General features: G+C 54.5%; 54 protein-coding genes and 2 tRNA genes (2 of these 56 only partly in view). 25 read left to right on the top strand and 31 right to left on the bottom strand.

The window, feature by feature from the left end; translation table 11 throughout:
• Together ABJF76_RS10680 and metG are read left to right on the top strand one after the other, a co-directional pair.
• On the top strand, positions 1-102 hold the final stretch of the coding sequence (locus ABJF76_RS10680) for a YceI family protein (protein WP_413821106.1). 483 nt of this gene lie to the left of the window's left edge; the window shows 102 of its 585 coding nt (coding positions 484-585); the start codon falls outside the window, past its left edge; the stop codon is at positions 100-102.
• Between the two features lie 111 nt (positions 103-213).
• Positions 214-1,926 (top strand): methionine--tRNA ligase, encoded by a 1,713-nt coding sequence (gene metG, locus ABJF76_RS10675; RefSeq protein ID WP_413821105.1) that lies wholly within the window; start codon positions 214-216, stop codon positions 1,924-1,926.
• 172 nt (positions 1,927-2,098) lie between these two features.
• Here metG and ABJF76_RS10670 read toward each other — a convergent pair whose 3' ends face one another.
• Positions 2,099-4,687 (bottom strand): methyl-accepting chemotaxis protein, encoded by a 2,589-nt coding sequence (locus ABJF76_RS10670; RefSeq protein WP_413821104.1) that lies wholly within the window; start codon positions 4,685-4,687, stop codon positions 2,099-2,101.
• 319 nt (positions 4,688-5,006) lie between these two features.
• Here ABJF76_RS10670 and ABJF76_RS10665 point away from each other — a divergent pair, with 319 nt between their 5' ends.
• Positions 5,007-6,611, top strand: coding sequence for a GMC family oxidoreductase (locus ABJF76_RS10665; protein WP_413821103.1), 1,605 nt, complete (start codon positions 5,007-5,009; stop codon positions 6,609-6,611).
• A 247-nt stretch (positions 6,612-6,858) separates the two neighbouring features.
• On the opposite strand, the gene ABJF76_RS10660 is transcribed toward ABJF76_RS10665, so the two are convergent.
• The 3 genes from ABJF76_RS10660 to ABJF76_RS10650 all read right to left on the bottom strand — a co-directional run bounded on the left by ABJF76_RS10660 (position 6,859) and on the right by ABJF76_RS10650 (position 8,095).
• Positions 6,859-6,944: transfer RNA gene (locus ABJF76_RS10660), tRNA-Leu, on the bottom strand.
• A gap of 45 nt (positions 6,945-6,989) precedes the next feature.
• A complete protein-coding gene (locus ABJF76_RS10655) occupies positions 6,990-7,544 on the bottom strand; it encodes a tetratricopeptide repeat protein (RefSeq protein WP_413821102.1) in 555 nt (184 codons plus the stop codon).
• Between the two features lie 68 nt (positions 7,545-7,612).
• Positions 7,613-8,095, bottom strand: a complete 483-nt coding sequence (locus ABJF76_RS10650; protein ID WP_413821101.1) for an Lrp/AsnC family transcriptional regulator — start codon at positions 8,093-8,095, stop codon at positions 7,613-7,615.
• Between the two features lie 100 nt (positions 8,096-8,195).
• On the opposite strand from ABJF76_RS10650, the gene putA reads away from it, so the two are divergent.
• From putA to ABJF76_RS10635, 3 genes are all read left to right on the top strand, one after another.
• Positions 8,196-11,606: a bifunctional proline dehydrogenase/L-glutamate gamma-semialdehyde dehydrogenase PutA gene (putA, locus tag ABJF76_RS10645; protein ID WP_413821100.1), complete on the top strand. Its 3,411-nt coding sequence runs from the start codon at positions 8,196-8,198 to the stop codon at positions 11,604-11,606.
• A gap of 100 nt (positions 11,607-11,706) precedes the next feature.
• Positions 11,707-12,441 (top strand): rhomboid family intramembrane serine protease, encoded by a 735-nt coding sequence (locus tag ABJF76_RS10640; protein ID WP_413821587.1) that lies wholly within the window; start codon positions 11,707-11,709, stop codon positions 12,439-12,441.
• Positions 12,438-12,815 carry a GFA family protein gene (locus tag ABJF76_RS10635; RefSeq protein ID WP_413821099.1) on the top strand — a complete coding sequence of 126 codons (378 nt, stop codon included), beginning with the start codon at positions 12,438-12,440 and terminating at the stop codon, positions 12,813-12,815. The genes ABJF76_RS10640 and ABJF76_RS10635 overlap by 4 nt, the downstream gene beginning before the upstream one ends.
• Here the strand turns inward: ABJF76_RS10635 and ABJF76_RS10630 are convergent.
• A complete protein-coding gene (locus ABJF76_RS10630) occupies positions 12,812-13,597 on the bottom strand; it encodes an inositol monophosphatase family protein (protein ID WP_413821098.1) in 786 nt (261 codons plus the stop codon). The two genes, ABJF76_RS10635 and ABJF76_RS10630, sit on opposite strands and share 4 nt — an antisense overlap.
• Positions 13,598-13,720: 123 nt before the next feature.
• On the opposite strand from ABJF76_RS10630, the gene ABJF76_RS10625 reads away from it, so the two are divergent.
• Entirely contained in the window at positions 13,721-14,758 is a 1,038-nt protein-coding gene (locus ABJF76_RS10625) for an NADP-dependent oxidoreductase (RefSeq protein WP_413821097.1), read from the top strand.
• Positions 14,759-14,832: 74 nt separating this feature from the next.
• Here the strand turns inward: ABJF76_RS10625 and ABJF76_RS10620 are convergent, their stop codons facing one another.
• The gene (locus tag ABJF76_RS10620) at positions 14,833-15,738 is read right to left on the bottom strand and encodes a LysR family transcriptional regulator (protein WP_413821096.1); all 906 of its coding nucleotides are present in this window, start codon (positions 15,736-15,738) and stop codon (positions 14,833-14,835) included.
• A 90-nt stretch (positions 15,739-15,828) separates the two neighbouring features.
• Between ABJF76_RS10620 and ABJF76_RS10615 the strand changes: the two genes are divergently transcribed.
• Together ABJF76_RS10615 and ABJF76_RS10610 are read left to right on the top strand one after the other, a co-directional pair.
• Positions 15,829-16,686: a methylenetetrahydrofolate reductase gene (locus ABJF76_RS10615; RefSeq protein ID WP_413821095.1), complete on the top strand. Its 858-nt coding sequence runs from the start codon at positions 15,829-15,831 to the stop codon at positions 16,684-16,686.
• A gap of 122 nt (positions 16,687-16,808) precedes the next feature.
• Positions 16,809-17,288, top strand: coding sequence for a PaaI family thioesterase (locus tag ABJF76_RS10610; RefSeq protein ID WP_413821094.1), 480 nt, complete (start codon positions 16,809-16,811; stop codon positions 17,286-17,288).
• A 55-nt stretch (positions 17,289-17,343) separates the two neighbouring features.
• Here the strand turns inward: ABJF76_RS10610 and ABJF76_RS10605 are convergent, their stop codons facing one another.
• The 3 genes from ABJF76_RS10605 to ABJF76_RS10595 all read right to left on the bottom strand — a co-directional run bounded on the left by ABJF76_RS10605 (position 17,344) and on the right by ABJF76_RS10595 (position 21,549).
• Positions 17,344-18,435 carry a DUF2235 domain-containing protein gene (locus ABJF76_RS10605; protein WP_413821093.1) on the bottom strand — a complete coding sequence of 364 codons (1,092 nt, stop codon included), beginning with the start codon at positions 18,433-18,435 and terminating at the stop codon, positions 17,344-17,346.
• On the bottom strand, positions 18,413-20,710 hold the full coding sequence (locus ABJF76_RS10600; protein WP_413821092.1) for a xanthine dehydrogenase family protein molybdopterin-binding subunit: 2,298 nt from the start codon (positions 20,708-20,710) through the stop codon (positions 18,413-18,415). The genes ABJF76_RS10605 and ABJF76_RS10600 overlap by 23 nt, the downstream gene beginning before the upstream one ends.
• An 80-nt stretch (positions 20,711-20,790) precedes the next feature.
• The gene (locus ABJF76_RS10595; protein ID WP_413821091.1) at positions 20,791-21,549 is read right to left on the bottom strand and encodes a hypothetical protein; all 759 of its coding nucleotides are present in this window, start codon (positions 21,547-21,549) and stop codon (positions 20,791-20,793) included.
• A gap of 100 nt (positions 21,550-21,649) precedes the next feature.
• Between ABJF76_RS10595 and ABJF76_RS10590 the strand changes: the two genes are divergently transcribed.
• Positions 21,650-24,694 carry a valine--tRNA ligase gene (locus ABJF76_RS10590; protein ID WP_413821090.1) on the top strand — a complete coding sequence of 1,015 codons (3,045 nt, stop codon included), beginning with the start codon at positions 21,650-21,652 and terminating at the stop codon, positions 24,692-24,694.
• Positions 24,695-24,734: 40 nt separating this feature from the next.
• On the opposite strand, the gene ABJF76_RS10585 is transcribed toward ABJF76_RS10590, so the two are convergent.
• Entirely contained in the window at positions 24,735-25,535 is an 801-nt protein-coding gene (locus ABJF76_RS10585) for a crotonase/enoyl-CoA hydratase family protein (protein ID WP_413821089.1), read from the bottom strand.
• A gap of 84 nt (positions 25,536-25,619) precedes the next feature.
• Positions 25,620-25,787, bottom strand: coding sequence for a Tat pathway signal protein (locus ABJF76_RS10580; protein WP_413821088.1), 168 nt, complete (start codon positions 25,785-25,787; stop codon positions 25,620-25,622).
• Between the two features lie 99 nt (positions 25,788-25,886).
• On the opposite strand from ABJF76_RS10580, the gene ABJF76_RS10575 reads away from it, so the two are divergent.
• A complete protein-coding gene (locus ABJF76_RS10575; protein ID WP_413821087.1) occupies positions 25,887-26,990 on the top strand; it encodes a pyridoxal phosphate-dependent aminotransferase in 1,104 nt (367 codons plus the stop codon).
• Positions 26,991-27,046: 56 nt separating this feature from the next.
• Positions 27,047-27,265 (top strand): hypothetical protein, encoded by a 219-nt coding sequence (locus tag ABJF76_RS10570; protein ID WP_413821086.1) that lies wholly within the window; start codon positions 27,047-27,049, stop codon positions 27,263-27,265.
• A 71-nt stretch (positions 27,266-27,336) separates the two neighbouring features.
• Here ABJF76_RS10570 and ABJF76_RS10565 read toward each other — a convergent pair whose 3' ends face one another.
• On the bottom strand, positions 27,337-28,545 hold the full coding sequence (locus tag ABJF76_RS10565) for a pyridoxal-phosphate-dependent aminotransferase family protein (RefSeq protein WP_413821085.1): 1,209 nt from the start codon (positions 28,543-28,545) through the stop codon (positions 27,337-27,339).
• A 154-nt stretch (positions 28,546-28,699) separates the two neighbouring features.
• Here ABJF76_RS10565 and ABJF76_RS10560 point away from each other — a divergent pair, with 154 nt between their 5' ends.
• The gene (locus ABJF76_RS10560) at positions 28,700-30,580 is read left to right on the top strand and encodes an ABC transporter ATP-binding protein (RefSeq protein WP_413821084.1); all 1,881 of its coding nucleotides are present in this window, start codon (positions 28,700-28,702) and stop codon (positions 30,578-30,580) included.
• Here ABJF76_RS10560 and ABJF76_RS10555 read toward each other — a convergent pair.
• Positions 30,577-31,245 (bottom strand): TIGR04283 family arsenosugar biosynthesis glycosyltransferase, encoded by a 669-nt coding sequence (locus ABJF76_RS10555; RefSeq protein WP_413821083.1) that lies wholly within the window; start codon positions 31,243-31,245, stop codon positions 30,577-30,579. The genes ABJF76_RS10560 and ABJF76_RS10555 overlap by 4 nt on opposite strands.
• Before the next feature lie 68 nt (positions 31,246-31,313).
• Here ABJF76_RS10555 and ABJF76_RS10550 point away from each other — a divergent pair, with 68 nt between their 5' ends.
• Positions 31,314-32,060: a YgfZ/GcvT domain-containing protein gene (locus ABJF76_RS10550; RefSeq protein ID WP_413821082.1), complete on the top strand. Its 747-nt coding sequence runs from the start codon at positions 31,314-31,316 to the stop codon at positions 32,058-32,060.
• A gap of 43 nt (positions 32,061-32,103) precedes the next feature.
• On the opposite strand, the gene efp is transcribed toward ABJF76_RS10550, so the two are convergent.
• Entirely contained in the window at positions 32,104-32,667 is a 564-nt protein-coding gene (gene efp / locus ABJF76_RS10545; RefSeq protein WP_413821081.1) for an elongation factor P, read from the bottom strand.
• A 219-nt stretch (positions 32,668-32,886) separates the two neighbouring features.
• On the opposite strand from efp, the gene ABJF76_RS10540 reads away from it, so the two are divergent.
• Entirely contained in the window at positions 32,887-33,207 is a 321-nt protein-coding gene (locus ABJF76_RS10540; RefSeq protein WP_413821080.1) for a DUF6280 family protein, read from the top strand.
• A gap of 93 nt (positions 33,208-33,300) precedes the next feature.
• Here ABJF76_RS10540 and ABJF76_RS10535 read toward each other — a convergent pair whose 3' ends face one another.
• From ABJF76_RS10535 to ABJF76_RS10520, 4 genes are all read right to left on the bottom strand, one after another.
• On the bottom strand, positions 33,301-33,879 hold the full coding sequence (locus tag ABJF76_RS10535) for a cobalamin biosynthesis protein CobQ (RefSeq protein WP_413821079.1): 579 nt from the start codon (positions 33,877-33,879) through the stop codon (positions 33,301-33,303).
• Positions 33,880-33,919: 40 nt separating this feature from the next.
• Positions 33,920-35,119, bottom strand: a complete 1,200-nt coding sequence (locus tag ABJF76_RS10530) for a hypothetical protein (RefSeq protein WP_413821078.1) — start codon at positions 35,117-35,119, stop codon at positions 33,920-33,922.
• A 74-nt stretch (positions 35,120-35,193) separates the two neighbouring features.
• Positions 35,194-36,636 (bottom strand): TolC family outer membrane protein, encoded by a 1,443-nt coding sequence (locus ABJF76_RS10525; protein WP_413821077.1) that lies wholly within the window; start codon positions 36,634-36,636, stop codon positions 35,194-35,196.
• A 50-nt stretch (positions 36,637-36,686) separates the two neighbouring features.
• Positions 36,687-37,340: a protein-L-isoaspartate O-methyltransferase family protein gene (locus ABJF76_RS10520; RefSeq protein WP_413821076.1), complete on the bottom strand. Its 654-nt coding sequence runs from the start codon at positions 37,338-37,340 to the stop codon at positions 36,687-36,689.
• Between the two features lie 155 nt (positions 37,341-37,495).
• Here ABJF76_RS10520 and ABJF76_RS10515 point away from each other — a divergent pair.
• Positions 37,496-37,569, top strand: a tRNA-Cys gene (locus ABJF76_RS10515).
• A gap of 217 nt (positions 37,570-37,786) precedes the next feature.
• Here ABJF76_RS10515 and ABJF76_RS10510 read toward each other — a convergent pair.
• Together ABJF76_RS10510 and ABJF76_RS10505 are read right to left on the bottom strand one after the other, a co-directional pair.
• Positions 37,787-38,455, bottom strand: a complete 669-nt coding sequence (locus ABJF76_RS10510; protein ID WP_413821075.1) for a hypothetical protein — start codon at positions 38,453-38,455, stop codon at positions 37,787-37,789.
• Between the two features lies 1 nt (position 38,456).
• Complete coding sequence (locus ABJF76_RS10505) at positions 38,457-39,452, bottom strand: hypothetical protein (RefSeq protein WP_413821074.1); 996 nt, start codon at positions 39,450-39,452, stop codon at positions 38,457-38,459.
• A 403-nt stretch (positions 39,453-39,855) separates the two neighbouring features.
• Between ABJF76_RS10505 and ABJF76_RS10500 the strand changes: the two genes are divergently transcribed.
• Positions 39,856-40,959, top strand: a complete 1,104-nt coding sequence (locus tag ABJF76_RS10500; RefSeq protein ID WP_413821073.1) for an AAA family ATPase — start codon at positions 39,856-39,858, stop codon at positions 40,957-40,959.
• 11 nt (positions 40,960-40,970) lie between these two features.
• Positions 40,971-41,360, top strand: coding sequence for a hypothetical protein (locus ABJF76_RS10495; protein WP_413821072.1), 390 nt, complete (start codon positions 40,971-40,973; stop codon positions 41,358-41,360).
• A 305-nt stretch (positions 41,361-41,665) separates the two neighbouring features.
• Here ABJF76_RS10495 and ABJF76_RS10490 read toward each other — a convergent pair whose 3' ends face one another.
• The 3 genes from ABJF76_RS10490 to ABJF76_RS10480 form a co-directional block, all read right to left on the bottom strand.
• Positions 41,666-42,505, bottom strand: a complete 840-nt coding sequence (locus ABJF76_RS10490) for a hypothetical protein (RefSeq protein WP_413821071.1) — start codon at positions 42,503-42,505, stop codon at positions 41,666-41,668.
• A gap of 2 nt (positions 42,506-42,507) precedes the next feature.
• Positions 42,508-43,260, bottom strand: a complete 753-nt coding sequence (locus tag ABJF76_RS10485; protein ID WP_413821070.1) for a hypothetical protein — start codon at positions 43,258-43,260, stop codon at positions 42,508-42,510.
• A 254-nt stretch (positions 43,261-43,514) separates the two neighbouring features.
• Positions 43,515-44,627, bottom strand: coding sequence for a DNA cytosine methyltransferase (locus ABJF76_RS10480; protein WP_413821069.1), 1,113 nt, complete (start codon positions 44,625-44,627; stop codon positions 43,515-43,517).
• A 130-nt stretch (positions 44,628-44,757) separates the two neighbouring features.
• On the opposite strand from ABJF76_RS10480, the gene ABJF76_RS10475 reads away from it, so the two are divergent.
• The gene (locus ABJF76_RS10475; RefSeq protein ID WP_413821068.1) at positions 44,758-46,425 is read left to right on the top strand and encodes a hypothetical protein; all 1,668 of its coding nucleotides are present in this window, start codon (positions 44,758-44,760) and stop codon (positions 46,423-46,425) included.
• A gap of 233 nt (positions 46,426-46,658) precedes the next feature.
• Here ABJF76_RS10475 and ABJF76_RS10470 read toward each other — a convergent pair whose 3' ends face one another.
• The 7 genes from ABJF76_RS10470 to ABJF76_RS10440 all read right to left on the bottom strand — a co-directional run bounded on the left by ABJF76_RS10470 (position 46,659) and on the right by ABJF76_RS10440 (position 53,108).
• Entirely contained in the window at positions 46,659-49,088 is a 2,430-nt protein-coding gene (locus tag ABJF76_RS10470) for a hypothetical protein (protein WP_413821067.1), read from the bottom strand.
• A 260-nt stretch (positions 49,089-49,348) separates the two neighbouring features.
• On the bottom strand, positions 49,349-49,537 hold the full coding sequence (locus ABJF76_RS10465) for a helix-turn-helix transcriptional regulator (RefSeq protein WP_413821066.1): 189 nt from the start codon (positions 49,535-49,537) through the stop codon (positions 49,349-49,351).
• 52 nt (positions 49,538-49,589) lie between these two features.
• A complete protein-coding gene (locus ABJF76_RS10460; protein WP_413821065.1) occupies positions 49,590-50,183 on the bottom strand; it encodes a hypothetical protein in 594 nt (197 codons plus the stop codon).
• Positions 50,184-51,446, bottom strand: a complete 1,263-nt coding sequence (locus tag ABJF76_RS10455) for a tyrosine-type recombinase/integrase (protein WP_413821064.1) — start codon at positions 51,444-51,446, stop codon at positions 50,184-50,186. It abuts the gene before it with no gap.
• A 241-nt stretch (positions 51,447-51,687) separates the two neighbouring features.
• A complete protein-coding gene (xerC, locus tag ABJF76_RS10450) occupies positions 51,688-52,719 on the bottom strand; it encodes a site-specific integrase (RefSeq protein WP_413821063.1) in 1,032 nt (343 codons plus the stop codon).
• Entirely contained in the window at positions 52,716-52,907 is a 192-nt protein-coding gene (locus ABJF76_RS10445) for a hypothetical protein (protein ID WP_024096637.1), read from the bottom strand. The genes xerC and ABJF76_RS10445 overlap by 4 nt, the downstream gene beginning before the upstream one ends.
• 24 nt (positions 52,908-52,931) lie before the next feature.
• On the bottom strand, positions 52,932-53,108 hold the full coding sequence (locus tag ABJF76_RS10440) for an Arc family DNA-binding protein (RefSeq protein WP_413821586.1): 177 nt from the start codon (positions 53,106-53,108) through the stop codon (positions 52,932-52,934).
• A 102-nt stretch (positions 53,109-53,210) separates the two neighbouring features.
• On the opposite strand from ABJF76_RS10440, the gene ABJF76_RS10435 reads away from it, so the two are divergent.
• On the top strand, positions 53,211-53,525 hold the full coding sequence (locus ABJF76_RS10435; RefSeq protein WP_058289260.1) for an Arc family DNA-binding protein: 315 nt from the start codon (positions 53,211-53,213) through the stop codon (positions 53,523-53,525).
• A 2-nt stretch (positions 53,526-53,527) separates the two neighbouring features.
• Here ABJF76_RS10435 and ABJF76_RS10430 read toward each other — a convergent pair whose 3' ends face one another.
• Positions 53,528-54,127 carry a hypothetical protein gene (locus tag ABJF76_RS10430; protein WP_282094139.1) on the bottom strand — a complete coding sequence of 200 codons (600 nt, stop codon included), beginning with the start codon at positions 54,125-54,127 and terminating at the stop codon, positions 53,528-53,530.
• A 199-nt stretch (positions 54,128-54,326) separates the two neighbouring features.
• Here ABJF76_RS10430 and ABJF76_RS10425 point away from each other — a divergent pair, with 199 nt between their 5' ends.
• The 5 genes from ABJF76_RS10425 to ABJF76_RS10405 form a co-directional block, all read left to right on the top strand.
• Positions 54,327-54,539: a helix-turn-helix domain-containing protein gene (locus ABJF76_RS10425; RefSeq protein WP_035262737.1), complete on the top strand. Its 213-nt coding sequence runs from the start codon at positions 54,327-54,329 to the stop codon at positions 54,537-54,539.
• A 2-nt stretch (positions 54,540-54,541) separates the two neighbouring features.
• Complete coding sequence (locus ABJF76_RS10420) at positions 54,542-54,742, top strand: hypothetical protein (RefSeq protein ID WP_282094140.1); 201 nt, start codon at positions 54,542-54,544, stop codon at positions 54,740-54,742.
• Between the two features lie 618 nt (positions 54,743-55,360).
• Positions 55,361-55,792, top strand: a complete 432-nt coding sequence (locus ABJF76_RS10415; RefSeq protein WP_348499324.1) for a cytochrome c — start codon at positions 55,361-55,363, stop codon at positions 55,790-55,792.
• Between the two features lie 11 nt (positions 55,793-55,803).
• Positions 55,804-56,145, top strand: coding sequence for a copper resistance protein CopC (locus ABJF76_RS10410; RefSeq protein ID WP_215264021.1), 342 nt, complete (start codon positions 55,804-55,806; stop codon positions 56,143-56,145).
• 2 nt (positions 56,146-56,147) lie between these two features.
• Positions 56,148-56,786: the 5' portion of a copper resistance D family protein gene (locus tag ABJF76_RS10405; RefSeq protein WP_348499325.1), read on the top strand. 228 nt of this gene lie beyond the right edge of the window; only the first 639 of its 867 coding nucleotides appear in the window; it begins with the start codon at positions 56,148-56,150; its stop codon lies beyond the right edge, outside the window.

Below are 56,786 nucleotides of genomic sequence, written 5' to 3'. Positions count from 1 at the left end.
GGCAGCGTCAACCGGCGCGATTTTGGGGCCGATGGCTATTCAGAACTGGTCGACGATACAGTTCAGATCGAAATTAAAGCGCATATCGAAACCGAAAGCTGACGCTCGACCTTAACGCGCAACATCGCAATCAAGACAACCTGCGCCGATCAAGGTCTTTTCCCTGCCGCATCGCACTGCTAAACGAAGCCAACACACCCAAAAGGCCCCGTCATGCAGCGTCACCTCATCACCTCGGCGATTCCCTATATCAACGGGATCAAACACCTCGGAAATCTGATTGGCAGTCAACTGCCCGCAGACCTATTCGCGCGCTATCAACGCGCGCGTGGCAACGAGGTCTTGTTTCTTTGTGCGACGGACGAACACGGCACGCCCGCAGAATTGGCAGCTGCCAAAGCGGGCAAACCTGTTGCAGAATACTGCGCCGAAATGCATGCGGTTCAGGCACAAATTGCCGAAGGGTTCGGGTTGTCTTTTGATCACTTCGGACGATCGTCTTCGCCTCAGAACCACGCCCTGACGCAACATTTTGCAGGTCGTCTGGCCGATGCCGGTCTGATCCGCGAAGTGTCCGAAAAACAAGTCTATTCCAATGCCGACCAGCGCTATTTACCTGATCGTTACATCGAGGGCACCTGCCCCAACTGCGGATATGACAAAGCACGCGGCGATCAATGCGAAAATTGCACCAAACAGCTGGATCCGACCGATCTGATCGAACCCCGCTCGGCCATTTCAGGTTCCACCGATCTTGAAGTGCGTGAAACCAAACACCTTTACCTGCGCCAATCCACACTAAAGGACGACCTAAACGCGTGGATCGACAGCAAAGCCGATTGGCCAGTTTTAACAACTTCGATTGCGAAAAAATGGCTACATGACGGTGATGGCTTACAAGATCGCGGCATCACGCGCGATCTTGATTGGGGCATTCCCGTGCGCCGCGGCGATGCCGATTGGCCCGGAATGGAAGGCAAGGTTTTCTACGTGTGGTTCGACGCCCCTATCGAATATATCGCCTGCGCGGGCGAATGGGCAGATGCCAATGGCGATGCTGATTGGGAACGCTGGTGGCGCACCGACAAGGGTGCCGACGATGTGCGCTACACCCAGTTTATGGGCAAGGATAACGTCCCCTTTCACACTCTGAGCTTCCCTGCCACAATTTTGGGCTCGGGCGAACCCTGGAAAATGGTCGATCACCTGAAGTCCTTCAATTACCTGAACTACGATGGCGGCCAGTTTTCAACAAGCCAAGGCCGCGGCGTGTTTATGGATCAAGCGTTAGAGATTTTGCCAAGCGATTATTGGCGTTGGTGGCTTTTGTCCAACTGCCCTGAAACGTCGGATTCCGAATTCACTTGGGAACTTTTTCAACAAGGCGTGAACAAAGATCTCGCCGATGTTTTGGGCAATTTCGTGAGCCGCGTGACCAAGTTTTGCCGTTCTAAATTTGGCGAAACCGTCCCTCAAGGCGCAACCTATGGCGCGCAAGAGGAAGCCCTGATCGCCGATCTTGACATCCGTATCCAGCGCTATGCCGCGATGTTGGAAACCATGGAAGTCCGCAAATCGGCCCAAGAACTGCGCGCGATCTGGGTGGCTGGAAACGAATACCTGCAAGCCGCGGCTCCATGGACCACAATCAAGGAAGACGAAGCGCAGGCCGCGATGCAGATCCGTATGGGTTTGAATCTTATTGGTCTTTACGCCGCATTGTCTGCCCCCTTCATTCCACAAGCATCATTGGCGATGCAGACTGCTCTGGACTTGGAAACCGCCGCTTGGCCAACAAACGCCGCGTCGGCTCTGAACGAATTGAAACCTGGCCACGTTTTCTCAGTGCCTGAAAATCTATTCAATAAAATAACGGATGAAGCCAGAGAGGAGTGGCAATCGCGTTTCGCCGGAGTACGGGCTTAACTAACTGGTATCACGCGACAAATCCTTTGCCCCCTTCCCATCCCAACAAAGCTGTCACTCAATCTGAGTTTGCTTTTGCCGGCAAACGTCAGAACAACCAGCTGTTTTGTTTATTTCGCAAAGCGCCCCAATTCAGCTAAAATAATAAAAATCATGCAACTTGCATATGTGCTCAAAACTCTTCCCAACCAGTTTGCGACTGCGCTTGGATTGCTTCAATCGCTACAGCCGCGCCCCCAGAAACCGCACCTTCGCACAATGCAGTTGGTGGTTTGGCATGTCGAAAAGTTGCAGTCGGTTTAGCATTGTGTACGGCAAATACTGCCCCAAGCTGAAACTTGCCAACCGCGTCAGAAAGTGCATCTGTTTCGGACGTTAACGCATGGCTCGCAGCTGTGGTTTCTTCAAACATCGCTGCATTTTGCTGTGTGACAAGGTCCAGTTCATTCACGGCAACATTGATTTCGCTCAAGCCAGTCGACTGTTCACGTGACGACGTCGCAATGTCCGAAACACTTTTGGAAATTTCAGAGACAGACGCCACAATCTCTGCAAGAGCAGAACCAGTTCGACCAACCAAATCCACCCCTTGCTCAACTTGCTCTGCACTGTTGGAAATCAATCCATTGATCTCGCGGGCTGCATCTGAAGAACGTTGAGCCAGAGCTCTCACTTCGGTAGCTACGACAGCGAAGCCACGCCCCGCTTCTCCTGCCCGTGCAGCTTCCACCCCAGCATTCAACGCCAAGAGATTGGTCTGAAATGCGATGTCATCTATGACAGAAGTAATCTTGGAAATTTCCTGTGATGCATTACGGATGCCATCCATGGCCGATACAGCACGGCTGGCAACTTCCTGCCCTTGTTCGGCAGTAGACTGTGCATCCTCCGACATCTGACTGGCAGCATCCGCTCCTTCTGAGGCAGACCGCACAGAAGACGTCAACTCGTCCAACGCAGCCGCAGTTTCTTCCAATGTTGCAGCCTGTCGTTCAGTACGTCGTGACAAGTCATCAGCCGCCGTTGTAATTTCAGTTGTCTCATTGCGGATCGAATTAACATTATACGTCACTGCACCAATCGCGTCTCGTAATGACAAAACAGCTTTGTTAAAATTGTTGCGCAAATCTTTATAGTCGGGCGGAAAGTTTTGGATCAATTCGTGAGAAAGGTCCCCCAAAGAAAGGCGCTGCAACCCTTCGCCCAAAGCTGTAACAACACTCATTTGCTCTTCGGCCATACGCGTCCGATCTTCGCGAACTTTTACCTTTTCAGCCTCTGCAAGTGTTACGTCAGACCCCAACAGAATGACACGCTCGACCATTCCACCTTCTGATCGGACTGGGATGAAACTTCCGTCCAATACAACTTGACTGCCATCAGCCATAGTCAATCCAATTTTCCCGTTCACAACGGAACCGGACAATGCCAAAGTCTCAAGGTCGCGCGGCAAAGTACCGTCTGTTTGGGGCCCTTTAAGGAGTTGCTTCAGGCTGGTTCCAATTAAGTCGCCGGTTTTACCTCGTATACCCTCGCAAGCCGCTTTGTTCATCGACAGACACAGACCTGTAGCGTCGAAATCAAGGCGCATCTTTGTCGCATCAATGCCCTCTAAAACGGCGGCGCTATGCTGCGTGTCAGTCTGATCCTTCCATTCAATCACCGCGCCAATGAAACGGAATTTATGGTCACGAGCAACGTTGATTTGCACGACAATTTCGCTCGCACCTATGCGGATCGAAGCAAAGCATGCTTCAAGCTCAGCACCCGGCGTCTGACCTTGTGCCATGGCTTGGGCCACCTCCGGCAATGTGCCAATATCAAGACCGACCCAATCACCAGATTGTCCCATTGGCCAATGAATTGCGAGATCAGGTAGCAAACCATTTAATAACGACGCGCAGGCCGGATTTACAAAACGGACGATGTTGTTGTCATCCACCATCATCATCGGGGCGGAACTGCCCTCAAATGCTGCACTTTTTAAGGCGCTCTCTCGTTGTCGCTGCTGTAGGTCTGACAGGCGAGCCCGTAACTTTTCAAGCTGATCGGCTATGATACCCACCTCATCTCCGCGCTGCGTGTATGGGACAATCACGTCGTAATTTCGACCGCCAATTTCAGCCATGACCTTTCCCACCCGAACTAGAGGTTCCGACATCACATACCAAAGGTAATAGGTGATCCCAATCATAGCAGTTAAAAACACAATCGCGCTGAGCAACAGCGCACGGCCCTCGCTGTCTCTCACAGCTGCAAGAAAATGTTCCCTGTTCCATCTGGTTAATACGACCCCGACAACAGTATTATCTGGACCCAAGGTCGCGGCCTTCGCGACCATCAAACCATCCTCAGACAAGACGTTTTCGCCAGTTTCCAATACTGACTTCGCCAACGCCAACGCCTCAGGTCCTGCAATATTAGAGTCTTCAGTCGCGTAAAGAATCTGACCCGCACCACTTATTACCAAGGCTCCGGTCCCACCTGGCTTAGCTGAGTAAACGAAACCCCTTGTCAATTCCGCGATCCTCTCACGGTCACCTAACTTGATCGCCCTCCCAATTTGCGTGGCAAGTAAACGCGTCACTTCATTGGTAAGGTCAGTCATCGTTTCATGGGCTAATTCGCGTTTTTGCGAGTTGCCAAACCATGTCTTGGTGGTCACGACCGCCAGAGTCATTAACCCCGCCATCAGAACCATTTTCAAAAGAAGGCTGTTCAGTCGTGAGGGCTTTTTAGTCACTGACGCAGAAACGCTCATGGTTAGACCTTTCGTTTGCGGACGCCATGGAAAATGGTTACGAGGCGTAAAAAGAAGTCGGCGCTGTATAGATCAGCAGCCTTTACCTCCGCGTTAACAAGCCCAGAGGAATTTTTGGCCTCCCGCATCATGAAGCCGCGTGGCGATAATGAATTGAACTTTGTGATCGTTCTTTTTCGGTTACCTATTTCAGGTGCGTTGGGTGTTAAATGAAGGTGCCCGTTTACGATTTTGATGAGTTCTCCTGACTGTTCAAAAGTAGGTAGGTCCCGACTTCGCCAGTCTTGACGCAATTCAGCGGTTTCCTCACAGTGTGCCCATGGAAACCTTTGACTACATCATCGTGGGCGGGGGCACTGCAGGCAGCGTTCTGGCCGCGCGCCTTTCTGAAAATTCCGCAATAAGCGTTTGCTTACTAGAGGCCGGTCCCAAGGACATTCATCCCCTTATCCACCTGCCTGTCGGTTGGATCAAATTGATGACCAACCGCCGCCTCAACTGGATGTATGAAACTGTACCTTCAGACTGGACTGGCGGGCGCACAATTCCGGTGCCGCGGGGCAAGACCCTTGGCGGTTCCTCTTCGATCAACGGCAATGTGTTCAATCGCGGCGCGCCTTCGGATTTCGACCATTGGGCGCAACTGGGCAATCAGGGGTGGGGCTTTGCCGACGTGTTGCCGCTGTTCAAGCGGCTTGAGACTTGGATCGGCCCGAACCCCGACGACCTTCGCGGCACAGAAGGCCCAGTCAAGGTGACCCCAAACACTTGGGAACATCCGCTTTGCGATGCCTTTTTCAAGGCCACGCAAAGCATGGGTATTCCCTACAATGAGGACTACAACGGTAAGGCACAGTTCGGCGCGACCTATGCGCAACGCACGATCGCGAACGGTCGGCGCCAAAGTGCCGCTACAGCCTATTTGCGCCCCGCACGCGGCCGTCCAAATTTGCATATAAAAACCAACACGCTTGCAACCCAAATCCTGATCAATGAAGGTCGCGCAATTGGCACAGAGATCGAGCGCGGGCAGCATCGCTCGCGGATCATGGCCCGACGCGAAGTGATCCTTGCGGGCGGCGCTATCAATTCTCCGCAACTCCTGCAGATCTCTGGTGTGGGTGATCCCGACCATTTGAACACAATTGGTGTTCCCGTGCGTCACGCACTTCCCGGAGTCGGTCAGAACCTGCGTGATCACTACACCCCGCGCTTCACCGCGCGGGTCAAGGGGGTCACCACTTTGAACGAAAGGGTCAAAGGTGCCGCGTTTTGGGGCGAAGCAGCCAAGTGGATCATGAATCGCCCCTCCGTACTCAGCCTACCTTCAACGGTTTGCTATGCCTTCGCAAAATCCGCAGCACACCTTGAAGACAGCGACCTGCAACTCACCCTCATGCCTGCGAGTTACAAATCAGGCAATCAAAGCCACTTGGATGACCAACCGGGCATGACACTTGCCGCATGGCAGCAACGCCCGGATAGCACTGGCCATGTGCTAGCCCGCAGCGCCGCACCGATGGACCCACCAGAGATACAACCCAACTATCTCAGCGCCGAAACGGATCAACGTGCCCTACTTGCGGGCATGAAGCTGGTGCGCACTCTGATGCGGTCCGAACCAATGACCCCATATTTCAAAGAAGAGATCTTTCCCGGTGACGCCGTGCAGACTGACGCAGAACTCATGGAATGCGCACGCGAACGTGGCACAACAAGTTTCCACATGATCGGGACCTGCAAGATGGGGCCAAGCACGGATGCTCGCGCTGTGGTCGATGACTGCCTTCGCGTTCATGGCATCGAAGGTCTTCGTGTTGCAGACGCCTCGATCATGCCGACAATGCCTGCTGCGAACACAAACGCGGCGACATTGATGATCGGAGAAAAGGCTGCGGATTTGGTGAAAAGGAATATGAGTTAACCCTGCATTTTGTCGGTAGACTCCTGCACAATTCCGAATGCTCTGGCCATGCTGTCTATTTAGGGTGTCGCGGCACGTTCTGAACCGCACTCAAGTGACTGCGTGATTTACGCCCCTTAGCCGTCCAGTTTTCAAATGCAGCTCACTCTAACACAGAGAACTGCAAGTGCACGGCATAAGTGTGTCCACTATCAGCGGCCTCACCCACCTCAGAATAAATCTACTCATCTGATTTTATTGAGAAATTTGGTGCGGGCGGGGGGACTCGAACCCCCACGGGCATTCGCCCAACAGATTTTAAGTCTGGTGTGTCTACCATTCCACCACGCCCGCGCACCATCTTGTTAGGCAATCAAAGCGAGGTACTCAAGCCCAGGATTAGATATCTTCACCCTTTGGACCAAGCAACGCGCCATTTTCCATCAAAGCGCGTTCAGACAGCCATGGGTTGTTGTCCAAAGCAGCCTGCATTTGTGTGCGCGCTTCATCCAACAGTCCCATATTCATCAACGTTAACGCACGCCCGGACTGCACGCCGACATGGTCTGGCGAAAGGTCCAAGGCAATGTCTAAGTCGTTGAGAGCATTTGAATAATCTTCGACCATGAAATGCGTAAAGGCGCGTTGATTGTAACCTTCGGCATATGCGGGGCAGTATTCTGTTAGCCGGTCAAATGTTCCCAAAGCCCCCACAAAGTCAAAATTATTACGCTGCCTCAACCCGTTGTCCAAAAGGTCCTGAGCTGCGTCATCTGGTGCATCTAGCCATATCTCCCACATTTGATCCGAAATCGGTTTGGCCGCGCGTTCATCTTTTGCCTCGCGGATCTGATCGATCAAAGCCGACAGTTCGGCGCTGGAATCGGGTGTCGGCGGACAGGATTCGGCCCAGACAGGTGCGGACAGAAGGGAAAAGATCACTAAAAATTTCATGATCTCGATGATGCCTTGGATTGCGCTCAGGTCAAGTCACGATGCCGTCGTTTCGACGCGCACCTCACTCAATCTAAACCGGGCAACATGACTTCTTTGACGGCCTCCATCGCCACAAACGTCGAAGTCGCCGCCACATGTGGGAGACTCGACACCACCTCGGCCAAAAAGGATCGGTATTGCGCCATGTCGCGTGTACGTACCTTAAGCAAATAGTCGAAATTCCCTGCAATCATATGGGCTTGTTCAATTTCCGGAACCGTTTGAATGGCCGCATTAAAGGCGCGCAAAGCCGATTCTCGGGTGTCCGTCAGGCGCACCTCAACAAAGGCCACGTGATCAAGACCCAGCGATATCGGGTCCAACAAGGCACGATACCCCATGATGATTCCCGACTTTTCAAGGCGCCGCAGGCGCGCTTGTGTCGGAGATTTCGACAACCCAATGCGCGCAGCAAGGTCGGTGATGCTCATCCGTCCGTCTTCGGCCAATGCGGCAAGAATCGATTGGTCGAATCCATCAAGATCGAACAGTTTATTTGCATTGTTCATTTGATTAAATTCACTATTTTGTTCTGACATTCACATGAAATTCAATGAAATTTCCTGATTTATTGCTGCTACATTAGGCAAAACGGGAAAGGAAGTCAGAATGACAAATGACACCGAAATGAGTTTGGCGATGGCAATCGATGCGAACAAGTACGGCGACGCTGACGCCACCTTGGCCGAACTTATTAAAGCCGTGCGCCTTTCCACAAAGGACCGCACCGCGATCAGCGCGGATGCGGCCGGCCTTGTCACCGCAATTCGTACCCAAGCCGCACCCGGATTGATGGAAGTTTTTCTGGCCGAATACGGATTATCCACCGACGAAGGCGTCGCTTTGATGTGCCTGGCCGAAGCTTTGTTGCGCGTCCCAGATGCGGACACGATTGACGCACTGATCGAAGACAAGATCGCGCCGTCAAATTGGGGCGCACACTTTGGGCGCTCGACCTCGTCGTTGGTGAATGCGTCGACTTGGGCGTTGATGTTGACGGGGCGGGTTTTGGATGACGATCTACCCGGACCAATCAAACACCTGCGGGGCGCGATCAAACGTCTGGGCGAACCTGTGATCCGCACCGCAGTTAGCCGCGCAATGAAAGAGATGGGGCGCCAGTTTGTTCTTGGTGAAAACATCGATTCAGCCATGGACCGCGCCGCCGGGATGGAGGCCAAGGGCTTCACCTATTCCTACGACATGTTGGGCGAAGCGGCACTAACGGAAGCCGATGCGCGGCGCTATCACCTGTCCTATTCGCGCGCGATTTCGGCCATTGCGCGGGCTTGTTTGCATACGGATATCCGCGAGAACCCCGGCATTTCTGTCAAATTGTCCGCATTACACCCCCGCTTTGAACGCGCACAAGAGGCGCGCGTTCTAAAGGAACTTGTTCCACGTTTACGCTCGCTTGCGATGTTGGCGAAGTCGGCGGGCATGGGATTGAATATTGATGCAGAGGAAGCTGATCGTTTGGCCCTATCGCTTGAGGTCATCGATGCAATCATGGGCGATGACGCGTTGGCTGGGTGGGATGGGCTTGGCATCGTTGTGCAAGCTTATGGGCCGCGGGCAGGCACTGTCATCGACGCTGTTTATTCAATGGCAAAGCGTCATGACCGTCGCATTATGGTTCGACTGGTTAAAGGCGCTTATTGGGATACTGAAATCAAGCGCGCGCAAGTTGAAGGCGTCGCAGGTTTTCCGGTCTTTACACGCAAGGCGGCGACGGACGTGTCCTATATTGCGAATGCCCGCAAGTTGTTTGAAATGACGGACCGCATCTATCCGCAGTTTGCCACCCATAATGCGCATACGGTCGCGGCGATCCTACATATGGCCGATGATCAACCCTTTGAATTTCAAAGGCTTCACGGCATGGGCGAAGCGCTTCATAACATCGTTTTGCGCGATCGAGGGACGCGTTGCCGCATCTATGCACCCGTGGGCGCACACAAAGACCTATTAGCATATCTAGTGCGAAGACTTTTGGAAAATGGCGCGAATTCCAGTTTTGTGAACCAAATTGTCGATGAAGATGTACCACCAAACGTCGTCGCGGCTGATCCATTTGACGCCCTAAGCGCAAGTTCTGTCACACTTCTTGACGGGCCTAAACTGTTCCTTCCAGAGCGCCCCAATTCAAAGGGGTTTGATCTAAGCCATATGGGGACGTTGGCGCAGGTCGAAACAGCGCGCGCGCCGTTTGCCGGCCATGTTTGGACAGCTCAACCATTGACTGTGACACAAGGCGATGGGCCCAGCCTTGATATTTTTAACCCCGCCGATGCTTCAGACCTCGTGGGGCGCGTGACGCTGGCAAACCAACAAACGGTACATGCTGCATTTGACGATGCACACCCATGGGATGCGTCCCCATCCGAACGGGCTCGCGTTTTGAATTTGGCCGCCGATCTTTATGAAGCACGTTTTGGCGAAATCTTTGCCCTTTTGGCGCGCGAAGCAGGCAAAACGCAGATGGACGCCGTTGCAGAATTGCGCGAAGCTGTCGACTTTCTGCGGTATTACGCCAGCCAAACAGATGAAACGGCCCCGGCGGGCACTTTTCTTTGCATCTCGCCTTGGAACTTTCCGCTGGCGATCTTTTCTGGGCAGATTGGCGCGGCTTTGGCCGCTGGCAACGCAGTGATCGCAAAACCTGCGGATCAGACGCCTTTGATCGCTTATTTGGCGGTGTCGATGTTGCACGAGGCTGGTGTCCCCTTGGCATCCCTGCAACTGCTGCCCGGCGACGGGAATATCGGTGCCGCACTGACGGCGGATGGGCGCGCCAATGGGGTCGCATTCACAGGCTCCACAGCCACAGCCCTGCGCATTCGCGCCAACCTTGCTGAACATTGCGCGCCCGGCACCCCGTTGATCGCCGAAACCGGTGGACTGAACGCCATGATCATCGACAGCACAGCCCTGCCCGAACAAGCGGTGCGCGCTGTGATCGAAAGTGCATTTCAATCGGCCGGCCAGCGTTGTTCAGCTTTGCGTTGTCTTTACGTGCAGCACGACATCGCACCTGCTGTCACCGAAATGCTGATTGGCGCGATGGAGGCGTTAAACCTTGGCAACCCATGGACCTTGGCGCACGATATTGGCCCAGTAATTGATGCTGGGGCACAGGCCACAATCGAAACGCATATTGCGACGGCCAAAAGCGAAGGGCGCGTGCTGCACAGGCTCATCGCGCCAACCCAAGGCACGTTCGTTGCGCCCACGCTGATCCGAGTGGACGGGATTAGCGACTTGAAACAAGAGATTTTCGGCCCGGTTCTGCACCTTGCCACATTCAAATCTCATGAACTGGACCGCGTCATCGACGACATCAATGCCACGGGATACGGGTTAACGTTTGGCTTGCAAACGCGGATCGACGATCGCGTGCAACATGTGTCGGATCGAATAGAGGCGGGCAATATTTACGTCAATCGCAATCAGATTGGCGCAATTGTCGGAAGCCAACCCTTTGGAGGCATTGGCCTATCCGGGACCGGACCCAAGGCTGGCGGACCAGATTACGTTCAACGCTTTCGTGTCCAAGACACCAGAACAACAACGGCCACATGGACGCGCAAAGCCTCTTTGCCACCAATCCCTGAGGCACCTCGGGCAGTTTTATCAAACATGCCGCTGCCCGGCCCGACAGGCGAGTCCAACGTATTGAGCCACCACGCCCGCCCTGCCCTATTGTGTGCAGGCCCCGGAAGCGAGGCCGCCGCCGCACAAGCCAAGGCCGTCACACAAGCCGGAGGTGCTGCCGTTCAAGCGGCGGGGAACTTCGATGCCACACTGCTTTCCAAGGGGCCCGCATATGGCGGCGTGATTTGGTGGGGTGATACCGAAACTGCCCGCGACATTGAACGCGCTCTGGCAATACGAGACGGCGCTATCATACCGTTGATCACAGGCGCGCCAGACCACAGCCATGCAACCGTTGAACAGCATATCTGCGTCGATGTAACCGCATCAGGGGGGAATGCGGCGCTGTTGGGATCCGCCAGTTGATGGGCGCGCACGTTTTTCGGGACGAAAAACGGCACGGAAACCGATGCGGTTTCCGCCGCCGACCCTTGACGGCACGCGCGTGGCAGCCAACTGTCACTGCATGTTTCCAATTCGCGATCACAACCCGTCCGGGCGCACTCCTTATGTGACCTACATGCTGATGGCAGCCAATATTGGTCTTTTTCTGAGCTATGTGGGGTTGTTCAACGACCCGCGCGCGCTGAACTTGTTTTTTTCTGAATACGCAGCAATTCCCGCACGCATCACATCCGGGGAAGGTTTGGGGACATTGATCAGCTCGATGTTCCTTCATGGTGGCTGGATGCATCTGGCTGGCAACATGCTGTTTTTGTGGATATTTGGCGACAACGTCGAAGATGAAATGGGGCATCTTCCCTATCTGGTTTTCTACATCGCGACAGGCATCGCCGCCGGGTTGGTCCAAATCGTGTCCGCCCCTTATTCAATCATTCCCACCGTCGGCGCATCGGGGGCCATTGCAGGCGTTATGGGCAGCTATCTGCTGTTATATCCCAAGGCGCGCATTGATATCCTGTTAATCTTGATTGTCTTTTTTCGCATCTTCCCAGTCCCGGCATGGATTGTGCTCGCTCTTTGGTTCGGCATGCAATTTGTGGGCGGCATCAGCGCTGACCTGACAGCCGGAGGCGTTGCATATTGGGCGCATGCAGGCGGGTTCATTGCCGGGGCACTGCTGACAGCTCCACTGTGGTTGGCGCGCGGAGGCCGCGGGTACTGGCGCCGCACACATGGGCACCCGCCCCACCCCGAAGCAGTGTATAGCGTTTCACGCACTCCAAAGGTGCGCCGATGAAAGCGACCTGTCACTGTGGCGCAGTTGTGCTTGAAGTCACCTTAATCGACGGGCTTCGCACGGCCCAAAGATGCAATTGTTCCTTTTGCCGGCGCCGCGCTGCCCCGGCGGTTGTCGCCCGAAAACAAGATCTTACAGTTGTGAAAGGTGAAAGCGCTCTCACGCTCTATCAATGGGGCACACAAACTGCGCGCCATCACTTTTGCAAGTTTTGCGGCATCTACATGTTCCATAATCAGCGCGCCAATCCAGATCATGTGGGTGTGAACATGGGTGCGCTTGAAGGCGTCAATCCAGCCGATTTTGAACCGATTGGGTGGTCAGACGGGGTAAACCATCCCTCCGATCAAAACGCGCAAAGACACGAGACTTAAGCGCGGATAATTTTGGCCAATTGCGGAAACATCGGCTCGTTCGCGCAAATAATTTCGCCGTCTTCCAGAATGTTGCGCCCCGGCGTCAATGGTTCAACAAAACCACCTGCCTCTTGCACGATCAACATGCCGGCCGCGATATCCCATGAATTCAAGCGACGTTCCCAATAGCCATCATAGCGGCCCGCAGCCACATACGCCAAATCAAGTGCTGCCGAACCAAACCGGCGCACGCCAGCACATGAGGGCATTAGACGCGCAAGCTCTTTCAACGTCTCAGGCAAGTCGGAACGCCCGGCAAAGGGCAAGCCGGTTGAAAACAAGCCTTCGATCATCTTGTGACGCCCCGAAACACGCAAACGCGTCTCGTTCAAGAATGCGCCTTGTCCTTTTTCGGCAAAAAACAGTTCGTCCTTGGTTGGGTCATAGATGACGCCCGCAACCACCTGCCCTTTGTGTTCCAAAGCGATCGAAACAGCCCAATGCGGCAGCCCGTGCAGGAAGTTCGTCGTGCCATCAAGTGGGTCGACAATCCAGCGGCGGGTCGGGTCTTCTCCCGGTTCTTCGCCGCCTTCTTCGGCCAACCACCCATAGGTAGGACGCGCAGTGCGCAATTCTTCTTTGATCATGGCCTCGGCCGCGATATCCGCCTTAGAGACAAAATCCCCGGCGCCCTTCATCGACACCTGCAAGTTTTCCACTTCGCGGAAGTCCTTGGCCAACGCCCGGCCCGCCCTACGCGCGGCTTTCATCATGATATTAAGGTTCGCGCTGGCTGCCATGGGGTCGCTCCGAAGAGGGTTAGGGATCAGAGGCGGGCTATACGCCGCCCGGCTGCCCTTGCCAAGGGGGCGCGCGCATTGCAGGCTGAAACGCAGCCCCAACGCCAGCCCGAAAGGTCCCCCATGAGCGGCACCATGCAACATATCACCCTTGCGAGCCGCCCATCCGGCGCACCCACAAGTGACAATTTCAAGCTAGAGACCACGGCCATCCCAACGCCCAAAGCGGGTGAAGTTCTTGTGCGCGTCCACTATATGTCACTCGACCCATATATGCGGGGCCGTATGGATGACGCGAAATCATATGCTGCGCCTGTGCCACTTGGCGGCGTGATGGAGGGCGGCGGCGTCGGCGAAGTCATTGCCTCAAAGGCCGAAGGCTGGGCCGTAGGGGATTTCGCGTTTGGGATGTTTGGCTGGGCCACACATGCAACTGCCGATGCGGCACTATTGCACAAGTTAGATCCAACACTTGGGCCGATCACCGCTGCTTTGGGCGTGCTTGGGATGCCCGGTTTTACCGGCTGGCACGGTCTGATGGAATATGGACGCCCGAAAGCGGGCGAAACTTTGGTTGTTGCTGCAGCCACGGGGCCGGTTGGATCAATGGTCGGTCAGATCGCGAAATCACTGGGCCTGCGCACAATCGGCATCGCAGGCGGTGCTGATAAATGCGCACTGGCAACAAAGACCTTTGGATTTGATGTCTGTTTAGATCACCGCGCCTATGCAGATGCACGCGCCCTGCGCGGCGCTTTGAAACAGGCCGCACCGGACGGCGTAGACATCTATTTTGAAAATGTCGGCGGCAAAGTGCTTGAGGCTGTGATGCCCTGTATGAACCCATACGGACGCATTCCGGTCTGCGGTATGATTTCGTGGTACAATGAGGGCGGGCTTGGCAGCGGAGCGGAATCGCCTTTATCTGCACCATCGCTGTGGCGCCCGATTCTGGTAAAGTTCTTAAGTGTGCAAGGTTTCATCATCTCAAATCACTGGGATCAGTTCCCCACTTTTCTGTCCGAGATTGGCCCCAAGGTAGCGAGCGGGCAGATCAAAGTGGTCGAAGACATCGCTCAAGGCCTAGAAAACGCCCCGCAAACGTTCATCGGCCTGCTCGAAGGGCGCAATATCGGCAAACAGATTGTAAAACTGAACTAACGGTGTGGACGATGGCAAATTCTCAGCTGAGAATTTGCGGTCAGACTTTTTCAAAGTCTGAGCTGCCGCGCGCGTCAAATTGATTGCAGCTTTCGTGCCTCATTGCGTGCCAGCTCGATCAGCTTTTGCATATAGGGCTTGTCCCGTTCCTCACTGCGCACCGCCGCATATAGCCGCCGTGTCAGGCCGTCTTTCGTCAACGGACGTGTGACGTAATCACTGGAATATTTCACTTCGCGGACCACCCAATCAGGCAAGACCGACACACCGCGATTTGACGCGACCAACAACAAAATAACCGCCGTCAACTCGGCTTGGCGCACCCCTGCAGGCTCGACCTTCGCAGGGATGAGCAATTGGCTAAACACATCCAACCGCGTGCGCTCAACGGGATAGGTGATCAACGTTTCACCCCGAAAATCGGCTGCATCTATATAGGTTTTTTGCGCAAGAGGATGGGATGACGCTGCAACAAAAACTGGTGCGTAATCAAAGAGTTCAACAAAGTCGACCCCAGGCAAGTCTTCTGGGTCGGACGAAACAACCAGATCCACTTCTTCCTTCATCAATGCGGGCAACGCATCAAAGGAAAGACCCGGGCGAATGTCGACATCCACATCCGGCCACGTCCGGCGAAATTGCTCGAGCACCGGAAACAACCACTCGAAACACGCATGACATTCGATCGCGATGTGTAAACGACCGGTCGATCCATCGCGCAATGCGCCAAATTCTGCCAACGTTGCCTCAACTTGCGGCAATACCTGATCGGCCAACCGCAACAAACGCATTCCCGCAGCCGACAGCTTGAGCGGCTTGGAACGGCGCACGAACAACTCCACCCCTGCTTGATCCTCTAAACCCTTCACCTGATGGCTGAGCGCAGATTGCGTAATGTGCAACTGGTCGGCTGCCCGCGCCAAGCCGCCTGCTTCGTGAATGGCCTTGATCGTGCGCAGGTGGCGAAACTCGATATGCATGCGATCCTCATGTTAATGATGAAAGTTATGAATTTGCTTCAAGATACTGCGCGCGCCATACTAAGCACAACCCCTGAAGGAGTCCGCCCCATGACCGCGCTGTCGTTTGAAACCTTTCCACCCAAGTCACTGAACGCATCGTTTCATCTATGGGACACCGTCAAAGCAATTACTCCGCTGGGTCCACGTTTTGTTTCTGTCACCTATGGCGCAGGCGGGACGACACAAGAACTCACGCAAGAAGCTGCTCAAACCTTATCCAAGACATCCGGACTAAGAGTGGCCGCGCATTTGACCTGCACAGGCCAAAGCCGCGAAGAAGTGCTCGGCACCGCAGAACGGTATGCGAAAACCGGGATCACTGACATTGTCGCCCTGCGCGGGGATGCCCCCGGGGGCGGTGCGTTTGAACCGCACGCCAACGGATTTTCCAACAGCGTCGAGCTAATCGAAGCTCTGGCGCAGACTGGCAATTTCAACATTCGCGTCGGCGCTTATCCTGATAGCCATCCCGATGCTGCATCCATGGCGCAAAACATCGACTGGCTAAAGGCTAAGATCGACGCAGGCGCGTCCGAAGCAATCACGCAGTTTTTCTTTGAAGCTGACAGCTTTTTGCGGTTCCGCGATGCCTGCACCGCGGCCGGCATCAATGCACCAATCACACCCGGCATTTTGCCCGTCAGCAACTGGGCCAGCGCACAATCCTTTGCCAAACGGTGCGGCACCCCTATCCCAGCGGCAACAGTCGTGGCCTTTGATCGCGCCGCCCGCGAAGATCGCGCCGATTTGTTTGCCCTGACGCATTGCGCCGATCTATGTGACACGTTGATCAACGAAGGTGTTGACGCATTGCACTTTTACACACTCAACCGCCCCGAACTGACGGTGCAAGTGTGTCGCGCGCTTGGCTTGGCCCCAGCGGCAACGCTGCGCAAAATTGCCTGATCCAACTTCATCTTGCCATGCAAACTCCGGGGGGGCGCACGCACGTGCGCGGGGGCTGGCCCCCTAGACCCCCTCGCCGCACTACAATACGGTCCCATCATCCCCCGATGCCGGAGCCATGTATGCCTATCGCCCAAACGCCTGCCGACCTGTTGTCCCAAGACGATCTGTTGTCCATGTCCGGCCTCGCATTCATGCAAGGCATATGTGACGGCACTCTGCCAGGCCCACCCATCGCGCACACGATGGGCTTTAAATTGCACGCCGTTGAAGACGGGAAAGTCACCTTTCGCGGCACCCCACAATTCAACGTGACAAACCCGATGGGCACTGTGCATGGCGGCTGGTATGGCACGCTTCTGGACAGTTCGATGGCCTGTGCCGTGATGACCAAAGTGCCACGCGGATCCATCTATACGACATTGGAATATAAGATAAATATCACACGCACGATCCCGTTAGGTGTGATGATTGATTGCATCGGCACGGTCGATCATGCCGGGCGTTCAACCGGCGTGGCAACCGGCGAAATTCGAGGTGTCGAAGACGGCAAGCTTTACGCGACCGGTTCGACCACCTGCATCATTATGAAGCTGAAATAAACCCCGCCTAAGGGACGGTGGGCGGGGCGTCTTTGACAGCGCCCCATGGCGCAGATCAAAGAGCGTCCGCTCCCCGGCCACGTCGGGCCAGAAACCGTTTGGCCCAGTTTGGGCGCGGCGGGCAGTCAGAAATGGAAATATGCAACTGCTCGGACGGATCACGCCCCACAATCCGCGCTTTGCGCGTGATGAACCAACGCCCAAGACCACGAAATGTGCCAACCGAAGGCACCGTCGCATCTTGAGGAAACTGCGCAGCCCACCCTTCAGAAAGTGGCAGCCCACAGCTCTCAGCACGCTCCAGCATCCAAACCAGCGGAATATTGGCCAAAGGACGCCCTTTGCTAAAACCAGTCAAATGTCCGCCAATGTCACCATGGGTTCCACGAAACCAAACTTGTTCCAGATGCCCCTTCCAGTCCTCCGTCGCTTCCCACATCACCGGCGCATAAGCGACGCGGGTTTCGTCCATCGCCAACGCATGAAAACCACGTTTGACTGATTTGCTGAGATGATGGTTATGAAACGCATGACGGGGTGCGCTCCAGCGCCAAAAGTAGGGCATATTCAACCCTAAGGATTTCACCGTGTCCCATGCACCGATCAGCTCGATCTCGGTCTCGGCATGGCAATTGTTACGGTTGAATATCCGTGCGCCATCACTGTCGGGCGCACATTCATAATACCGGTACACGTCGCGAATATTGCGTTCGGTCGCTGCATCTGCGCGTAGCAGCCCAACCCGATCAATGATCCCGGCCAACGATCGCACAGCATAGGCACCGCGCGAATAGCCAAACAGAAATATCTTGTCTCCCGGTCGATAACGCGAAGCAAGATAGCCATAGGCACGCTGAATCTGGCTATTGATCCCCCGGCCAAAAATCACATCACCCGTTTTGTGCCAATGCGACCACTGCAAACCCGGCTCGTAATACAGCGAAACCTCACTGCCCATTTCGCCAAGCAGCTTGGCCAAAAGTCCGGCATTCGTTTCATCTCCGGGATCAAGCGTCGACATTGTCCCGTCGATAACGATCACATGATTGGTGCTGCCACGCACAGGCGTGGCGATTTGCGCTTCTCCGCGACCGAACCGGTTGTTCAGCCAGCCTTTGACAAGCTTATTCAGCCGCGATCGTATCATCCTGAAGCAATTCCCACACTTTCATCGGTGTAAATGGCATATCCGTTTGCCGTACACCGTGATCCCATAGCGCATCTTGCACTGCGTTGGAAACAGCGGCCAGCGCGCCAACTGTCCCTGCCTCGCCGCAGCCTTTCATGCCCATGATGTTGGCGGTTGACGGAACGGGTTCTGACGTAAACCCGATCATGGGAACGTCATCCGCCCGCGGCAAGGCGTAGTCCATGAACGTTGCTGTGAGCAATTGGCCATCTTCATCAAAGATCACATGTTCCGTCAGCGCCTGCCCAATACCTTGCACAACGCCCCCATGCACCTGCCCTTTGGCCAGCATAGGATTGATAAGGTTACCAAAATCGTCGACCACAGTATATCGATCCACTGTCGAAACGCCCGTTTCCGGGTCGATCACGATTTCGCATGCGTGGAACCCGTTGGGAAAGCTGCGCGCTGGCAATGTGATACGACGTTCGTGCACCATCAAATCGTCGCGGCCTTTGTCACGGGCAAGTTCTGCGACTTCAAGCATGGTCGGTGTCATGTTCGACCCATCCGCGCGAAAACGTTCATCATCAAAGTTGATGTCGGCGGCTGGCACACCCATTTCGTCAGATAAAAACGCGGTGAAGGCTTCGGTCAAAGCACTAACCGTTTCCAGCGTCGCACTGTTCTGAACAGTCACAGAACGCGACCCGCCCGTGCCGCCGCCTGTCTTGATGCGATCGGAATCGCCTTGAACCACATCGATCAATTCAACAGGAACGCCGATCTGATCGCTCAAGAACTGGGAATAGACCGTTTCATGCCCCTGCCCGTTTGACTGGGTGCCGACATAGATGTTCACACGCCCCTCACCGGTGAACTCAACTTTGGTTGTTTCCGAAGGGTCGCCCAAAATGCTTTCGATATAGTAACAGGTGCCCAAGCCACGCAGCAAACCTTGCTTTGCGTCAGCAGATTTGCGTGCAGCGAAACCGGCAATGTCAGCCTCGGCTTCGGCGCGGGTCAGGATTTTGTTAAAGTCACCCACATCGTAGGTTTCCCCCACACTCGACACGTAAGGAAATTGATCGGGCTTGATGAAATTGATGCGCCGCAACTCAAGCGGGTCGACACCAAGTTCGCGCGCCGCGCGGTCAATCACGCGCTCAAGGATGTAAATGGCCTCGGGCCGCCCGGCTCCGCGATAGGCATCCACTTGTGTTGTATTTGTGAAATACCCAATTGAACGTAAATAGGTCGCCTGAACGTCGTAAACCCCTGGAAGGACTTTGGAAAACAGCGCCGTTTGGATCGCTTGGGCGAATTGTGAATTATACGCCCCCATGTTCGCTTTGTTCAAAACGCGATAGCCGATGATCTTGTGGTTTTCATCAAAAGCCAGCTCGGCCAGCGAATTCAGATCGCGCCCGCCATTGTCACTTAGCATCGCCTCGGTGCGTTCTGACATCCAGCGCACGGGGCGGCCCAAATCGCGCGCCGCATGGGCCAGCACAAAGTACTCAGGATACATCATCCCTTTCATGCCAAAGCCACCGCCGGTGTCGGGATTGGTTACACGCACCATTTCGGGGTCAACTTTCAACGCTTTGGCCAATTGATCCTTTGGCCCCCACACACCCTGCCCGTTGATCGCGACATGCACCCGATCACCATCAGGTTCAGCATAACAGCCGCGCGGCTCCATCGAATTCACGATGATCCGGTTGTCGCCCACATCCAAGGACACAACGCGCGCTGCTTTGTCGAAAACAGCCTTAGTCGCGGCCTCGTCGCCCATGTGCCAATCGTATGCCACGTTGTCGGGCGCTTCGGGGTGCACGGTTTGACCGCCTGCGTCGATGTCCAGCTTGGCTGGCAGATCGTCATATTCAAGGACGATCAATTCGGCCGCATCGCGTGCTTGGCTTAGGGTATCAGCAACAACCACAGCAACGGGTTCCCCAACGAAACGCATGATATCACGCGCTAAAATCGGGCGTTCGGGTGCGGCACCTTGGGTGCCATCCCGGTTTGGCACTGTTGCGCCCGGAATGGCGACATGCATGCCCGCGGCTTCCAGATCGGCCAGAGTGTAAACAGCATGCACCCCATCGCTCGCGCGGGCGTCGGCAACGTCAAGTTCGGTGATGGTGCCATGTGCAACCGGCGCGCGGAACACAAAGCATTGCAACGCACCCGCCGGTGCGATGTCGTCCACATAGCGCCCCTCACCGGTTAAAAACCGCACATCTTCGCGGCGAGTCACGGATTGGCTTTTTCCGAATTTTTCCATGGGGTTCTCCTGTCGGCAATGGTGCCTGTGTTTCGCCAGACCCTAACGGCTTGCGCGCGCGTGTCCAGAGCCGGAAGCGACTAGGGTTTGCCCGCAGACGGCACAGGCCGGGCTGATTTGCGTGGGCCGACATCGCCGACCCACCACACGCGCCCCTTGGCACCGCGAAACACCTCGATCGTTGTGTACGGCGGATAAGGAGCAAGGCGGCCGCTGACAACCGACGATAGGCTCGCGCCAAACTCTCCGTCTTTGTCAAACCACAGTAATTGATAGCTTCCCCATTTCGTTTCTTTATGTTTCGGCAGTTTGACCACAGTCACACGTTCCGCCACGCCGAATTCCCGCGCACGCATTGCATCCACTGCCCGCATCCCCTTCCACCACAACGCCAGTAAAGTCGGCACGCCAAAACCCAAAGCCCACCAGCCCATCAGCTTACCGCGGGCAAACGTCTCACCTAATTTGAATTCGACTTTCTTCGGATTGCGCAGCAAATAGCGCACTTTACGTGTACTGCCGATCACGGACGTATCATATAGCGCGCGAGATACCTTGCTTTGATCCTGAAATGGAATTCCATCAACAAAATATCGAAACTCCACCAAATATTCCGTCTGCGAACCGTCCTGACCACGAACACGACGCGTGCTGCGATCTACGATGTCGGCAGTTGCCACAACACCATCTGTTCGAAATTCCAATCCGGTTTTTAAGTCCCCAAAGCTGGTAATGCCGAACATCACTGTATTTAAGGCAAGTAACAAAGGCAAAAGCCCGCCCGTACGCCACAGCATCCACCAAAATCCCGGGCTTGGTCCATGTGTCAGATCTTTCATGTTGACCAATGTAACGCATGCCGACCTGTGCCTAAACCCCCTTCACTTCATCGCCCCCCAGCGTTATCTCACGCCCAACAGACAAAGGGATCCACGCGCCATGCCACTGGAAAAATTCAACGCTGCCGAAGTTGAGGCACGCATCTATGCCGATTGGGAAGCCTCGGGATGTTTCGCCGCGGGCGCCAACGCGCGCACGGACGCTGCCACCTATTGCGTGATGATCCCACCGCCCAACGTGACAGGCGTTTTGCACATGGGCCATGCGTTCAACAACACTTTGCAGGACGTTCTGGTGCGCTGGCATCGGATGCGCGGCTTTGACACGCTGTGGCAACCAGGCACGGATCACGCCGGGATTGCGACGCAGATGGTGGTCGAGCGACGCTTGGCCGAGGCCGGCGAACCCGGTCGCGTGGATTTGGGCCGCGAGAAGTTCCTTGAAAAGGTCTGGGATTGGAAAGCGGAATCCGGCGGCACAATCGTGTCCCAACTCAAGCGTCTTGGGGCGTCTTGCGATTGGTCACGCGAGGCCTTCACCATGTCCGGCGCGCCCGGTGCACCTGCCGGCCAAGACGGCAATTTCCACGACGCCGTCATCAAAGTCTTTATCGAGATGTTCCACAAAGGTTTGATCTATCGCGGCAAGCGCTTGGTCAATTGGGACCCGCATTTTGAAACTGCGATCTCGGATCTTGAAGTCGAAAATATCGAAACGCCGGGCCACATGTGGCACTTCAAATACCCGCTGGCCGGTGGCGCGACTTACGAATACATCGAAAAAGACGAAGACGGAAACGAGACCCTGCGCGAAACCCGCGACTACATTTCCATCGCCACAACGCGCCCTGAAACCATGCTGGGTGACGGCGCAGTTGCGGTTCATCCATCGGATGAGCGTTATGCGCCAATCGTTGGAAAACTTTGTGAAATTCCCGTCGGTCCGAAAGAACACCGCCGCCTGATCCCGATCATCACCGATGAATATCCGGACAAAGATTTTGGCTCGGGTGCGGTCAAGATCACCGGCGCGCATGACTTCAACGACTACCAAGTGGCCAAGCGCGGCAACATCCCCATGTACAATCTGATGGACCCCCGCGCGCATATGCGCACTGACGGTCAGGCCTATGAGATTGAAGCCGGCATCGCCCAACAAATTGCGAATGGTGAGCGGGAATTTAGCGAAAGCATGATTGCTGCGATGAACCTTGTGCCCGACGAATATCGCGGGCTTGATCGGTTTGAGGCGCGCAAAAAAGTGGTGGCCGACATCACTGCCGAAGGTCTTGCCGTGATGGAAACATTCACGGCCACCGACGAAGACGGCAACGAGGTTGAAGGCACCCGGCCCTACGTTGAAAACAAACCGATCATGCAGCCCTTTGGAGATCGGTCCAAAGTAGTGATCGAACCGTTATTGACGGACCAGTGGTTTGTGGACACCGACAAAATTGTTGGCCCAGCGCTAGATGCTGTGCGCAATGGTGACGTGAAAATCCTGCCTGAATCGGGCGAAAAAACCTATTTCCATTGGCTGGAAAACATTGAACCGTGGTGCATTTCGCGCCAGTTGTGGTGGGGGCATCAGATCCCTGTCTGGTACGGCCCCAGCGTCACGCACATCGAAAACGATGACGGCACGGCATCGGATGAATGGGACACACAAAACCCCGTTCACTTCTGCGCCGCCACCCACGCCGAGGCGCTGGAACTAGCCGTCGACTATTACATGCCCACCGGCGCGCGCGGTTTCCTCGTCGACGAAGAAGCCCAATCACCCGAGGAATCGATCAGCCTGAAATACCAAGAAGACGGCCAACCCGTGCGCCTCTGGCGCGACCCGGATGTGCTTGATACGTGGTTTTCTTCTGGCCTCTGGCCCATCGGAACGCTCGGCTGGCCCGAAGACACGGATGCACTGAAGCGTTATTTCCCGACTTCAGATTTGATCACAGGCCAGGACATTTTGTTCTTCTGGGTCGCGCGGATGATGATGATGCAGCTTGCTGTGACTGATCAGGTGCCGTTCGACACGGTGTATCTGCACGGATTGGTGCGTGATGCCAAAGGCAAGAAGATGTCCAAATCCACGGGCAATGTGGTGGACCCACTGGATCTGATTGATGAATTCGGCGCGGATGCCTTGCGCTTTACCAATGCGGCCATGGCAAGCCTTGGCGGCGCGTTGAAACTGGATACACAACGCATCGCAGGTTACCGGAACTTCGGCACAAAATTGTGGAATGCGGCCAGCTACGGTGACATGCGTGGCACCTTCGATGTGCCCCACAGCGACGCCGTGCCCGAAACCCAACACCCACTCAACGCATGGATCAAAGGCGAAGTCGCCAAAACCCGCGAAGCGGTGGATGCGGCCCTTGCCGAATACCGTTTCAACGATGCAGCCAGTGCGCTTTATGCCTTTACGTGGAACACGTTCTGCGACTGGTATCTGGAATTCACCAAACCAATCTTTGACGAAGGCACGGCGGCCGAAATCGCAGAAACCAAGGCCACCTATGCTTGGACGCTTGATCAGTGTCTGATTTTGCTCCACCCAATCATGCCGTTCATCACCGAAGAGCTATGGAACAAAAAGGCGCGTCCCAAAAAGCTGATCCATGCGGATTGGCCGACCTATACAACGGCCCTCGTGGACGCAGATGCAGACGCCGAAGTGAATTGGGTGATCCGTCTGATCGAAAGCATCCGTTCGGCGCGTGCGCAAATGCATGTGCCTGCCGGGGCCTATGTGCCGCTGGTCGTCAAAGGGTTCGAAGACAACGCCCGCGCCGCCTATGCGCGCAACGAGGCGTTGGTGAAACGCTTTGCCAGACTTGAATCGCTGAACGACGTTGATGATTTCCCTAAAGGGACAGTGGCATTGGCCGTTGCAGGCGGCACGTTTGGCCTGCCCTTGGCTGATGTGATTGACGTGGGCGCAGAGGTTGCGCGGCTGGAAAAGACCCTTGGCAAACTGTCAAAGGAGCTCGGCGGGCTGCGCGGACGGTTGAAAAACCCGAAGTTTGCACAAAGCGCGCCACCCGAAGTGGTCGAGGAAACCAAAGCCAACCTGGCCTTGCGCGAAGAAGAAGAAGCCAAGCTAAACGAGGCTTTGACGCGTCTCAAAGAGCTTGGGTAAACACGCTCATTTCACCGCGTAAGGCGCATCATGATGCGCCTTACCTATCAAAATTCGGTTCGCGCTTTTGGAAAGTGGCCGCGACCACTTCCATCTGGTCGGGCTTGCCAATTAATGCGGCCTGTACCCGACTTTCTTCCATCAGAACCTCTTCGCTGCCGTTTGCTTCGCTAAATGCAACCAACGCCTTGGCGGCGCGCAGCGCTGACGGGGATTTCAACGCCAATGTCTCTGCCAGCGCCATCGCCGCGGCCAATGGATCCGGCGCGATCTCTGTCACCAAGCCCCATTTTTCGGCCTTGTCCGCGGCAATCGGTGCCGCCGTAAATGTTAAAAGGCGCAGCACATCGCTGCGCACCAGACGCGGCAGCAGGACCATGCCGCCCATATCTGGAACAATGCCCCACTTCATCTCCATCACTGCCAGTTTTGCCTCGGGCGCTGCAATACGAATATCAGCACCCAGCGCTAGTTGCAGTCCAGCCCCATAGCACACCCCATGAATGGCCGCGATCACGGGCACGGGAACGCGGGTCCAGACCATCGCCACCTCTTGCCACTGGTTCGTCGTGCCTTCGCCATGGGTGCGCGGCATAAGCAGTTCTTGCGGGTCATGACCCAGCATCGCCCCAAGCCCGGCAATGTCGATGCCCGCGCAAAACCCTTTGCCCTCGCCCGAGATCACACAGGCCCGCGCATCGCTTGCGGCCACCTCGTTGCCAGCCGCGATCACCGCGTCGATCATCGCCTGATCAACTGCGTTCATCTTGTCCGCTCGGGTCAGGCGGACATGAGCGATATGATTATCATAGGTTACAGATACGCGAGGGGTGTCGGTCATCAGGCGGGTCTCCTTGTTCGGGACACCCAAGCCGATCTATGCACCGCGATCCAGAGAAACCTTGCGGCATGTGTCGCTTTGGCCTTACGGCACGACTTTTTCGACGGCGCGCATCATGCCCAAACCTTTGTCATAGACCAACGTCAAAATGCGTCGCCCACCGCCCGTGCGCGCCAATGTTGTTGGCAAAGCCCGGACCGTTGTTGCAGCGGCTGCCGTCGCCAAAAAACCGCGTCGTGTCATCTTAGCCATCACTTGATCCTCCAGTTGCGAACCATTCTCATATAGTTACGCAGTTCGCATTCTCCAAATACTTGCCCTTCGCCCGTCTCTCGCGCTAGGCCTTTGGACATGACAAAACTTGACCTGACCCCGCTTGCCACCAGCCTTCCATCCTCTGTCCCCTTTGTTGGGCCCGAAGCGCAGGAGCGCGCGCGCAGCGCACCGTTCAAAGCCCGCCTTGGCGCCAACGAAAGCGCCTTTGGCCCATCGCCCCGCGCACAACAGGCCATGGCCAAGGCAGATATCTGGAACTACGGCGACCCAGAAAACCACGAACTGCGCGCCGCCCTTGCCGCACAGCACAACGTGGGCCCGCAAAACATCGTCGTAGGCGAAGGGATCGACGGGCTTTTGGGTTATCTTGTCCGCCTCTTCGTCACCAGCGGCGATCATGTGGTGACCTCAGACGGCGCCTACCCGACGTTCAACTACCATGTGGCAGGCTTTGGCGGCACGCTTCACAAGGTCCCCTACCGCGACGACTACGAGGACCCAACGGCACTTTTTGCCAAAGCAGCTGAGGTCGGTGCCAAGCTGGTCTACCTTGCCAATCCCGACAATCCAATGGGCACGTGGCATGACGGGGCAACGCTGGTGCGGGCTTTGGATCACTTGCAAGAAGGCTGTGTTTTGGTGCTGGACGAGGCTTATATCGAATGCGCGCCCGCTGGCGCTGCCCCCGATATCGCGGCGGACGATCCGCGCGTAATCCGAATGCGCACCTTTTCCAAAGTCTATGGTATGGCAGGTGCGCGGGTCGGTTATGCGATCGGCAATCCCGGTTTGATCGACGCCTTCAATAAAGTCCGTAACCATTTCGGTATGAACCGCGCAGCGCAAGCCGGCGCTTTGGCCGCATTGGCGGATGTTGAGTATCTTAACGACGTTTTGGGGCGCATCGATGCGGCGCGGGTTCGAATCGCTGCAATCGCACGCGACAACGGGTTGTTGCCGCTGCCCTCGGCGACGAACTTTGTCGCCATTGATTGCGGCCACGACGGGGTCTTTGCCAAAGCAGTTTTGGATGGGTTGATTGCGCGTGGGATTTTTGTGCGGATGCCTTTTGCAGCACCACAAAACCGGTGCATCCGGGTCAGCTGTGGCACTGATGCAGACCTTGATGCCTTTGCCGCAGCCTTGCCCGGCGCGATCACAGACGCGCGAAGGGGCTGACAGACGCGCACAACGCGGTATAGTCCTAAGGTCTTTTGATCAAGCGTGAGCGCATCATGAACAACAAACCCGTCGGCCGCGCGCCTAATTTTACGAATGCCTGCATCGTTATGTTTGGCGTGAATATCACTTGGGTTCTGGTGGTGATTTGGTCTTTGTGGGGATTGCTGGCGGCTGTTTTTCTGGGGCTTGGCGTCAATCATCTGATCGAACGGGGGCGTGTTTGGGCCGCTGCACGGCAAGCCGCATCGATCCGGCGGGGCAAGCGGTTTTGACAAAGCCTTGGGATCCCAGTCCCTAGCTTTGCCCCCATTCGACTTGTTTCAGGACATAAATCAGACCAAGGTCAACCGCTTGCGATCACCTTGGCCGCCGCGTCCAAGGCCCCTTGCCCACGCGGAATGCCCAACGCGCCGAACCCGGTTTCGATCCCGCCCAGCATCCCCATGACCATGTGACCATTCACGTGCCCCATGTGACCAAGTCGGAAAAACCCGTGCCACGCCGGATCACCCGGAGGCGCCATGCCAAGGCCGATTCCAAGGGTCAGGCCAATGTTATGTTCCACCCAATCGCGTAAAGCGGTGCCATTCGGGGACGCAAGTCGCAAAGCGGTCACCGCACAACTGCGGTTATTGGCGTCAGCCACGTTCAATTCCAACGGTCCGCCGTCTGACCATGTTTCGCAGGCAGCCCAAATCGCGCGCGCCAGCAAAGCGTGCCGTTTCCACACAGCCTCGATCCCTTCACCGTGAATGATATCAAGCGCCGTGCGCAGCCCGTAAAGATGATGAGTCGGCGCAGTGCCGCACCAATACATATAGAACTCTTGCGGATTGGCCCGTGGGCTCCAATCCCAGTATCGGCTGACCCGAGGCATCGCCGTGCGGACCGCATCCGCCTTGTCGTTGAAGAACACAAACGCCATGCCCGGCGGTACCATCAGCCCTTTTTGACAGCCCGCCACCATGACATCGACGCCCCAAGCGTCCATCTCGAATACGTCGCACCCCAGCGACGCAATGCAATCTGCCATCAACAGCGCAGGGTGATCCACTGCATCTAAAACGCCGCGCAAAGCGCTGATATCGTTTCGAATTGATGTCGATGTATCGACATGTACGGCAAGGATTGCCTTGATCTTGTGGGCCGTGTCAGCCCGCAGCGTTTCAGCAATACGGTCCATGTCCATGGGCGTGCGCTTGCCGAAATCCAAAATCTCGACCTCGGCCCCAAGCCCTTCTGCCATATCGCCCCACCCATGCGCAAAGCGACCCGTCGCGGGGACAAGCACCTTATCTCCCGGCGCGATGGTGTTGGCCAAGGCGGCCTCCCATGCGGCGTGGCCGTTGCCGATGTACATGGCCACGTGCCCGTCCGTGCGCGCGACGCGTTTCAAATCAGGCGCAAGGCTGGCCGCAATATCGATCAGTTCGCCTGCGTAAATGTTGGGCGCGGCGCGATGCATCGCTTGCAAAACGGCTTCGGGCATCACTGAGGGGCCGGGAATGGCAAGGTAGTCGCGGCCAAAACTGGCAATGGGGGGTGTGGACATAGGGGGCTCCGAAAGCACTGCGTTACGGCGACCCTAGCGCGCTGCGCTGCGGCGTCAATCGTCACCCATGCTTGCCCCGAACGGTTCACCACGCTAGACCTGTTCAACAAGCCAACGATCGGAGCGCGACCTAAGGGTCGCAGTGAACCCACGCGTGACGTCACCCAACACACCTGACACCCCCAATACGCCCTCTGGGCCGCTATTGCGCTGGCTTTGGACCAACTATCTAAAGAAGCATACCGGCATCATGGCGATTGCGGTTTTCTTCATGTTGCTCGAAGGATCTATGCTGGGCGCGCTGAGCTATATGATGCAGCCGATGTTTGACAACGTGTTTGTGCAAGGCCAAGGGAACTTGCTGATCTGGGTTGGTCTGCTTGTGATCGTGATTTTTGTGGTCCGCGCATCGTCATCGGTTGTGCAAAAGCTGCTGCTGACCCGTGTGTCGCAAGAAACAAGTGCAGCCCTGCGCATCGATCTGCTGGATCGAATCATGTTGCAGGATGGTGCTTTTCATCAAATCCACCCGCCCGGCTTCCTCATTCAGCGTGTGCAGGGGGATGTTGCGGCAGTTGGCAATGTGTGGCGCGCAATTATCACCGGCGCCGGACGCGATTTTATGGGCCTGCTGGTTTTGCTTGGGGTGGCGATCAGCGTCGATCCCATTTGGGCGCTGTTGGCCTGCATTGGTATTCCGGTTTTGGTGTTGCCCGCAGCGATGGCGCAAAGCTATGTCCGCGCGCACGCGCGTAAGTCACGCGATCTTGGGGCGCATCTGTCGACCCGGCTAGACGAAGTGTTCCACGGGATTGTGCAGGTCAAACTGAATGCGCTTGAACGCTATCAGGCGCGGCAGTACCGCACCCTCACGGATCGTTTCGTCAAGACCGAGATCAAAACCGCCTTTGGCAGCGCTGCGATCCCCGCCATGATCGATATCATATCCGGTGTCGGGTTCATGGCTGTCATCCTATACGGCGGATCCGAGATCATCTCGGGTGACAAAACCATTGGTCAGTTCATGACCTTCTTTACGGCTATGGGGTTTGCCTTTGATCCGATGCGGCGCTTGGGCGCTATTTCAGGGCTTTGGCAGACGGCTGCGGCCTCGATCGAACGGGTCAAGGAGCTGCTGGATGCGCCATTGGCCCTGTTCTCCCCTTCGGCCCCTGTTACTGCGCCCGAAGGTGTGCCTGACATCGCACTTGATACTGTTTCGCTGTCATATGGGGACACCAAAGTTCTCAAGGCCGTGTCGCTGATCGCAAACCCCGGCGAAACCACCGCCTTGGTCGGTGCATCGGGCGCCGGTAAGTCCACGATCTTTAACTTGCTGACGCGATTGGTTGACCCACAAGAAGGCGCCATCCGCGTCGGCGGTGTACTGACGACCGAAATGGACCTTGAACAGTTGCGCGGCTTGTTTTCCGTCGTGACCCAAGAAGCATTGCTGTTTGACGAGACCTTGCGGGAAAATATCCTGCTTGGGCGCACGGATGTATCAGATGAGCATTTGAAAATTGCGTTGGACGCCGCCCATGTCAGCGATTTCCTAGACAAACTGCCCGATGGGCTAGAGACCCATGTGGGCCCACGCGGCTCTGCCCTGTCTGGCGGGCAACGCCAACGGGTGGTCATTGCTCGCGCCTTACTGCGGGACACACCTGTGCTGCTGCTGGACGAGGCAACGTCGGCGTTGGATGCGCAATCCGAACAAGTGGTCCAAGACGCTCTGGACCGACTATCCACCGGACGCACGACGCTTGTGATCGCGCACCGTTTGGCGACCATTCGCAATGCGGACAAGATTATCGTGATGGACCGCGGCGAAGTCATGGACACCGGCACCCACGAAGAATTATTGGAACGTGGCGGCATCTATGCCGATCTGTATCGCCTGCAATTCAAAGACGGCAAGGCAATCGTCGACCGCACCCGTGCCCGCGCTTTGGGTCAGGATGAAGGGGAAGAAAACACCGCAAGCCACGGCTTGCTGGCCCGTATCCGCGCCCGCCTGCTTCGGCAGTCCTAGCGGCGGTACTGGCGCGCCAAAGTTGTAACCTCAACGCCAGCAAAGTAGCGCGCCAACGTCCAAAGGTTGCGTGTACCCCGCCGCATCCAACCAGCTTTTTGGTACTTTTCAGAACTGGTCACCGCCACTGCGTCCAAAGCGACCAGTTGGCCTTTGAGTGCGCGGGCGATGGCCACGTCCTCCATCAAAGGTATTTCAGCGTACCCGCCAACGCGGGCATAAAGCCCGCGCGAAATCAGCAACCCCTGATCGCCGTAAGGCAGGCCAAACAACCGCGCACGCAGGTTTGCCCATGCCGCCACAACGCGACCGCCTCGATCAAAGCGCAAGCGAAAGTACCCCGCCTTTTGGGTGGCAAAATGTGTCGCGACGGTTTTCGTCCATCCAGCACTCAAGACGGTGTCAGCATGTAGCACAAGAAACCACTCGCCGCGTGCGGCCGCACAACCGCGCTGCAATTGACCGCCGCGCGATGCAGGCCCCGTCACGATATGCGCGCCCCAAGCATCCGCCAATTTGAGCGTTTCATCGAGCGAGCCGCCGTCGCTAACAATCAGCTCCGTGATCAGCCCGGTCTCTACCCCTTCCATCAACGCGGTCAGGCACGCTTGCAGGTTGTCGCCCGCATTCAGCGTCGGAATAATGACAGAGAGTGGTGCAGGCACGGGCCGTGACCCCTTTTTACAAGACAAGAGCCTGTTATATGACAAGAGTTCACAGTGAAAGAGAGCCAATGACCGCACGCCATGTTTTTAGACTAAGCGGGACCGACACGCGCAGCTTTTTGCAGGGGTTGGTCACAAATGACGTGACAGCGGTGGACAGTGGACTGGTCTATGCCGCGCTTCTGACGCCGCAAGGCAAGTACCTGGCCGATTTCTTTCTGCTGGCGGACGGCGACGATGTTTTGCTGGACGCCGATGCCGCGCAGGCTGAAATGCTGCGCACACGGCTTGGAATGTACAAACTGCGCGCAAATGTGTCGCTGACGGATGCCAACCTGTTTGCGCATCGCGGGGTTGGGGAGGTGCCAAAGGATGGGCACACCGATCCGCGTCAACCAGCCTTGGGATGGCGCGCCTATCGGGACACGCCCCAAACTGCGGATGAAACGGATTGGGCCGCTCTTTATGTGGCACATGTGGTGCCGCAAAGCGGGATCGAACTGACACCAGATACGTTCATTCTAGAAGCGGGCTTTGAGGCTTTGAACGGCGTCGATTTCCGCAAGGGCTGTTATGTGGGCCAAGAAGTGACCGCGCGCATGAAGCACAAAACGACACTGCGAAAAGGGCTGGTACAGGTGGCGATCCAAGGTGAGGCCGAACCAGGTACGGATATTCGGGCGGCCGACAAGACCGTTGGCACTTTGTTCAGCCGGACAGCGGATAAAGCGCTCGCCTACCTTCGTTTTGATCGGGCAACCGGATCAATGCAAGCGGGCGATGCGACGGTGACATGGGACGGTACCGGAAACTGAAACAGTTTCCGGCTAAAAATCTGCAACAGATTTTTGGGCTGCGTTATGCGCGTTCGGAATATTCCATCGTTTCGGTATTCACGATGATATCTTCGTCGGGCCCAACAAAAGGCGGCACCATCACTTTAAGACCGTTATCAAGAATGGCGGGCTTGAACGAGTTTGCAGCCGTTTGCCCCTTAACCACCGGTTCCGTTTCAGCGATTTTACAGGTGACTTTTTGCGGCAGCGTCGCATTCAACGCTTCTGATTCGTGAAATTCCATAACAATCGTCATACCATCCTGCAAAAATGGGCGACGTTCGCCCAGAATTTCTGCAGGCAGTTCGATCTGCTCATAGGTATCCGTGTCCATGAACACCAACATCCCATCGTTTTCATAAAGGAATTGCTGGTCTTTCTGCTCCAGCCGCACCCGTTCGACTTTGTCGGCGCTGCGGAAGCGTTCGTTCAGCTTAGAGCCGTTGCGCAAGTTGCGCATTTCGACCTGCGCAAACGCGCCCCCTTTGCCCGGTTTGACGTGGTCAACCTTCACAGCGGCCCACAGGCCACCGTTATGTTCCAGCACGTTTCCAGGGCGGATTTCGTTTCCGTTAATTTTAGGCATGTGGCAAAACCATGGCAAAAGGTTGATGAAAAGTTGTTACACCCTATATCTCGGGTATCGCCCCCCTGCAAGACAACCAAATGCGGTGTTGCGCGAGTCAGAAGATATGCACGCATCGCATAGGTGCCATGCAAAAACAGTGTATCCGAATCGAAGCAAATAGGTCATAACGAACGCCACGCCGGAAAGACAAGAGCAAGAATAAAGAAAGGACGACGAATGAAAGATTTCGTTGACGGCACAGCCTTCAATAACGAACAAGGCAACCGTGCACGTAAACTGTTTGCAGCCGTTGTATTGGCTGCGTTGGATGATGCCATCGCCGATGATAAGAAATATGGCAATGGACCTGAGCAAATTGCTCGTTGGGCACGCTCGCGCGATGGACGTGAAGTCCTAAGCTGCGCAGGCATCGACCCGAACGAACGGGTTGTACAAGGTCTTATGGACTTTGTTGGTAAAGGTGTACGTACGTCCGTCGCCCTCAGCCGCGAAGAATCAGAGCGCCGCAATGCCGCTCAACAGGCCGAAGCCGCCTGAGACATTTCTAAATCGCTGCTAAATAAAACGCGCCCCTCTGCCGGGCGCGTTTTATTTTGTCCAATTGGCTTTGGGGCTGCTCTGCTTGCCCCCTCAGTTGTATAAAAAAATGAACAGCCATTGGCGTACGACTCGAAATTCCGCGAGCAACAGCGCCCCTGTCAGCACTGCCACCCATAGCGGTGGTCGACGTCGCCAAATCACCGCAGCGCATACCGTGGCCACTCCCGCTTCGATCGGGGCGACCCAACGCGCACCATGCGCCCGATCCCAATAGCTGATCGGACTGTCGAACACCCATCCCGTCAGCGGCCAGAAATGCGGCCGCCCGTCATCATGATGGAGTGGAAAATCAAAAGCGAGATGCAGCAGCGCCGCTCCGGTCAGCGCAATCGCCCAAGGCACCTGGCGCCACAGCGCGACCGCCAACAAAACGCCCCATATCACAAAGGAATTGTCGATCGCGAAGACGGCTTGCCATGCGGACGAAAAGTAAAGTTCGTTGAAAACCGTATGTGCCGGGATTCCCAACACGAACAACGATGTCCCCGCCATGAGGTACAGCGACAGATCTGGCAACACCGCCCCTGCGAATGCAGCAACCAAGATCGACGTCTGCGCAGGGCGTCCAAAAAGCGCCGCCCCCATCAATAAATGCGCGGGCGTGTTCATACGTGTCGAGAGACAGCCCTAGGGCTGCGGTCACCATACATCAGTCGAGGTCTTGCGCGGCCATCGCCCGATGAATTTCACGGCGCACAAGTTTACGCACGTTCCGTGTAATCCGCTCGCCAAGCGCACCTTGCAATTCTTCGCGTACAATCTCGCTGACCAGTTCGCGCAAAGTCTCTTCATCTAAAACGTCTTCTTCGTCAGAAAACATCGGCGCATCGTCATCTTCCGGCGTTGCTTTGGCACGAGAACCAACGAAGGCCGCATATGCAGGAGCGTCGTCAACAGAAGCGCCAGCGTCAGATTGCGCTCCGTCAATAAATGCATCCGCAAAGGATGCAGAAGTAGTTGGGTTCGGGTCAACATCGATCGGTTCTGCTTCCAAAACGGTATCGGGAGCAGTCTGTGCTTCGTCCGAAATGGGATCAACGTCCTCCCATTCCATTGCAGGCGGTTCAGACCCAGCATTGGCACCGACGTTCAGATCATCCGGTTCGAAATTGTCACCGCGTTTGCCGACCAAGGTTTCCAAGGCTGCGACTTTCTCGCTCAGCGTTCGCGCCGCAACGTTCGAAACCGTTTCGTCCTCGACGTCTGTCGCGAAAGGTGCGTCTTCGATAGCAAAATCATCAGCAACGACCGTGTCGTTTAGATCTTTGACATCTGGTTCCAGGCCCACTTCGGCTTGGGCATCCGGCTCACCATCTGACATGGATGGAATGTCCTGAACGTCGGAATTGTCAGGGCTTTCAGTCTCTTCCAGATCAATTGCGTGCAGTCCGGCACTGTCGAATTCGGTGGGCACATCAGTTACCTGCGCCTCATCCCAGTCATTTTCGTCGTTGCTAAAAAGAGGTTCATGCGTATTTGCGCCGTCTTCCTTTGCAGCAGGTTCGTCGGAAACCGCCTCAACTTGCGGGGTAGCGTCCTGAAGGGGGCTTTCTGCCACATCCTCCTCGGGATTTACGTTGCCTGTCAAATCCTTAACGGTCGACCCATCACTTAGGTCGGCCGCGTTCAACTGCGTTGGCGTGTCCTGCGAAACCGCCGCGGACAGCATATCCGGGTCAGGTGCACCTAAGCTGTCATTGTCCATGACCCGCAAAGATGGCGTCAGAACCAAACGGTCGGTCACTGCGTTTTCGACGGGTTTTGGTTCCGGACGATTATCATCGGACACCAGACGGCGGATGGACGCAAGTACGTCCTCCACCTCAGTGTTGGTCATCGGATCAGACATATTATTGTACCACTCTTAGCCTCAAACGCAGTCTAACCTGCGAAACAGAGTCGCACAACACTGTGGTGAAAACCTTAATCAACCTGCAAGGCGCGTAGGACCTTTTCCAACTGCTGCCCTTGCTTAGATTGATTTGTTGGGCTGTCTTTGACCAGATTGTAATAGGCTGCGGGATCATAGATCTGGACCGGCAGTTTCAGACGCTGTGCCGTCAACATACCCGTTGAGGCAAGAACCTGATAGGCAGCGATATACTGATCAGCCTGCGCCGAGATGCGGTTGGTTTCGGCGTCAAGCAAGTCCTGTTCGGAATCCAATACATCAAGTGTGGTACGCGCGCCTAAAGTGGCTTCTTCTCGGACACCCTGAAAGGCGACGCGTGCGGCGCGTACCTGATTTTCCGACGACACAAGGCTGGCGCTGGCTGCCACAAAATTAGAAACAGCGTTGACGACATCTTGCTGCACATCGTGGCGAACAGTGTGCAAGTTCCCACGCGAAGCATCACGCACGGCCACCGCACGACGTTCGTTCGCGCTGATCAGTCCACCCTGATATATTGGCCCAGATACATCCACGCCGACGCTTCCAACAGTCGAACTTGCGCTTGTTCCGAATTCTTCAGTCAGCGCAACTCTGCCCGTCAGCGACACAGTCGGATACCTTGTGGCAGCCGCCGCCGTGACAAGCAGTTCGTTGGCGACCACTTGGCGTCGCGCTTGTTCCATATCGGGGTGGTTGCGCACAGCCGTGGCTTGCGCGCTTTTAATATCGGTAGATGTCTTTGGAAGGCGTGGCAGCCCAGATAAACGGCCCGGTTGCTTGCCGACAGCATTGGCGTATTCCGCTTGCGCCTGCACCAGATCACGTTGGGAATCCGCCAAACTGCTGCGCGCATCAGCAACGGCAGCTTCCGCCAGCGCAACGTCAGTGCGTGTCACTTCGCCGACTTCAAAGCGATCCTGCGCGGCGCGCAGTTCCTGCTGTAGCAGCCGCAGGTTGTTTTGGCGTAACCCGACAAATTCTTCTTGGCGACCAACATTAAAAAAGGCCGTCGCCGCGCGCAAAAGCACCACTTGTTCAAGCGAAAGGAGGTTCGCACGGGTTGCAAGCACCGTTTCTTTATTCGCCTCAACGCGCGCAGAATCTGCACCGCCATCAAACAACTGCAATGTCGCAGTTAGGCCTACCGACGCATCCGTTGAGCCTGCATCAACATTCGACCCGCCTGCCGCTGACCTCACGTTGCCGAATGTCCGTGTCAGGTCCGCGCTCCAGTTGATGATCGGACGCAAAACCGACCCCGCAATAGCGACATCTTCGTCAGCGGCGCGCAAAAGTGCGCGGTTTTGATCCAATAGACCAGTGTGCGAGTAAGCCCCCACAAGAGCGTCGGCCAAAGTGTCAGCAAAGGCCGCCTGCCCGCCCCCAATTGCCATCAACGCCACAACGCTTGCGTTGCGCATCCACGTCCGGGTTCGTCCTGACATGCTGCGCATGCGTTGTGCTATCGTCATAACCTTTGCCCCCTGCACCGCGCACGGCGCATTTACCTTTGGCTGTTCGATCAGAACTTAAAAGTGTCGTGCTTCTCAAAGCCCTCAATAACAGGTGCGCCCGCATTGAACGAACGGCGCCAGTTCACTCGACCGTCTAACTTGTAGCCAATTCGCACTTCGCCCAATGCGCCGTCCATGAAGATTCCGGCGATTCGACCGCCGTCTTTCAACTGCCCCAAGATCACCTCGGGGATATGGCTTACGCCACCCTCGATCAGGATGACATCATAGGGGCCGTGTTCGGCCGCCCCTTCGTTCAGGGCACCTGTTTGCACAATCACATTGTCCATGCCAGCGGCCATCAAACCTTCTTCCGCCTCGTGCGCCATGTCCGGGTCTTCTTCCAAAGCCACAACAGCCTGCGCCATGTGGGACACAACAGCTGCGGAATACCCAAGGCCAGAACCGATATCGAGGACGAGTTCATCTTGCGAAAGATCAAGCACATCCAGCATCTTAGCAAGCGTTCGCGGCTCAAGCAGAACACGACTGCCACCAAGGCCGAGGTTCTCGCCCATGTAGGCGGCCTCACGTTTGGCCGATGGCACGAAGTCTTCGCGTTTGACCGACAACATGGCGTCAATGATTGGAAATTTTGTCACATCGGACGGGCGAATTTGTGTGTCGACCATCATCGTGCGGCGGGCGGAAAAATTGGTCATCTGTGGCTAAACCCATTCGTTCACTATCTCATTGTTAGATGTGCCACATCCCAACTACATGAGCAACGTGATTGCGGTCGCATTTCGTCATTTGGCACTCTGGCGCTCTTGCGCGCACCCAGGAGATAAGCTATCGCGTCCCTCGCACCACAGGCGGCGAGTTGGCGGAGTGGTTACGCAGCGGATTGCAAATCCGTGTACACCGGTTCGATTCCGGTACTCGCCTCCACATACCCACTCAAGCCCTTGATATTTAAAGGTAAAAAACATGGGACCTGCTTGACCCACCATTAAACCCGCCATAAAATACACGCTTGATTACATCTGTCTGCGACGATTTCAGACATGTAATTGCAATATTTTCCGTAAAACTACTGGAAGTGCTACCGCCACACTGCGAATAAGTCGCCATAATTGGTGGCGCTATGCCTTTGCGGCGCCCTAACTCACTGGTCCTTAGAGGCAGTTGAATTGGCCAACTTATTCTCCAAAGCAACAATCGCGTCTCCGGTAACAATGACGACGAGCACTGCCTGATAAATATTCCAAATGAACGACTTAAGTAGCATGAGCAAAAATGTCAGCCAACCGAGCAACACCGCCAATACACTGGCTGCTGACCACCAGACGATAACGCTCGCTGATGGAACATGAGGCGACAACGCAGTAACAAGTGCTGGAGCGAGCGGAAGAACCAATTGTAGAACGATACTCATCGCCAAAAAAGCAAGATAGTGAATGAACACCAGTAGGAAGTTAAAAAAGATGAACTGAAGTCTGGAGAGCCCCGTGTCTTTGTGGTCCAGCTTGGCCAGCCCAGCAAAAATTTCAGGCCGAGTGATGCTCGCGAAGATAGAAAAACCTGCGATCAAAAAGCCTAGGATTGAAGTTGTGAGTGTAAAGCCGATCTCGGCGATTTGGCTAAGGAGCGTATTAAGGGCCGCCAGCGTCAAGACTTTAGCGTCAAAGTGCCAATCAAAAGCGACCAATAGACCGAATAGCACGAACACGATCACAGCGACGCCAAAGTTGCGTCGCGTCGAAGCTATTTTTCGCGCCTTCCAGTAAACCTCGCTGAGGCTTTTCTCTTTGGTGGCTCGCTCTTGCCAATCCATTTTATAATAGCTTTTTCAGTTTCATGACCTTCGTTGCATTTGCGTCGGCCTTTGGCGCATTAATAGAGCCAGCCGACCTTAACTGACTGAATTTATCAACTAGCCGTTTCACCAGCGACGCCTTTACAAGAGGCACGCTTTCGATCTCGGCGCTGAGCCTGAAATGCTCGTTGTTTCCAGACAAAGCGTTCCCGTTGGTATCAACACCAGACACGCTGACATCTTGGTTACCTGAACCTGTTGCCTCTGTCACTGCCTCGATTGCAGCCGGGATGTCTAGGCCGTCGCCACTTGAAGCCGTCACTTTCGTGTTGGTTGACCCCAGTGCATCGGACAAATCCCTGACTTGTCCGAGTATGTCGCCCGCATGGATGTCATCATTCGGTTTGACCACCCGAAAGTTGATCTTCTTCAGCTTCTCGAAGCGACGCATGAATGTCGCGATATCAGCTTTTCCGGTAAGTGGAACAACCTCCAAGGACGGGCGCGGATGCTCCTCATAGAGCGATTTTTTGGTCGGCGGCTCACCATCATTGCGCGTCTTTTCGTATCGCCGGTCGATGTATTCTTTATGCCGCTGACGTAGGAATTGCTGTGCTGTTACGCGGAAGGCGTTAATATCAGGCGCGTGCGGTGTTTCGGGGAAATATATGAGCCGGTGGTTATTCAGGATCAGCACGAAAAACGCTGAAGGGGCTGACAGCAGGGAAGCCTCGTCCTGAACCAAGCCTTTTTCATCATCGTAGATCTGGGTGCGCGTCAGCTCGGTTTGTTTTACGAACCGACCGGCCAGTACCATGATCGGATCGTCGTTATCTTCGGCAAGGTTCATCAGCTCGGTTTCATAGAAGTGGTAGTGCGTCTTCTTACCGTAACTGCGGACATACGTGTCCTTGGTAAACGCAGGGATGACGATACGCTTGGCGTAGTCCAACAGAACCTTGTCGTCACCGAACCGACAGATGAAATTGGCGAAGGTGGCGTTGTGTTGTCTCATTCAAAATACCTCAATCAATATCCAACCCCGGCAGCCCGTTCACGATCCATATCGTCTCAAGGCTCACCGTGACCACACTCTGGAACAACTCCGGCGGGCAGCAAGTATCTGCGCAACAATCAGGAGTATACTCATCATCTGCTGTCGTAAAGATAGATTAGTTGAAGCGACCCTTACTGAGTACCTTGGCGGTGAATAAAAAATTCGTGGGACAAATTGATATTGTTCGCAACCTTTGTTACGTCAAAAAAAAGAAATTCCCAAATTCTGAATTGCTTTTTCTATATCCCTTCTTGAACTTTGCTCTCTCAGGCATCACATCTACATCATGACATTTCGGAACCTCATATCCTCTTACGACTGACCGCTCTTTCGCGTAATTCAGCATTATTATGGATATGTCATGCCGACCTATACTCAGACCCGAACAGGGTTTAGATCTATTTTGATCGATTATGATCCAGACGACTACAATTCCGCATCAGTACAGTCTCGCCTGGAAGACTTTTACCGCAAGCTAGTCCGAAATCGCGAAGGTTCAGACTTCCTTGACCCAGAAAAACTCTGGTTCGACGACCTCAGCGATGATGACATTCCCTTTGCCGTCACGCAAAAAATTGAGCGTCGTGTAAAGCGGTATCAGCTTCGCCGCAAGAAACTTGCTGGTGTATCTCATCTTCGGGCGGAAGATCGCGAAACTCTCAAATCCGTTCTGCCATCCGTTACCGCAAGCTTTATTGATGAAGCAGGCGCTGACTACTTGGCTTCCGCCCTCCATGATCGCTATCCTTGGATGTCATATGCAACAGAGCATGTCTGGCTTGAACTTCGGCAGTCAGCGCGTGCTGGTACGCCTGCTTGTGTATCTCCTGTACTTCTCGATGGCCCTCCCGGCATCGGCAAGTCCGCTTGGGCACGCTCTTTGGCAACTTATCTTAGGTCTCCTTTTGCATTGATCGACGCGTCCGCCAGCAATTCCGGTTTTGCTGTAAGCGGAACCGAAAAGGGTTTTGGATCAGCCCAGTCTGGCCGCCCCGTTGAGCTCCTTATGCAGCACGGTCATGCCAATTCAGTCATCGTAGTCGATGAAATCGACAAAGCTGGCATTGTCAAAACAACAGGCGGCGTGACTATGTCGATTAATCAAACCCTTTTAGGTCTTCTCGAGCCGGTCTCGGCCTCGCGTTGGGAATGCCCGTTTTACCGCGTTCCCTTCGATCTAAGCCCGATCACGTGGGTGCTGACGAGCAATCGTCTTGCATCGGTTCCGGAACCACTTCGCACCCGCTGCACCGTCGTAAAATGTAGCGGCCTATCCATTGACCACATGCTCCTCGTTGGCGGGCGCCTTTGTGATGATGCTGGTTTATCTGTCGCAGCCCGTGATGCGTCTCTCGAGGCCATTCAACGCCTCTCGGACACACTTCGACGGCCTGCCGATCTGCGCGATGTCCGCCGTGTCATTAATCGCGCTCAGGCTCTCGAAACTCGTCCCATCATGCACTGAAGGCTACCACAATGCGCAATACTTCTTTCATTCAAGACTTCGGCCTTCTGCTCTGTCAGCTTGCCTTCATCCCACTTTCGATCATTACATTGATTCCCGAGTCCCGATTTGAATTAGCAAATCTAGGCATGGATCTAATGACGTCCTCTGCTCTGTGGTCTGCATTGATCGTGAGCGGTTTCTTCACATTGGCTGCGAAGAACATGCCGGAGCCCGGCCCTCTCGCTTCTGCTGGCGTTATCTTTCTTGTAATCTGCTTCTGCCTGACCATTCCCCTTACACTTGGCTTTGCCGCAATGACGCTTGTTACCGTCGCAGTTGGTGGGCCTGGTGTTCTTCTTGTTCTCTGGAAAGGCATCCTGTTTTTCGGGTTTGTCTGGATTTGGTTTCACTCCGATTGAGCCATTCTCGAAAGATCCGCAGTCCTCTTGATCGTTTAACAATGACTCTTCTTGAAAGTGCATTATTAAACGATCATTCAAATAGGCGAATCTGCCGACTATTCTAATTTAGGGTGGTTGAGGATGACGGCGAGCACCCGTTGAACTCGCCCTACCAGGGCCACGCAGTGCGCTATAAATGTCCTTTGAGATAAGTGGATACTTAGGTGATGGTTCTAGGTGCAAGCGGCGGAAGTGTCGAAGCAGGTCGGATGGAGAGAAGCGGGAGGTTTCCCATAACGCGCACCCCTGAAAAGTTCGGTGCTTTAGGGGAGTTGACCGCAAACTGGGATCGCCAATCGACTGGGAACTTGGGCATCTTGTTCAATTAGCGTTTGACAATCGCAACCATCGAAGGGTTTTTCTGAAATGCAATCAGTAACGTCAGTTGCCAAACAAGCGCGCACCCTCTCCCCCCTATCATTAAAAACATAGCCCCAACGGCCATTTTCATAGGAGTGGCTGCGGTTTTCGATCGCGTTATAGGAATCGCATTGTGCTCGAATTTGCTCGGATTCCACGGCAAGCCGCAGCATTCTCATTAATAATGATGGCGTGTTATCGGCTATATCTTCGTTGATTTCGAGTAGTCTACGCTTAGTTACAAAGATCCCGCGCTCGAGCTGGTCGATCTCACCTCTGTTCTCTCTGATCTTTTCATATATGTCGTCAATTTCAAACTCGGCCTCCTGCCTTAGCACCTCGATTTCTCGAATCACCGCAACGGCGTCATCGCTGGTTTCCATTAAAGAAATCGCTCTCAGCACAGTTCGCCACTGGCGCTTGATATTTGGATTATAAATCCCCTCCAATATTTTCTTTCCGCGCTCTCGAATATCATTAAGGGCTCTGACTTTTAGCTCTACAATATCGATAGCTTCGATCTCCTCCCAATACGTAAGGTCCTGAAGGTACTCCTCTCGCAAAACGCTTAACGCGCTGAGCGCTACCTCTTGTTCCCTTAGCGCCTCTTCCAAGCTCTCTCTCTCTTCGTGTTTTTCTCGAAGGTAGGAGTACTCCTCTTCGTCCGAAGAAAAGAACCTCGACTCTGCATATGAGGCATTTGAAAACCCCAGCACTAGGATGAATAAAGCTACCAACCTCATGCTTATCTTATCTGTTCCAGAGCTCTCAGCGCTCGATCAAGCTGAACGTTAAGAGTATTCAGGTCTCTTGTTACTCTTTGCTGATAGGCCGCGTCACGCTGAATGATCTGTTCAATCTCCACACGCAACGCTGTTACCTGCGCCTCAACACTTTCAAAAAACCGGCTATTTGCATCAGATACGATGCTGTTTGTCGTACTCATACGTAGCGTTGAATTGATGGTTTCGGAATTTCTTTGTATTGCATCGGAAAGTTCCGTAATTCTTTCGGAATTTTGTGATATTCTAGCGCTGTTTGAAGATATTTGACGTTCCGCACTTTGCATTCGCGCTTCTAGTGACCTCACCCGCAGCTCAAGGCTTAGGACTCTATCTTCAATTTCAGAAATCCTATTTTCATTGTGTCTAAATTCTTCACAGGGGATTAGGCGTGGCGAGGCCGGCACATCAGCCCGGTAAAAAACTCCACAAACCTTATCCTGAGTATGGTTTGAGAATATGAAATCAGACTGCTGCTCGAAAATCGCATGCGAGCTGCTCCCAACAAAAGCTTCCGAAACATCATATGTTTGGGGATCATATATCAGCAGACCCGTTGTATACTTATTCTCAAACATGTAGTTTTGTAATTTCACTACCTGTGTCGCCATTGTTAGATCACGGATAACGATATTGACGGCCTGTCTAGGTGAAAAAAAATTCGAACAGCCCGACAATACGCTCACGAGCAAGAACATCAAAAATGCATTTCTCATAGCAAAAAACCCAAAGAGTACAGAATAATATGTACGACTAAGAAACAAATTTTCATTGAAAGCAATGGGCTTGTCAGAAGAACTAGAAACGATTTAGCGTTTCCAACGCCAAACGGACGCGTATCTTAGAAGCGGCGCGGCCTGACGCTTACGGATTACTGGTCTACTCTCGTCCTTCTATAACTTCTCAAACAACACAAATATGTTGGGTTTGAAGCCATCTATCGCTTGGGTGCCAAGCTTATGAATAGGTATCAGGCAGCGGCTACAGATCGTAGCTCGGCAGCCTCCAGAACACCATCAACTGACCGCCCCACGACCTCAGCCAGACGACACGGTACCGCGTTACCAATCTGTCGATAAATCGACGACTTCCGACCATAGAATATATGCTCGTCCGGGAAGGTCTGGATACGCATGCATTCACGTAAAGTAAGCCGTCGGAGCCTCTTCGGAGCATCTCCGTGCTTGGCGCTGCCGCCGGCCATCAGCTTTGCATGATAGCCCTCGATGAAGCTAGGCAGACCATCGAAGATCTCTCCTTCATCGACGATCGGAGTCTTATTGCCCCCCATCGACGCAGGGAGCGTCGACGAGACGCCACTTGCGGGTACCGGACGTCCTGCACCATTGAACATCATTCCCGCATAGGCCGACCTTCGCAAAATCGGGGATTTTGCAAACGAAACCTTCGCCGTACAGGTCAATGGATTGCCTTTGGTTCCAGCACGCCCAAATTCACGCACGATATCCGCCACCGTCGGCGGCACGGCTTCATGTGCTTTCAGACGTAGCCGGATATCCGCTTCAAGCTCGGTGCCTCCATGAGGGTAAATGTCCCGCCGCAAGCCGATGAGGAACATCCGCTGCCTGTTCTGGCACACGCCATAGTCGGCCGCCCCTAGAACGATCAAGGCTACGCTGTAGTCGCGCTCAGATCTTTCGAAAAGCATTTCGCGAATACCTTCCCAGCGTCCCGAGACCGCTAGGGCCTTTACGTTCTCACAAACAAACGCCTTAGGCTTGGTCCGCTCAACCACATCGAAGAAGGCGTGGACCAACTTGCTGCGTTCATCGTCTGGGTCCATCTTTCCTGCCACAGAGAACCCCTGACAAGGTGGGCCGCCAAACACGATATCGAGACCTGTGGGCACGCTCGAAAGGTCGAGATCCAGCACGGAAGAAGGCTCGATAGCGTTGCCCAGATGACCCACAAGATGCAGGTTCGAGTTGAAGGTCTGGCAAGCGTCATGATCGATTTCACATGCCACCACGGACCGGAAGCCTGCGCGGGCGAAGCCCACATCCATGCCGCCGGCACCGCTGAAAAGGGATACTGCAGTCCGGTGTTTTAATGTGTTCGACATGCCAGACCCCCTCGTCCAAATGCTTCGGTTTTCAGCCACCTTGTGTCAGAAAACACCCAATATGCAAGATATTGTTGCTCATCAGCACTTTGCTGGGCATTAAACACATAAGATATTTACGGAATAGTTTATGGCAACCGATCTCGACGCCGCGATACGAACGCTCCTCCTCCCTGTCAAACCAGGGATCAGAGATGCATATGGCGCGCGTGCCTCTGAAATCCTAGACGCAATCGGCGTCGGAGAGGCAAAGGCGGACTGGGTGCGCTTGGAAGCGTCGGCTTGGCGAAAAACCGGCGCACCTTCACCAGAGTTCGCTGGCTTTGTCCGGGATTTGATCTATTCGCCTGGATCGCAGCCGCCGACCTACATGATCGAACCTGAAGCCCTAGGCGAGGAGGCGACCTACACGCACATCCTCGGCCAGTTCTCGACGAGGTATTTCGAGATCCACGGCAGAATAATGCAAGAGGAGAAGGTGGACCACGAAGCCGCCATGCGTGTCCTCTCTTATGCTCATACGATGATGCTAATGGCCACGGCTGGCGGTATGACAGCCTCGCGGATCTACTCGATCCTCTTGGCCGACGGTATCATGATAAGCAAAAGCTGGTCCACGCCACGATTCATCCTCGACCTGTGCGGCATCAAGCAGGAAGTGTCAGCTGCGGATGTCGAGGCGATTTATATTGAGGACAAGACCTCTGAGCCGGAACTACTTGGTGACCTCGATCTACAAGGAACTGTGGGTTTCCTTTCCGAGACGTGCCGGTCCTTCGGCTACGCCGATGATCTTGCCGTACAACTCCAGACGCTCCTGATCGAAGAACGGCATACGCCATACCTTGTGATGCTGCATTTCCAAACCAGCCTCTTGCAGATCTACAATCATCGCCTCACCAACGGTTATGAATTCTCACCGAGAGGTGAAGGCGTTCTCTGGCTCACCGCGCGCTACAACGAGGCAGGGCTGAACGTCGGCTTATCGCCATTCCTCAACAACGCGAAATCGGTCGATACCCTTAGCGCAGGCTGGGCCTCCTCGAAAAAACAAAAAGAGCGGCACGCCGCCCGCGCTCTGGTCGATATCCTTGCCGAGTTGGACCGGCTCAGCGACCCGTCGCGCGCTGCAGTGGGCCTCTATTTGCGTGCGGCCCTTCATCGCATCATACGAGTCTCAGAGGACGCTGGAGGCGCCCTGACGGCTTCCATGGACCCCTTTACCCCAGAAAGCGCTCAGAAGCTGCTGGAGGGCGTTTCACAAGGCAACACTGGCACCAAGGGCGTTATCGAGCAGCGGCTCAGCGACTGTATCGCACTGCATGAAGCTGGCGACCTCACCCAGTGGCGCCAGCGCGGCTTCGGCGACAGTGTTTTCACGACGAACACAGCATCGCGCAAACTCGGAGACGCGGAGCTGAAGCACATCAATGCCCCCCTCATCGTGGCAGTCGAGGCGCATGGCGGGCGTTTGACCGAAAAATATGTACAGGACCACCTCTTTACGATGGCGAACGTACTCCCTTTACGCGCGGAGGAACTCGAAGACCGGGCACCTCTGACCGATTGGTGCGTGCGGCTCGAGTTCCATTCGCACGCCGCCGATCCGGGGATGACCACAGCGGTGGAGATAGGCGGCGTCGAGGTCAGGATCACCTACCGCACCTACGAAGACCTTGCCGTAATCGGTGGCGCCGATGATCTTACAGTGATCCTCAGTAGTCACTTTGCGGCCCCGCTCAACCAGATACACATCCACCCTGACGTGCGACAGAAGGCTAGGGAAATGATTGCCTGATCAGACTTGACCACCTTAAATTCTGGAATCGGCACTAAGGTTTCGCATCTTCGCGCGAAGCTGCACTTATCAGCCTTCCGCTATCTGGTAATTTCCTACGAAAGTTTCACCAACTGAATCTTCTTTCGGCGTCAACGATTCGCAGGCTGAGAAAATAGAATTCACAGAGGACGAAATTTCGCTTAGGCTGCCAAAGGACTGCCTGCGATTTTTTTTGTCATCAAGGACTTTTACTAACAGGGACCAAATACTTCCCTCTCGATGACCTTCCAGTCCAGTTTGCCGTCGTCAGAGTGCAATGTTTCTACAAGTTCAAACAAGATAGACTCCGATAATTCAGTACGCGGAAGCTTGGTGAACGGGCGCCGTTTGGCATTTTTGATATCCGATACGGTTACGTCCATTAATCTGGCAAGTGCCCTCTGCGTTAAAGGGTTTCCATCCTCATCAACGGGGTAAAGGTTGCCTAAATTTCTTACCACCGCTCTCAATAGATGCCTTCTCATCGATGCCACTTCCCCGCCCTGGAGCTTAATTCCAGCGACGGCGGCACGAACTTTGGGGATCGTAGCTCTTTCACCCCTTTTGCGGATGTTCTCCATCTTGTCACGCCACTCCTCGAACTCTGCCATGTCTGCGGGAGGTCGAAACTCACCAGAAGGCGTTGGAATACGCTTATAATCAAAGTCGAGGTTCACCCGCCGATTTTCAAAAACGCTTACAAGGTCCTCGTACTTTCCATCCCAAACGGACTGGACGGAAGAAAGCCTCTTCAGGTTCCAAGTGGCGGTGCCGTCATCGTCTTCGTCAAAACCAATGAGTTCACTTGCTGTCGCCCGATGACCAGCTCGAGCAACATGTTGGACGTCGTCGCCGTCGTAGATGATGTAGCCACGAGTCTTCCATACTATTGCCCTGTCCCCGCAGTGCTTGATTTCGATCGGAGCTTCGGAAATCCCCATATTGGTCAGTCCAGCTTGCAACGCACGAATACCGGGCTTTTCAAGCGCACGATCCATTAATCCCGGAACATCACTTAGTTTCACAGGCCGCGGTAAGTCTGATAGATGAGGGAATGAGGCCATTGCACCATCCGTTGTCGCAGCGAGGACACGACCACCACACTCTTCGATCGCGTCGATTAAGCCGATCAGGGCTGCCCGAACGATTCCGGTCACAGCACCCGCGTGAGCTGGCGAAGTAATAGGAGACTCTGGTAAGGCGGAAACATCATCGAAGCTGCGAACATTCCTTTGCCTGACGCCTTGCGCAAGCTTTCCATAGAAGGAATTGGCCATCTCCTTGAACATTAGGTTTTCCAATGATCCTTTGGGATGCTCGCCACGTTTTGAAATCAACTGTGAAAGATAAGAGGCGAACATCAGCCGTGGAGAGCCACCTTCGTCACAGATAGGTTGCAAATGAAAGAGACGATGAATGTCGAGCTCCGCACCCTTCCTGTAGGCTTCGGTCAATTCAAACGTTGTCGCGAAAGACTTACCGAAAGATGGGTAAATCAGTCCTCGAGCCCCCGCCCGAATTGGGATCGTGGGCCAACGACATTCCTGTGGAAATCTGAACGTAACATAAGCCAGAGCGATTGAGGACGCTGAATGGACAGACTGCATGTCCGATGAAGCGTCGAGCAAAGGACCAATCTCTTTGCTGTGCTCGCTGACATCCCAATCGAGAATTGGAAGAGTGGCAGCAGCGCTAGGGTAGCAACTCCGGAAATCGAGATCCAAGACCAATGTGTCTTTAAATTCTCCTTCGATAGCAACATTTAGACCACCGCAAAATGCAGGAGCAAAGAACCCATCAACGATCTCGCGTTCGGGTGATTTTTCAATGGAGGTCTTGCGATAACCTTTGACCTTGATCAGCCCTAAGAACTCCAGAAGAGCCTTATTTCCAGCATGAATCTTATAGCCTGACACGCCGAAACCGCCCAGCGTCAGCGGCATATTTGGGAGTCCAAGGACATCGTTGGCGAGTTCCTGCATGCGCGAGTAATATGCATAAGTTATGCGACAGTCGTTGATGCCATATGCAGCAAAATTGGTTTCGTCCTCACCCAGATAGCCACGCATCCGCGCGATAACCCCATCTGGCAAAACAATCTTGGGCACTCCCACAACCTCGCCAAGGGCCGCCAAACTGCCTTTTCCGGCTGGAGCTAGCAGCGTCGTGTCGGCTACTTTGATTCCGCATTTCACCATCCGATTGTTGAGCTTGAATTCCATGGGCACAGTTCCGAGAGAAACAGGAACTTTTCGAATAATTTGAAGCACATCGCCCAACTTTTCGCGGTCGCGCAGTGCAGCCCACTCCGCAGCACCGAAATGCCAGAGCAATAGGATTGGTGAAGGAATTTTGCCTTTCGGCATTTCAAGCCGCCTTGGCTTGATACCAAGTAGCTTCCTGACAATTTCGCAGATTTCTGCTAGCGACATTCTCACGCCGGGTTCGCAGACCCAGATTAGCTCGATGGCGCGACCCTCTGCAGAGATTGCTAAAGCCTGGTAGCTGACAATGTCATTTTGCGGGCCGTCGTTCTGATACTCAGTATCCAGCGATAACACCAATTCGTGACCGAAGGTGTCAAACCTGAACCATGCCCCCATAAGCGGACAACTGGCACCTTCCTTAAGATACTGTTTCAAATGTGAAATTTCGACTCCTTCTGGGAGCGAAACGCGACTAGGGTCGCATTCAGGCCATAGTGGACTGCGTGTGAAGCGTCGCTGAGCGTCATCGTCCGACCGCGCTTCCAAAGCGTGGTTCTGGTTGGCTGCCGTAGCGGTTTCAAGATCAAACCCGCAATGCATCGCACCCGATGCAATGACGAAGTCGCCGTCAACACCGGACAAAAAACCCGTGTAGACACATAGATCACTGGCTCGGGAAACCGAGTACCTACCGCTCATTTTCCGCACTTACGCGTAGAGGAACGGCCATCGATCCAAACATCGATCTCGGCTACTTTCCATCGCTTACAGCCTGGCGAAAGCGCATATGGGCAGGGGAAGTCTTCGTGCTCATGAATCCACCGCCAAACGGTTGATCGTGACACGGAAAGACGAGCTGCAAGCTCTTTATCGCTAATGAACATCTGGGCATCCTTTGTTTGTTACAGATGCCAGAGTGCTCTTACATTTCGAAAACTATTGAATGCCGGTTATTACTTGGGACATAACCGCCACGGGCGACAAAAGGTTCCTACCATCGCGAATTTCGGCCTTGCGATCCAAATATATCCTCTTGATTTCTTTATAAGAAGTTAGCTTTCGGTAGCCTATGGCGACTAGCGCCTTGGACACTGCATCGCAGGCGCTAATTTCTGCTGACGTGTCGTTGCGGGTCGCCGGGGTCATACCTTGGTCAACCAGAGATTGGACGACACTATGTATCAAATGATCTCGTTCTATGTTGTCGCCTGGCCACCCACGCGACCAGCGACTTGGTCTTTTAGGCCTTTTTTCTTCGCCTGGCTTTTCGGAGAGAAAGTCCATCAACCATAAACGCAGAGGGGTTGGGAGTTCTTCTTGCTTGTAGATGAGTTCTAACGCGACAAGGCGGGTCGCCTCCCAAGATAAGCCTTGCGTTGCCGAAAGCTCCACCAACATGGTTATTTCTTCTTGTTGCCCTCTTCTAATAGCCTCGAGAGCCAACTTTGCCATTATTTCTGCTTGAGTAGGAATTTCTGAAATGCCTTCCAGCATTTTCTTTGCCTGTTCTATCGCATCTCGAAATTGCATTTAAACCTCAACTCCACGAACAAAATTATTCCAATCCGCCATCATTTTCCTGCGCTTCTCAATGACATCTGATCTCGCATAAGCCTGTTCGACTTTAGATCCAAGATAGTGCCAAAGGGCTGCCTCAGATAAGTTCCATTCATAAGATGTGCGCTCTGAAGCCCAGTCTTTCATGCTAGAACGAAAACCGTGCGGAACTGCAACTTCTCCAGTTTGAGCGTCAAAGAAGCCACGATTGCCATTTCGCAAATCAGCATCGTGAGTTTTCTTCAAGACCTCAGCGATAGACGCATCAGACAGAGCACCGCCACGAGGCGCGACAAACACATATTTTGAACCGGCGTGCCTCGGAGATCTGTCGAGGATGTCTTTCATCGCCTCTGTTAATGGTACCCGCCTAGGCCCCATCTTTCTGGTTACCTTAGATGATTGCCGTAGCGGCTGTACGGTCCAAACCATGTTATCGAAGTCCACCTCATCCCAAGTCATGAAACGAACAGCACCTGTCCTAGTTGCGGTCAAAAACTGAAAGCTGAGTGCCAACTTTGAGACTCCAGATCGACTTTGAATTGCTTGCCAACAGCGCTGGACATCCTGCAATTGCACTGCCGGGAAGTGTTGTTCATCCGACCCATCCGCAGTTTTTGGCAGCAGTTTTGATAACTTCCCCGTCCATTCCGCCGGATTGTCGCCTTCCCGATATCCCTTCGCAGCACAGAAATCCAACGTCGAACGGAGCTTTCTTCGCAGTTTGTCCGCGGTAGCTCGCTTTTCGGACCAAATTGGTAGCAGCACTTCAACGATGTGATCTGTAGCGATTTCAGACGTTGATTTCGCCCCAAGCACCGCCATTGCATACTCATCAACGCTATTTCTCCAGTTCTTCCGGTAACTCCCTTCTGCCAACTCACTTTGCTTGATAGGGACATACTGTTCGAAAGCATCGCGAAATAAGATGCTTTGTTTTTCTTGATCTAAGAGGAATTTTCGCAACTGCTTGCGTTCTTCAATCGGATTAATGCCCTGTCTAATCTTTGCTTTGTTCTCCGAAGCGGACAGCCGGGCTTCTTTCAAAGACACTTCGGGGTACGAACCCAATCCAATCTCGCGACGCTTGCCACCAATTGGTGTCCGAAGCAGCCAAGAACGCCCCCCGCCTTCGGTAACCTGCAGGTAGAGTCCGGGGACCCCTCCTACGGGGTGAACACCCGACGCAAGCCTCTTCACCTCAATCGCGGACAGCTCCTTCGCTCGCCTTGGCATAAATCAAAACCCACCATTCTACCCACCATAGTGACTACAATTTAATGCGACATGCTGCAACTGGATGAGACATAAAAATGGAGAAGTATTTGACTATATCAAATTTATTCAGACACTTATCAGCCCACATGAGGCAAGATCAGACATTACCATGAAGTTGGTACTCGCCTCCAATAAAATCAATGACTTGCGTCATCCTTTCTCTCCTTCACTGCCATTTTTGAAACAACCGTTGAAACTTTCACGTTTCGGTCTTGCTTCGTTCCATTTGATTTCTTGCCTCTTGAGCGCGCTTCGCGAGCTCTCTTTGCCGGATCGGCCCACCGTACTTTTTGAGCATCTCAACGCCTGAATGGCCGGTGACGGCTTTGACCATCTCGTCATCACACCCAGCCAGATACAGCTCAATCGTCGCATTTTTCCTGAGCCCGTGCGTTTTGTAGTAGCTCGCCTTCTCGTGCTTCATCTTCTTTTTGATGGAGCGCATTTCCTCGGCGATGATGCGATAGCTGACCGACCTGCCCTTAGCGTCAGTCACGACCGTGCCGTCCGTTCGCTCGAGCCCGTCCAGGTGAGCCTTGAGACGATCAGTGAGCGGGATCCACAGCGGCTTGTCGGTTTTACCCTGAGTGAAATCGAATCCTTCGTCGGAAAAGTGTGCCCACTTCATCTTTACGACGTCGCCAATTCGCTGGCCTGTGCCAACGCAAAGCTCGTAGACCAGTCGCGCACGCTCAGAAGCCAGCGCTTCGAACTCTGCGCGGACATCGTCCGGCCAAGGCTCCCAGCCATCGCTCTGCTGCTTGAAGAGCGGAATGCCTTTCGCCGGATTGCCGTGCTCCTTCTTAATAAAGCCAATCAATCGTGCGTGGTTCATCAAGACGACCATGACCTGGACGAGATAATTGGCTTGCCGCCAGTGATCCGCATTGGCGCGGTGCAATTCGTAGATATGATGGGTCTCGATCCTGGCCGGGTCTTTCTCCGCCCAGATTTCACGAATGTGGCTGATGTACCGCCGATAGTCGGATCTCGTCCGGGGCTTCAGCTTTTTGTAGGCGTCGCTCTCGTAGTAGCTCAGGATTAAGGCCTCAAAGTTACGTTTCACCGGCGCAGGCGCTGGCTTTCCTTTAAGCAGGCGATTGTAATGATCCCAAAATTCCAGAGTACCCGCTTCCTCGTGCATCATAACAGAGATGCCGCGCGAACGCCGGATGAACCGAATGTATCCTCTGTCATTGTAGACGTATTTTGGAAGGCTCTTGCGGGTCATTCGCCCATTCTCAGGTCACTGTTGAGAAAGTCGTCAGCTGCCTCTGGCGCGACCATGTTGGCATCGACGATGACACTGCCATCTGGCTTGATCTCGAACTTCGCGCGTTGCCAACCTGCCTCCCGCGCCTCGCGGATAAAAGCCGAGGCCGCTTGTTTCGCTTTCGTCTGTGCACTTGCTTTCGTCATCTTATCGACACCTCTCTCACCTCGTTAACAACGCGCATTATCACCCTGATCTATAGTGATTTTCCCAAATGCACCGGGTGCAGAACGTCTGTCCTTTGCCGCGCGAATTGCGCGGATCACCTCAGAATTCTGGGAGTTGCCATTGCGATCGGACTCCGCCTTGATCCACTCCTTGAGCTCTTGCGGAAGCCGAAGTTGCATTGGTTTACGACTGTTCATGAAACGCCTCCTGGTTGAAACATTATCCCGTTAGTGGCACTTAGCCACTATTGCGTCAATCGCTTTTTATGGCACAGTGCCACTATGGCAGAACAAAGCTCTCAGAATCAGGATAAATTTATCGTGCGGCTGCCGGACGGCCTGCGCGATAGGATACGCCTCGCGGCTGAGGCCAACCACCGCAGTATGAATGCTGAGGTGGTTGCCCTACTCGAAGAAAATTATCCGGCCCCTGTGCCGGAAAAACTGGAAGACCCCGCCGCGCGGCTGCTCTTCTGGCTCGCGAAGCGCATCCGCCGAAGAAGCCCGAAGCCCGGCTCTCCCAGAGACAAGCAAGCAGCCTTGTATGAGCGCATTGCGGTCGATATCTCTGAACGCATGAAGGATATCGGGGAATAGCCCTAATAGGCCACCCACTCATATCCGTGGTTGCCTTCGTGATCCTCCCATTCAACGCCGACGCCTCGTCGCCAATTCGATGACGAACAGCGTCGCGACGGCAAAACCCATTGCGGGGCGGCCGCTGGTGTCGTGCGTTGCCAGCCGAATTCGCCCCGCGTGCCGTAGGTCCCGAGGCGCATGTTGTAACTCTCAGAACAATCATCGTCGCGACCACGTTCGCGATGGCTGTAGTGCCGAACATCCCAGACGCGGATCGAGCGCACGAAATCGAATTCTAGGCCGCTGATGTCGATGTCTGCGCCACTTTCCACCACCTGTGCCAGAATGACGTGACCAAGTGTCTGGCCGATTTGGTTGCTGGCCTCCCAAGTTGTCGGGGCCGTGCTTTGCATAGGCGCGCGCTCCGCAACACCCATCGGACAACGCCAGATTTGCAGAGGTGGCTCAATCGGCCAAGGCGTGATCCGACGGATGAACACAGCACGGGCATGAGCGCATTCTGCTGACGCGGGCCACCCACCAGCCAGGCAAAGCAGAATGGCGCAGTCAACCTGATAGGCTTTTGCCGCCTGTGGAGCCACACTGGAAAGCAGAGACATTGCGACCCCAAAGAACCAATTCCTGATAGATCTGCACCACATATCAATATATGCCTTTTGCTACATTACTGTATTATTGTAAGTGTAGCTCCAACAGCCCCCTTCACACCATATACGAGAACATCATTTGTGATGCTCGCGCGCGTTTTGTGGAATATATTCCGTAGAGCAGTTCTTGTGATCTGGCCGAATACAGGCCATGAAATTGCGGGAACGAGTAGGGCTAAATGTACGGAATCTAAGAAATTCCAGAGGATTGAGCCAAGAACAATTAGCCTTAGCTGCGGAAGTCGATCGCAGCTATATCAGCGAGATCGAGCTCGCCAAAAATTCGGCATCAATCGATGTTCTGGAGCGGATCGCGGATGCTCTCGGCGTCGATCCAAAGGAATTGTTTAACGAGAGGGGCTAGTTTTGCCCGAATTTGAGAGTGCTCGCACAACGGCCGAAGCCATCGGCCGCATTACATGTATTGAGACAGGCGAAGAAATTGGCTTGCTGTATCATTGGGACAATGGTGAGACGCAGGCGGCGCTTTACGATGATGGTCATCCTGAAACATCAAACTGCTCAGATCATCCCGCTGAAACGGACATTGGCGCAAACCGCAGCTAACGGCCGGAAGAATCTCATTTTATCAAATGCGGCGTGTTGCCTGGAGGTCTGCTATCGGGTGAGTGGCTTTTTTCTTAGGGCGGTTGGAGTTCATACCACCTGACAGAGGGCTCGCGTTGTAATGGATCGGAAACTGAGATAGCTTCGCTGTGTGAAGTGCCTTCGAAACATAACCTCAATACTGCTTGTTGTTCTTCTGGTCTTTATGACGGGGCTGAGCAGCGCTTCGCATGCTTTATCCATGGGTTGCGTTGGTGGGCATTGTGACGAGCACAAGGTCATGCCTGTGGTCGAAAATCACACTGGCCACGCTTTGGGGGAATTGACGAGCAGCACACTGCTTGGATCAGATGGGATAGAGCATGACGAATGCAATCCATTCCTGTGCAATTCTCTCGCGCTAATACTGCTAACTTCCGACGCAGTTTTTGACCAATCCGAGGCCGTATTGGGTTGGCAGGTTGGCCACCTCTCAACTCTGGAAGAGCCGGACAACCCGGACAGACCACCCAACCTTTGAATCAGGATTTCAGCGCTGCTTGCGTGAGTGATCAGCGTTTTAGAAAGGTCGCAGGAACACTGCGGCCCGCCCCTGTTTCACAAGGTTAGGACCATTCCATGAACAAAAAAAACATCGTGATCGGCGCGTGCGCTGTGGCAGCCGTCGCTGCATACCTCGTTCTTCGACCCGGCCCCGCAGAGGAAGTCGCGCAAGTGGAACCTGTTGAAGGTAACGCAATTGTTGCGATCCAGATGCCGCAAATCGACGGCAACGCAGCGATAGGCCAACGCATATTCGAGAATACCTGTACCGCCTGTCACGGCACCAACGCTGTTGGTGTTGAGGGCGCGGGACCACCATTGATCCATGTTATCTATGAGCCCAGCCATCACGCCGACGAGTCCTTTCAGCGCGCGGTTGCGGTGGGTGTCAGAAGCCATCACTGGCGGTTTGGTGACATGCCGCCGGTTGAAGGCTTGACCCGTGGCGACGTTGCCATGGTCATCTCCTACATCCGCGAAATCCAGCGCGCCAACGGAATTAACTAAAGGATACCCCAATGAAAAAACTTGCCACATTTGCTTTGATGACCGTTCTGGCGACCAGTGCGTTTGCGCATTCACCCGTAGATCACACAACGCCTGAGAATGGCGCGACAATCACGGAAGTCCCGCCCGAGATCAGCTTCAACTTTGCCAATGATATCCGTCTTACACGGGTGGATATGCTTCATCAGGATCATCCGTCTGTACGGCTTGATCTCAGGGATCAAACGAGCTTTGACCGTGTGTTCACGCTGCCCCTCGAAGGCATGGGGAAAGGCACCTACCGCATCGAATGGCGGGGATTAGGTTCAGACGGGCACGCCATGCAGGGCGAATTCTCGTTCACGGTGGAATGACCATGCCGGATATCTGGGGAATAGCCGCGATATTCGCCAAACTGACGCTGTATTTTGGCGTCGTTGGGTCGACCGGGCTTGTGATCATTCTAGCGACCTTTCCAAATCTGGTGCTACCACTATGCCGCCGGATCAAGGCGAAGGCTGTGGTGTTGGCGGGACTTTCCATATTCGCAGCGATGTTCGGCTTCATGCTGCGCGGAGCCGCCCTGACGGGTGGAGCCGATGGCATGACGGATCCCGAAATGCTCGGGCTGTTGTGGCAAACACCGGTTGGCGACGTTTTGGTTTATCGGATTGCGGGTATGGCAATCCTAATCGCGGGAATGTTCATTCCCCGTTTAGGGAGGTGGGTTTCACTTGCTGGCGGGACCATTGCCTTATGGTCCTTTGCAAAAATCGGGCACGTACCTGACTTGCAGCAAACTGGCGTTCGTCTGCTCCTTCTATTGCACCTTCTTGGTATCGCGTTCTGGATCGGTATCCTTGGCCCCTTACGGAACCTGTCACGACTGCCAGAACACTTGGACGACGCGGCCCTGCTGGGGCATCGCTTTGGGCAAGCGGCGGCAGTGATTGTCCCGGTGCTGATCCTGGCAGGCCTGTTGATGGCCTGGCTGTTGCTGGGCGATCTGAGAGCA

It is taken from the genome of Tateyamaria sp. (genome assembly GCF_039940735.1).
Taxonomy (GTDB): Bacteria; Pseudomonadota; Alphaproteobacteria; order Rhodobacterales; family Rhodobacteraceae; genus Tateyamaria.
Note: the sequence above shows the minus strand (reverse complement) of the source record. Positions and strands in the feature narration are given on the sequence as shown.

Bases quoted from the DNA above. Each gene is read 5' to 3' on its own strand.
- metG (WP_413821105.1), top strand. From the start codon at position 214: ATGCAGCGTCACCTCATCACCTCGGCGATTCCCTATATCAACGGGATC.
- ABJF76_RS10670 (WP_413821104.1), bottom strand. From the start codon at position 4,687: ATGAGCGTTTCTGCGTCAGTGACTAAAAAGCCCTCACGACTGAACAGC.
- ABJF76_RS10665 (WP_413821103.1), top strand. From the start codon at position 5,007: ATGGAAACCTTTGACTACATCATCGTGGGCGGGGGCACTGCAGGCAGC.
- ABJF76_RS10655 (WP_413821102.1), bottom strand. From the start codon at position 7,544: ATGAAATTTTTAGTGATCTTTTCCCTTCTGTCCGCACCTGTCTGGGCC.
- ABJF76_RS10650 (WP_413821101.1), bottom strand. From the start codon at position 8,095: ATGAACAATGCAAATAAACTGTTCGATCTTGATGGATTCGACCAATCG.
- putA (WP_413821100.1), top strand. From the start codon at position 8,196: ATGACAAATGACACCGAAATGAGTTTGGCGATGGCAATCGATGCGAAC.
- ABJF76_RS10640 (WP_413821587.1), top strand. From the start codon at position 11,707: ATGTTTCCAATTCGCGATCACAACCCGTCCGGGCGCACTCCTTATGTG.
- ABJF76_RS10635 (WP_413821099.1), top strand. From the start codon at position 12,438: ATGAAAGCGACCTGTCACTGTGGCGCAGTTGTGCTTGAAGTCACCTTA.
- ABJF76_RS10630 (WP_413821098.1), bottom strand. From the start codon at position 13,597: ATGGCAGCCAGCGCGAACCTTAATATCATGATGAAAGCCGCGCGTAGG.
- ABJF76_RS10625 (WP_413821097.1), top strand. From the start codon at position 13,721: ATGAGCGGCACCATGCAACATATCACCCTTGCGAGCCGCCCATCCGGC.
- ABJF76_RS10620 (WP_413821096.1), bottom strand. From the start codon at position 15,738: ATGCATATCGAGTTTCGCCACCTGCGCACGATCAAGGCCATTCACGAA.
- ABJF76_RS10615 (WP_413821095.1), top strand. From the start codon at position 15,829: ATGACCGCGCTGTCGTTTGAAACCTTTCCACCCAAGTCACTGAACGCA.
- ABJF76_RS10610 (WP_413821094.1), top strand. From the start codon at position 16,809: ATGCCTATCGCCCAAACGCCTGCCGACCTGTTGTCCCAAGACGATCTG.
- ABJF76_RS10605 (WP_413821093.1), bottom strand. From the start codon at position 18,435: ATGATACGATCGCGGCTGAATAAGCTTGTCAAAGGCTGGCTGAACAAC.
- ABJF76_RS10600 (WP_413821092.1), bottom strand. From the start codon at position 20,710: ATGGAAAAATTCGGAAAAAGCCAATCCGTGACTCGCCGCGAAGATGTG.
- ABJF76_RS10595 (WP_413821091.1), bottom strand. From the start codon at position 21,549: ATGAAAGATCTGACACATGGACCAAGCCCGGGATTTTGGTGGATGCTG.
- ABJF76_RS10590 (WP_413821090.1), top strand. From the start codon at position 21,650: ATGCCACTGGAAAAATTCAACGCTGCCGAAGTTGAGGCACGCATCTAT.
- ABJF76_RS10585 (WP_413821089.1), bottom strand. From the start codon at position 25,535: ATGACCGACACCCCTCGCGTATCTGTAACCTATGATAATCATATCGCT.
- ABJF76_RS10580 (WP_413821088.1), bottom strand. From the start codon at position 25,787: ATGGCTAAGATGACACGACGCGGTTTTTTGGCGACGGCAGCCGCTGCA.
- ABJF76_RS10575 (WP_413821087.1), top strand. From the start codon at position 25,887: ATGACAAAACTTGACCTGACCCCGCTTGCCACCAGCCTTCCATCCTCT.
- ABJF76_RS10570 (WP_413821086.1), top strand. From the start codon at position 27,047: ATGAACAACAAACCCGTCGGCCGCGCGCCTAATTTTACGAATGCCTGC.
- ABJF76_RS10565 (WP_413821085.1), bottom strand. From the start codon at position 28,545: ATGTCCACACCCCCCATTGCCAGTTTTGGCCGCGACTACCTTGCCATT.
- ABJF76_RS10550 (WP_413821082.1), top strand. From the start codon at position 31,314: ATGACCGCACGCCATGTTTTTAGACTAAGCGGGACCGACACGCGCAGC.
- efp (WP_413821081.1), bottom strand. From the start codon at position 32,667: ATGCCTAAAATTAACGGAAACGAAATCCGCCCTGGAAACGTGCTGGAA.
- ABJF76_RS10540 (WP_413821080.1), top strand. From the start codon at position 32,887: ATGAAAGATTTCGTTGACGGCACAGCCTTCAATAACGAACAAGGCAAC.
- ABJF76_RS10535 (WP_413821079.1), bottom strand. From the start codon at position 33,879: ATGAACACGCCCGCGCATTTATTGATGGGGGCGGCGCTTTTTGGACGC.
- ABJF76_RS10530 (WP_413821078.1), bottom strand. From the start codon at position 35,119: ATGTCTGATCCGATGACCAACACTGAGGTGGAGGACGTACTTGCGTCC.
- ABJF76_RS10525 (WP_413821077.1), bottom strand. From the start codon at position 36,636: ATGACGATAGCACAACGCATGCGCAGCATGTCAGGACGAACCCGGACG.
- ABJF76_RS10520 (WP_413821076.1), bottom strand. From the start codon at position 37,340: ATGACCAATTTTTCCGCCCGCCGCACGATGATGGTCGACACACAAATT.
- ABJF76_RS10510 (WP_413821075.1), bottom strand. From the start codon at position 38,455: ATGGATTGGCAAGAGCGAGCCACCAAAGAGAAAAGCCTCAGCGAGGTT.
- ABJF76_RS10505 (WP_413821074.1), bottom strand. From the start codon at position 39,452: ATGAGACAACACAACGCCACCTTCGCCAATTTCATCTGTCGGTTCGGT.
- ABJF76_RS10500 (WP_413821073.1), top strand. From the start codon at position 39,856: ATGCCGACCTATACTCAGACCCGAACAGGGTTTAGATCTATTTTGATC.
- ABJF76_RS10495 (WP_413821072.1), top strand. From the start codon at position 40,971: ATGCGCAATACTTCTTTCATTCAAGACTTCGGCCTTCTGCTCTGTCAG.
- ABJF76_RS10490 (WP_413821071.1), bottom strand. From the start codon at position 42,505: ATGAGGTTGGTAGCTTTATTCATCCTAGTGCTGGGGTTTTCAAATGCC.
- ABJF76_RS10485 (WP_413821070.1), bottom strand. From the start codon at position 43,260: ATGAGAAATGCATTTTTGATGTTCTTGCTCGTGAGCGTATTGTCGGGC.
- ABJF76_RS10480 (WP_413821069.1), bottom strand. From the start codon at position 44,627: ATGTCGAACACATTAAAACACCGGACTGCAGTATCCCTTTTCAGCGGT.
- ABJF76_RS10475 (WP_413821068.1), top strand. From the start codon at position 44,758: ATGGCAACCGATCTCGACGCCGCGATACGAACGCTCCTCCTCCCTGTC.
- ABJF76_RS10465 (WP_413821066.1), bottom strand. From the start codon at position 49,537: ATGTTCATTAGCGATAAAGAGCTTGCAGCTCGTCTTTCCGTGTCACGA.
- ABJF76_RS10460 (WP_413821065.1), bottom strand. From the start codon at position 50,183: ATGCAATTTCGAGATGCGATAGAACAGGCAAAGAAAATGCTGGAAGGC.
- ABJF76_RS10455 (WP_413821064.1), bottom strand. From the start codon at position 51,446: ATGCCAAGGCGAGCGAAGGAGCTGTCCGCGATTGAGGTGAAGAGGCTT.
- xerC (WP_413821063.1), bottom strand. From the start codon at position 52,719: ATGACCCGCAAGAGCCTTCCAAAATACGTCTACAATGACAGAGGATAC.
- ABJF76_RS10445 (WP_024096637.1), bottom strand. From the start codon at position 52,907: ATGACGAAAGCAAGTGCACAGACGAAAGCGAAACAAGCGGCCTCGGCT.
- ABJF76_RS10440 (WP_413821586.1), bottom strand. From the start codon at position 53,108: ATGCAACTTCGGCTTCCGCAAGAGCTCAAGGAGTGGATCAAGGCGGAG.
- ABJF76_RS10435 (WP_058289260.1), top strand. From the start codon at position 53,211: ATGGCAGAACAAAGCTCTCAGAATCAGGATAAATTTATCGTGCGGCTG.
- ABJF76_RS10430 (WP_282094139.1), bottom strand. From the start codon at position 54,127: ATGTCTCTGCTTTCCAGTGTGGCTCCACAGGCGGCAAAAGCCTATCAG.
- ABJF76_RS10425 (WP_035262737.1), top strand. From the start codon at position 54,327: ATGAAATTGCGGGAACGAGTAGGGCTAAATGTACGGAATCTAAGAAAT.
- ABJF76_RS10415 (WP_348499324.1), top strand. From the start codon at position 55,361: ATGAACAAAAAAAACATCGTGATCGGCGCGTGCGCTGTGGCAGCCGTC.
- ABJF76_RS10410 (WP_215264021.1), top strand. From the start codon at position 55,804: ATGAAAAAACTTGCCACATTTGCTTTGATGACCGTTCTGGCGACCAGT.